Raw genomic sequence first — 57,671 nt, forward strand, 5'->3', positions numbered from 1 at the left:
ATTATTCAACCTAGCAGAGCAGTTGTCACAACTCGCAATGCTCGTGTTCAACTAGGTTAGAAAATAAAGGTACGCTTCGCTTTACTCCTTGATTTTCTCTCCTGCCCTGCTTCTGTTGAAAATGAACTCAAAATCCACACAATTAAGGACTGATTAAGTATCAGGCTAAAGCCTGATGGCAAGGCATTGACCAACTTCCTACGTCAGTTGTTCTGATTAGACCCTTTTCAACCACTCACGTGTTTGAAAGGATTTATATAATTTTTCACTACTTAGACTAGCATTGAAGTTTCACAACTCGCTACGCTACGTGTTCAACTAGAAAAAGTAACGCAAGGGATCACTACGTTCGACAAGTCGCCCTTGCATTATTTTTCGGTCAATGCTCTTTCTAATCCGTAAAAATTAAATACATAAATCCAACAAACACAAGTTCGTGTAGTTGAAAAAAGGAGAGATTTATATGAATAAAATTTCGGTATCGGATTTTATGATGTGGGTAGCAGTAGTTTTATTGATTATCTATGTTTTATACGTGAATTTAGACACTGATAGTAAAGCTGTAAACTTTGTAGATGAGTACCCTTTAATCTCGCAAAACTAATTAAATAAAGGAGAATTAATCATGAAAACGTATGAAATTATTTCTACTGATTTTAAAGGTAATGAAAGAATTATTTCTTCATCAGAATATCTTCATAGCTTATTAGAAACATACTTACTACAATACATTGATGAGGAATATACAAACACCCCAACTCTTGAATTATTAGAAGATGAATATTTTGAGAATGTAGTAGAATTCAAAAATCTTTTAAATGAAACACTAAATTCTTTACTGCATGATACATTTGATTTTGCTTTTATTAAGCAAAAATTTGCTGATTGTGGGATGAATAATAATCAATATAACAAAGTTGAAATTAGAGAAAATTTTATTAAAGGATGGGATGAATAATGGGATTAGATATGTATATTTTAGATGAATACAGAGATGGATTTGCCTACCTAAGAAAGTTCAATGCTTTACACGGTTATTTTGATAAAAAATATAAGTTGGGCAATCCTGGTCACGTACAATTAGATAATGAAACCGTTAATGATATTTATAATAGATTAGCAAGTATTATCGAAAACTTTGATAAGGCAGAAGAATTATTACCAGTATATTATGGTCCATATTTCGGGAGTTATGAATATGATGATATGTATTTATATAAAGCTAAAGAAGCATTGAAAGTATTTGAAAGATTAAAGGAAATGGATATGAATACAAACATTCACTACTATGCTTGTGATTATTAATAAGTATAGTGCATAGATTATATACTATGCACTATACTTTATAAATTATATAAGTGCATGAAGGAAAGTTTAATAACTAAACTATTAACTGCATTGAAACAATCTCACATAGATCGCGTTCGATTGTTTGATTGAACAATCCAAAGTGCATGGAACAAACACTCCGTGAACTTCGTGTTTGTAAATTGTGTGTCTTTATCATTATTCAACCTAGCAGAGCAGTTGTCACAACTCGCAATGCTTCGTGTTCAACTAGGCTAGAAAATAAAGGTACGCTTCGCTTTACTCCTTGATTTTCTCCCCTGCCCTGCTCCTGTTGAAAATGAACTCAAAATCCACACAATTATTCGTTTGAAAAACCGAATTTTGAAAAATTCGGTTATTTAAGGCATTGAAGCAATCTCGCATTATCCCACTCGATTGCTATTGATATTTCCAACACGTACGTGTTCATTAAATTCATATTATTTTTACTACTTAGATTAGCATTGAAGTTATCACAACTCGCTCTGCTTCGTGTTCAACTAGCAAAAAAATACAAGGCATCACTACGTTCGACAAGTCGTCCTTGTATTTTTTAGCCATTCAATGCAATTTCTAAGATGTAAAAATAAAATATATAAATTCAAAACACAAGTTCGTGTAGTTGAAAAAAGGTTTTAAACAACCTGATAAATTAGGAGGAACATAAAATGGCAAAAATAAGCATGAAGAATCTAAGAAAAGAAATTCCAATGAGTAGTATTCCAGGAAAAATAGTTCGAGCAAAAGAGATCGTTTTCTCATATTTGATGGTCGTCCTTGAAGGTGATGAATATATGGTTTGTACTTATGAAAAAGGCAACGGATATACACACGCTAGTCGATCAATACCTTATGCAACATTAAGTGAAGCTCTAATAGAATATCAAATGAAAGAATTAGAATTAAGGGGTTGGTAAAAATGAATCGTAATATCATATTAAAAGATAACTTAACAAAGTTATTAGCTAAATTTGAAATTAATCAGAAACAGTTAGCTCATGAAATTGGAATCAGTGAAATGAGTATATCGAATTGGTTGAATGGAAGATCATATCCAAATACCCCTTCTCTGATTAAGATAGCTGATTATTTTGGGGTAGCATTAGATAGTCTTACGCAACAGTCAGATACACCTGATTATGAGTTACAAAGCATACTCTCTGTCCTCTCCCCTACCGAAAAAAGAAAGGTAATAAATTTTGTAAAAAACTGCCTGTAATATAACTATTGTTATATTATTGTGGTTTAAATCGTAAGAAAAATATAATTCTAGTTATATTAAAGGGGGTTAACAAAATGAATAGATTTTTATTATTGATAGTTGTTGTACTCGGTACTTTAGCATTTGTATTTCAAGGACTTCCAGGATTAGGAACCATAATATTTTTTGCAGTCTGTCTAATGATTGCACCCGTAGTAATACAATTACTTGCTGGATTAATCATGTTCTTATTTCAAATATTCTTTGGTATCACATTGTTATTCTTAATACCAATTGTATTTGTAATATTAATCGTTAATATATTTTCATAATATTAAACTTTATCAGTATATATTGTATAGAATATACTTTATATTTTATATGCTATGCACTATGCATTATGCAATATACATGATATAATATAGAAAAGGAGTGATATGAATGGATGATAAAAACGGAAAGATTATTAGTATTAATAACTTTAAGGGTGGAGTAAGTAAAACATCTACAGCATGTCTAATGGCTTATGTCTTATCAGAAAAAAAGGAGAAGAAAGTGCTAGTAGTAGATTTAGATCCACAGGCTGATGCAACAGAGCTACTTGTAAGAACTTTCAAACCTGAATTACTGCAAGAAGATAATTATTTAGAGCAACGCTCTATTTATAAAGGAATCACCCAAACGAATAGAAAAGAATGTACAATAAATCTAAGTGATAATCTTGATATTATTCCATCTGATTTTAACCTGGTAGGATTACCTTTGGAATTAGTTCCATTAGATAGCTATAAAAAGGTTAAAGTCTTATCAATGTTTCTTGATGGTGTTAGAGATGAATATGATATTGTTATCATTGATACTCCACCTACAATTAGTGATTTTAGCAATAATGCAATATACGCTTGCGATTATTCATTAATTGTTATGCAGACACATAGAAGATCGTTTAGAGCTGTTGATAAATTCACAGAACACTTAGTACGCTTTAAAAAGACCTATAAAAATAATTTTGATATTCTTGGTATTATACCTGTTATGTTCAGTAAACAGACAAAAACAGATATGACAACATTAAAGGATGCAACTGATACTTATAATGAACATGTATTCAATCATATTGTTAAACAGATGGAACGTGTTAAGTATTGGGATGAATATGGTATTACAGAAGAAGATCATTGGGATAAGAAAACATTAAAAGAATATGAAGCACTGACAGACGAGTTTTTAGATCGTCTTGAAAAGATGGAGGGATAATATGGGATTATTAGATGATTTAGAAAAACGAAAAGACCTGAAAAGAGAAAATCCATTAGCAAACTTAAATATTGAGAAAGAAAAACTGGATTATACATCAATTCGTGTTACTGGTGATACACATGCTAAACTTATCGGATTATATAATGTCTATCTCAATCAGAAAAGTAAGACATTAATTGTTGATGAAGCTATTGATATGTTAATCAGTAAATTATCAGGAGAAGATAAAGAAGTATTCGAAAAGTCTTATGAGGCAACACTTCAACAGAAAATAGATATTGCTCGTAGAAAAGGTAAATATTAATATAGGATATAATGCATAGTGCATAACATATAGTTTATATACTATGTGTTATGCACTTTTAAATTTTGAATTTACTTTTAAATTCTATTGGTGTATGGTAAATATAAGTTAAAAATTGAATAGCTATACGACTAATGAAAAAACTTTCTATCTTCATTTGCATCTGTTTGAGCCTGGGAAACTCAAAGGGATTCAATTATTTATCTGGTAAATAAATAAGAGCAAATGAAAAAGCAGATGACGGGAATCATCTGCTTTAACGGTAAGTTTTGATCATGAGTTTTTTAAACACCCGAAACAAACAAGAGTGTTAAGTTTTTGATTTGTTACTACCATTATATATTCGGGTGCTTTAAAAAACAAGATGTAAGCACAAATTTATGCATATATTTTATGTATAACTATATACTTTTTTAAAGATACCGAACTGATAATGGTTTGAAAACGCTATCATTTTAATCTTTTTTGAAGATATATATTATATTTGAGCTACCATTCTTTCTGTTTACAGATATTGATCAATAGTTAGTCATTGAATCAATCATCTGACAGAAAGGATAGGTAGCTTTTTATGTACAAAAATATTGATATTGTTTCGTTATACGAAAGTATATTGAAGTCTGGATTACGTTTTGAACGATATAAAAACTCCAAATTTGTAAGTAAAAATAAAGTAAACAGTAAATATAAAACGGGTAAAATCGCAGGAACATTTTCTAAAGAAGCGTTAATTGATACGGATTATACGATCTTTGGTTCGGTTGAGGCGTTAGTGGATTCTCATAAAGAACTAACGCATTTTACGCCTAATGTCTATAAGACACTTGCAAGATCTAAAGAGGGTAAGGTTTTTGGTCATTCAGAAGATAACCTTAAACAGATAAATACGTTCGTTGTTGACTTTGATGGTTTAGATAAAAAGGCAATCACAATAACTGATATCGTATTATGTGGGAAGGATGCAGGAATTATTCCAACTACAATCCTAGACACGCCAAAGGGTTACCAGGCTTATTTTACATTGAAAACTCCTGTGTTTGTAAAAAAGGGACATAGCCATAAAGTGAGTGGATCTGTAACAATCGCAAAGAGAATCAGTCAGAACATCAGAGAGTTCTTTAATAAATCAATTCCAGGTGTGGATTTTAGTTGCAATCATTTCGGCTTCTTTAGATGTCCGACAGAAGCAAATATTTTATATCATAACGATAAATATATGTATGATTTTACTGATTTAATCACGTTTTCAAAAGATTTTGAAGGTGTAGATATCTTAAAGCAAGTAGAAAAAGATAAATCTGTAAAAGTAGTAAAACAGCTAAAGAATATTCATGAGCTATGGTTTCATAAGCTCTATGCAACTAGACATATTGAGGGTTCAGGAGGCAATATCGGGCGTGATAATGCTATTTTTACTATGGCTTTACATATGTATTCTTGTCATATGCCAATCTCTAAGACCATTGATATGATGAGAAAGTTTAATGAGAACCTGCACAACCCATTACAGGATAGCGTTGTGCTACAAAAAGTAAAAAGTGCTTATTCAGGCAATTACAAAGGTGCAACAAAGTTTTATATTACAGAGTTGGTTTATACATGGTGTGAACTGACAAGCGAAGAAAAGAATAAATTATTTTTCAGAAATCATGCTAAGAAACGTGAGGATCGTGTACGTAGTCATTACAGTGAACGTGTAACTGATTTAATCACTTATATTGGACAAAATGCTAAGAATGGCGTAGTTGAGATGTCAGGAACTGCATTTAGAGAAGCAATCAACATGCCTAAATCAACACTCTATGACGTATTGAACAATAACGATACGTTTATTTGGAGTGCCTCAAAAGGACGTTATGCAACTATAAAAGTAACAACAAAAAGCATATTTTTTGAATTTATCAGACAGCAGGTTAAACAAACTAAAGCATTACGAATTGCTTTCAGAATGTATTTAAAAGAAATAGTCGGTAGCATCAACGAAAGCTCAATAAATCAACTATACAGTGAATATTTAGAAGTCGGTGAGATACTTATAATCAAGGACAGAAGAACCGAAATAACACAAAATATAAGCTGATTTTTAATAGTCCGAACTCCCTAACATTTATTTATATATGATTATGGTTTACAGAATAATACTTGCTTAAAATATAATATCCATGTATACTTAAACACGAACATATGTTCTGTTTATTGCAATAGATTTATAGATTAAAATTAATTATTAAATCATAAACAAGAAATTGATCGGGTATAAAAAATATGAGATTTCTCATATTTTGTAATTTAACTTGTAATATTCTCTTTTTATGATAATAATTAATATACACCCATTGATAATTGAATTAATGGATGTGCAGAAATATTTTTTATCATGATAGATTTTAGATGTGTACATACATTGTAATAGGTGGTATAATATAATAAATAAGTGATATTTATATTATTCTTACTATATTTACTGGAGGTAGTTACATATGAAAAAAACAAATGGGTTAAGTAAAGTACTTGTAACACTTATTGCAGGTTCATTTATCTTAACTGGGTGTGGTAAGAGTGAAGGTGTAGATGTTCTGAAAGGTAAGACATTTGAGGCAACTCAGAATGGAGATAATGAGTATTTACTTACGTTCAGAGATGATGGAACATTACAAGTAAAGGAAAATGGTAATCTTGGTAGAACTGATGAAGGTGAATATAAGGTATCTGAAAAGAAAGATAAAAAAGGATATTATAAAGTGACCTTTGATAAGTTAGATCAAAATGCTGGATATGTTGATGAAACACCAGAAGCAGGATATTGGTATTTAGATAAAGACAAAGAGAATAATCCTATGCTAAGGAATGTTGAAATGGATTGTTCAGAGGTTAATTATTTCAAATCTGGTAAGGATAGAGGCAAATGTTATCCGTACGTACCTTCTAAAGAAAAAGAGAAGAAAAGAGATACTGAGATTGAGGATTCAGATGTAGTCTATCTAAAAGAAAAGTAATAATACGAAAAAAGTAACAATTGATTTATTAGGAAATATAATATATATTGGTAATCAAGAACAGTACGTTGAACTTTGACAATTAAAAAAGGGGACCAGATATAAAGTGTTGTAAGCACTTTATATCCTGATCACCAATAACTATTTGCGGTAGTCATTGGCTTATCCCCTCGTAAAACCTGTGCTATATAGGTATTAGATGCGAGCTAATACTATATATACACAGTATCTAAATCATAAACTATTTAGTAAGTTTATTCAATGTGTTTTGACATGTAAAGTATATATATTTAACGAAAATATGTACAACTGTCAAATTATTGAACTTTCTGTGTGTAGTTACCTTCTGTCTAAATAGTAGTTAGTGTATATAGATATTTTATGAGGACTGAGGATCTGTCGATGCTATTTTTAATAGTATTGGTGGGTCCTCTTTTTTAATTGTCAGAAGCAACGGGATTTCCCACTGTTTGATAATTATATTTCTACCCCATAAAATATTTAAGGATGTGGAAATGATGAAACTAGCAAGTTTTAATCCCAAAACACACATGCCAATTTATGATAAACATAGGATTGTAAGTGAAGGTGAAATATTACGTCATGGTTGGTATTTTAAAACATTTAATGATGAAGAGTATGTTTATATAGGCAATGATTTAGTATTAAAGATTTATAAATCACCTGCAAAGCAGATTAAAGAACATCCCGTTCCCAAACCACTTGCTGAAATCTTAAGTTATGTGAAACAAATTAGAAATCGTGATACTCAATTAATCTATGGTCGTAAATATCCTGGTCAGCAGTTACGTAAAATATCAATACAAAAAAAGAATCGTAAATCGTCATAATATCCAAAATCAATTCTAGTAGATTGATTTGTGAATACAATCAATTGTTTTCACAATACTGTACATTGACAACTGAATAACATGTACGTGTGTTTATCTCTTAACTCCTGGAGATAATGAACAGTGTTTTCTGTGACATAAGAGCTAAGGCTATGGTAGGAGAGGTCTCAAAACATATTGCTATTTATCAATAGCAGTTATCAGTTATCTATAAACTGTTTATTCAACTGTATAATTTGCCACGATCCTAAAATTAAAAATTTAGAATTCATTAATTTCATTCAAAAGGAGAGCAAATCTAGTATTGTGCAATGACAAAGAGTAATCTTTCGAGCATGATTTATATGGTTAAGGTTCAGGATTCAAAGCCAAAAATCCAGATCAGACCTAAATAAAAATAAAAACTTAAAAGAACATAAATATGTGTTTGCAAATCAATCTACTAGATACTTAAAACTTAATGAAATATACAATCTTTATTACTATCAAGAAAGGATTGAGGAATTTGAAAGGAAAAAATCATTATTATACTAATGAAATAGAAGAAGCTATCAAAATACTTATGAAAAGATTTGATAATTTATATCTACTTGAAGAACGTACAGGTATACCAATTGAAATACTTGTTGAATTGAAAGAGGAAAAAATGACCCTTGATGATATTTCGACTGAAGTAGCATTGGAACTTTACTATATAGCAGTAGAATGTGGTTGTAATGAATCACAAACAAAAAATCAATTTCTTAATAAAAAGAATTATGGTGCTTTACCAGCAACATTTATGATTACAAGTGATTATTTAATCATGTATAACAATCGTGAAGAATTAAAATTTACAATTGAAAATAATGACTTTAATGAAACATTTATAGACATAATCAATAAATATTTAGAGGAACCTGCTAACGATAGAGGTTCTATTTTAATACAAAAAGATGGACGAATACTAGATTTGACTGATTTTAATGTATTTATTGAGAGTGGGCGAAGTTCACCAGAAACAAATAAGGCATACCTATTTTTAAGAGGTTTATCTAAATTGTCTGATTTATCAATTCTTACAAAGTTGTTAATGTATAAGACACTAATATATGATTTTAGACTAGACAAATTAATGAATAAAGATAGTGAGAAGGTGGTTAAATTATGATTATCATTGTTGTTTTGTTGAGTTTAGCATGTCTTGTTCTTCTATATTATAATTATCATCTAATTAATGAAGTAGAAACGATGAAGTTTAATCTTATTAGAGCAAATAAAGCAGTTTCAAAAGCTATTAAACAAGGGTATAAAATATATTAAGTGAGGTGATTTCATGTCTAACAAGATAAAGCATTTGTTTAGATTTTCAGATATTAACAAATTATCTGAAAGAGATCGTAAACTATTATTAGTGATACACTTAAATAATGGCACATGTATTCACGAAGTTTTAAATGAAAATGATGCTGAAAAAGTACTAGATACAATCTTTTTAATGTCTGATAAAGCGTTAATAAGAATTCAAAAAAGTAATGGGAAAAATCATGTTGTTAAAGTCGGATGTATCGTTTCAGCGAAAACAATCCCAGTGAGAAACATATTAGATATCAATAAGTATCTAGAGTATGAAATGGATATGAGTAGTTAAAAAGAGCCCTTAGATTAAATACATTATCTAAGGGCTTTTAATATTGAATGGGGGTATAAAGTTTATGAATAAAGAAGTATATTATTATTTCTTGAAAAATGGTGAAGAATCAGTCATAGATTATATATATAATCAGAATATTATAGAATCAATTTCATATGATTTTTATCAAGGTAAAAAATCAGGTGCTATTATAAAAGAAGTTGATTATACTAATTCAAACATAACTTTGTGGGCTGATTCAGAAGGTGAACTGAGAAAACTTATTAAGAGAGAAAAAGATTATTGGAATGATTTTTCAAAACAAATAAAGAAAGATGACGATTTTCATTATATTCAGTTTGAAAAACTAAGCAATCAATTTAATATAAACGGTACTATATTTATTCTAAATCTTTTAGATCAAATCTCTTATCCGTAGGCACATGAGAATAGTTTATAGAAATATTTTTATCTTTTGTAGATTCATAGATATCTGGAAACAAAAGTTGTGTCTTTGCTAAATTTTTCGTTGTTCTTGACCCAACGGGTTTTGATTTTCCCTTATTCACTTTATCCCAATTCGTAAAGCTGAGATAATATATCTTTTCACTTTCCTCTATGTTAACAAAATTATAAACTTGTTTACGTTCGTTATCAGAAAGTATTTTTACTTCGTTAGGTAGTTTCTTAGATAAATGTTCTAATAAACTGATAAGACTAAAGTTTCCTTTTCCATATTTAATATTAAAAAATTTATATATCTCGCTAAATTTATTTTCGATATTTAATATAAACCCTTTTTTTACATCGATCTTTAAAACACATGCATCATATTTTCTAATAAAAATAATTTCAAATGGGTTATCTTGAATTGAGAAGATACAATCAGCTTCAATATTATTGAAGTTAATACTAAATGTTTGAAAATAGATTTTATTATTACGCATATCAATATAAAGGTTTTTAATTGAATTATAGAAGTTACTCACATTAACACCACCAATTAAATATTTTATTACATTATACCCCAATTACTAATTCAACTGTAATTGGGGTTTTTATTATGAAAGGAGTAATTGAATGGCATCAACGCAAATAGATAAAGAAGAGTTAGAAAAAAAGTTTGATGAAATTTGTTTAAAGAAAAGACTAGATCTTACGCAACCGTTGAAGTTAGCGATTTGGAATAGATTTCAGATTCTTCATGTAGGAACTAGAACCAGAAAGGACTTAGATATAGTCGTTTCTCAACTTAGTAATAAAAATAAGATTGTCAGAAGTAGTTATGCAAATCATTTGTGGGATAAATGTTCTTTTAAGTAATTAGAAATGAGATGAAAATTATTGAAAGGAGGAAATAATATGAATTCATTTCCGTTTTTTACAGAAAGCGATAGAGAGAATTTTTTAAAAGAACTGAAAGGAAAATTGTTAGACATAGAATATACATCACCTTTCACAGAATGTGGTGTTATATATGTCAAAGAAAATGATAGAAAGGAATGATTAAAATGAGAACTCCAAGATCACCTACAATAACAGATATTTTATATAAGACAAACATATAAGTAGGAGGGTTATATGAAAAACAGTATTAGAGTTAAAGTGACACTATCAATTGTATTATTGATGGTGTTTTTTAATGGTGTTGTAGAAGCATACACATATGGCAAATTTTATTACCATCCGGGTGTTCAAGAAAATCGATATGAGAAATTACCTTATGCACCAACCCTTCCAACCACATCTAAGGCATTCGATGATTCACCTCAAGGTTATAAAGATGGTTGTCATGCCAATAAGCATACTTCAAAAATTAAGGTTTGTACTTATGGCGTGAAAAAAGGTTACAAACACACAGTAGCTGTTATAGGGGACTCTCATTCAGGACATTGGTTAGGCGCTTTACAAAAGATAGCTAGTAAACAAAGTATAAGAATCATTTATGCAACTAAGAGTGGCTGTGCAATGAGTTCTAAAGTAAGAAAAGATTATCCAACATGTACAACATGGAATAAAAATCTCATACCAACAATCATGAAGTATAAACCTGATTTAGTACTGACAAAAGCAGATACAAATACAGTTGGTACTGGCGAAAAAAAATATGACTATGGAATGGTTGATAAATTTAAAGAATTAAATAGATATGGTGTAAAGGTATTTGCAATCAAAAATACAATGTATTTTCCTGAAGATTCTATTAAATGTATCAAAAAATATGGACGACATTCGGTAAAGTGCAAAGTATCACGAGCAAATATAGAAAAAAATCCTGAATGGTTAAAAACATTAAAAGCGCAACCGAACGTTAAATATGTTGATTATGCAGATTTAATTTGTGATAAGAAATATTGTAGTCCAACTCAAGGTAACGTAATTATTGTTAGAGATAGACACCATTTAACAAATACTTACTCAAAAACGTTTAGTTACTATTTAGCAAGAGATTTAATGCCATTTTTACGCAAGTAAGGTACGACAAAAAAATAATTGACTAGGAGAAATAACATGAAAAAAAATAAAACAAATAACAAGGTAAATACATCAAAAGTCACTAAACTTATCATCGCATCGGGCATTTTAGCAGTACCTTTAATGCCTAACACGGCTCATGGTGCAACACAGACCATCTTAGATGCTCCAAATGCATCACTTCCAACAGCAACAGATAAAGCAGGTGCTAAGTATGAGTTTATTGCGCAGTTTAATCCTGAATTAACTAAAGTTGAAGAATTTGGGGGTAAATGGGAAGCGTTTACCATCAACGGAAATGATTCAAAATATACTACAATCATCAATCCAACTGATACTCAAAAAGGAAATATAGGAGTTAAATATACAAACGTAGGTATCTTTAATGGTAAACAGATAGATTTGAAGATTACAATAACGGATTGGAAACATAGTTATGCTAACGATACAGGACGTATATCTTTTGGTAATAATGAAATTGCATTCTTACATCGTGGATATGAAAATGTAGATTACAAGTTACAATATTTAGACCATGAAACGCAACAACCGGTTAAAGTAGATGGATTTATGACGGTTAAAGATATTGATGAGAATCAAAAATTAACATTTGATAGTCAAACTATGCAAAGTATCGACCAGATATATGTTCCAACAAAGGATACAAAAGTTCTCTATAAAGCTAATTCAGACGGTAGTGCAGATTTTTATTCTGAATTATATGGTAATGACGGAGATACTTGGCATTTTGACCCAAAAGACCCAAACGAGTTAAGAGGAGATTTTACTTTTATGTATTCCGGCACTGATACGCTTAATATCTCGTGGGGATGGCAGTATACTGATGAAGAAAAGAAAGCTAATGCTGAAAAAACCCCTGATATAAAAGATTGGGCGGAGGACTCATATTTAGGTGCTTATCTAAATTACAGTGCGTTAAAGCCTGTAGCAACAGAAATTTTAAAACCTACGAAATTAGTAAGTGATGCAGATGAGAAACAAAAAAATAGCACTACATTAAACGCTATGAATGAATCATTAATCTATGAGGTAACGCATACAGTACCTTTAGAAACAGAAGAATTTTACTATGAGTCATACGAAATTAAAGATACATTAAATAATGTATTACAGTTAAACGGTGATGTAAAAGTAGTCAATGAATTAAACAAAGACGTAACATCACAATTTACGATTACAACGTCGGGTCAAAATATCAACGCTGAGGCGAAAGGTGATTTCGTATTAAGCGATGCATTCTATAATCACACATACAAATTGGTGATTCCGGCAAAAGTTAAAGCCGGTGCGGACTTATCTACAATTTTAAAAGATGGCGTATACACAGTACCGAATACTGCGAAAGTAACAGTTGATGGTAAAGATGTATCATCAAATGCTGTTGATTCTAAATTAACACCAACGAAAAACTTAATTGATAAAGGTATCGTTAGTGGCGACAAGTTAGTAGACAGTATGAACGTAAAACGTAATACTGAGTACAAATATAATGTTGATTTAACAGTAAGTAATGACCCGATGATTAAATCACTTGCATTAAAAGATGATTTAGTTGACGAATTAGATTACGTATCAGCAAAAGTTTTAGATTCAACAGGTAAAGACATTACGGCTGAGGGTACTTTAACAACTGACGCAACAACAGAACTTGTGACATGGACAGCAAAAGACCCGTCAAAATACATCGGTAAAAAATTAAAACTTGAGATTACATCAAAAGTAAAAGCCGGTGCAGATTTATCAAAATACAAACAGGCAGACGGCACATTTGTATTACCGAATACAGCAAGTGCAATCATCAATGGTGGCACACCTATTAACTCAGACACAGTAAAAGTAATCGTACCACAAGACCCAACGTTCAAAATTGGGGACACAGTATGGAATGATATTGATAAAGACAACGTTGTTGATGCGACAGAAAAAGGTATTCCGAATGCGAAAGTTGAAGTAAAAGATAGCACAGGTAAAGTGATTAAAACAACAACAACAAATGCAGATGGTAAATACTCAGTGGTTGATTTACCAAAAGGTGAATATACAGTCACATTCACACCACCAACAGGATATACGCCAGTTGATAAAGCAAAGTTAACACAGACGATTACCTTAGATAAAGATAATTTGGATGTAGATTTAGGTTTAATCGTGCCTGTAGTACCACCAGCACCAAAAGATCCGACTAAAACAGTAGTTGATAAATCAGTTTTAGATGCGAATGAAAAAGAAGTAGATGCAACAGAAGTTAAAAAAGCAACTGATTACAAGTATCGTGTTAATACAACAATTACTGATAAGAAAGACATCAAATCATTAGAGATTCAAGATGACTTGGAAGATGTATTAGAAGTAAAAACAGCGAAAGTGCTTGATATGGATGGCAAGGACATTACAGCTGAAGGAACACTAACAATCGATAAAGAAAAAGAAATCATTTCATGGAAAGCAAAAGAACCAGCAAAATATGCAGGTCAAAAGTTAGTACTTGAGGTAGTAGCACAAGTTAAGAAAGATGCTGATTTATCCAAATACACAGATAAAGACGGAAATATCGTGATTCCTAATACAGCGAATGTGATTGTTGATGGAACAACTACACCATCAGATAAAGTAGATGTTACTGTACCAAAAGATCCATCAAAGACAGTGATTAAAAAGACTGTAAGTGAAAGTACATTGGAATTAGGACAACCATATAATTACACAGTCGAAACAACAATTACTGATGATAAGAATGTTAAAGAAGTAACACTTATTGATGACCTGGAAGATGTATTAGAAGCAAAAACAGCAAAAGTCCTTGATAAGGATGGCAAGGACATTACAGCTGAAGGAATCTTAACGATTGACGAAGAGAAAGAAATCATCACATGGAAAGCAAAAGATGGCAGTAAGTATGTCGGTCAAAAATTAACATTAGCAATTGATACATTCATCAAGAAAGATGCAGATTTAAGTAAGTATACAAGTGAAGATGGAAAGGTTGTAATCCCGAATACTGCTAAAACAATCGTTGGAATTGATAAAGACGGTAAAATTGTAGAAGAAGAAATTGAATCAAATAAGGTAGACGTTACAACTACACCTAAAGTCGAAGAACCAACAACAGAAGAACCGACAACAGAAGAACCGACAACAGAGACACCTACAACAGAGACACCTACAACAGAGACACCTACAACAGAGACACCTACAACAGAGACACCTACAACAGAGACACCTACAACAGAGACACCTACAACAGAGAAATCTGAATCAAATAATACAGATATTGTAACTTCTGAAAGTCCAAAATCAGATGAAATAAAAAAACCTTCAAACAGCATATTACCTGACACAGGTAATGAATCATTAAACTATTTATTATATGCAGGTGTGCCGATATTATTGATTGGGGCAGTTGGTTATATGGTTTACAGAAGAAAATCAGAAGAACTGTAGTAGATTTTGAAAAGAGACATTCCCTATGAATGTCTCTTTTTTCATTAAAAGGGGTGATGCAATTAAAACAGATAATAATAAAAAAAAGGAGGGTTGCAAACATGAAATTAACATCAGCACAAGTTAAAGCACTTATTGAAAATGAACATGGTGACTTTAAAGCATTTAAAAAAGCATTACAAGAAGAAGTATTAATTGATGTCGTTAAAGAAAAAGGACGTTTTAATGAAATTATCAATTATCTTGTTGAAGAAGAAGCAAATTCAATTTTGCTAAAATCAGTCCCTAAGCCACAAAGAAAAGAAAAAGCATTAACAGAAGAACAAAAAAACTTATCTGAAACTAAAGGAGAATATAAATAATGAACGAATTAATCACAAGCATGGGAATCCAAAACTTTTTATCACTTTTTGACTTTTTAGGATATATTGACTTAGGTCATTTCTTACAATTAAATGATGCACAAACATCTATCGTAAATGGATTAAAGAAGATTTCAGGATTTTTAAGAGTAGTAGGTTTAGCAGTGGCCGCAGTTTATGTTGCGATTGCAGGTTATCAATTTATGTGGGGTGGTCCTAATGGATCACAAGCTGGTAAAACATATTTATTAAATGCCGTTATCGGATTAGTTTTAATTTATGGTGCTGGTGAAATTGCAAACTGGGTTGCAGATAACGTAGCAAACTTCTAATATCAGAATTATTTTAAGGAGAGAAACATACTGTTTTTCTCCTTCATTTTTTATAAAGGAGAACTAAAATGACAAAAATTTTAAAAGTAAAGGTAAACAATATTCCAAAAGACAAAGATTTTAAAGTAATTCAATTAAGTACTAAAAAACATACTATTTTAAAGAATTTGATGAAATTTTAACAATGATTAGAGAATTAGCAGAAGAAAAAGAAAAGTCTTATCCATTAGACATTTCGATTGTTGATTATGATGATACAACCATATCTTCATTTGAGATGCCTCAATATCTTATCAATAAAAATACAAAAACATCTATTTTTGAAATTATTAAAATGGAAATGATTAAAGATAAGGATATAGATGAAAAAAATGTATCACAGGAATACATTGATGCATACAAACAGACTTTAGAAGAATCAAATAATTATGATGTAGCGAAAAACAATGAAGTAAAGTCAGGTAGTCTTAAGAAAACTAGTATCTTTAGTAAGTTGAGAAGAAAAAAGAATAGTGAGGTTGAAGAAGAAACAACGCCTATTGATGATGAAGAACTAGATCAAGTTAAAGAGGACAGCTTAGATGAAGTTGCTGGTAATAGAGATGCTGAGAACATTATGAAAGCAACAGAAGTTGTCAGTATAAATGGAGAAAATGAGATCAATCCTGATGAAGAACCAGCAAATCATGATGAAGTTGTAGATTTAACTGATTCTCAGGATCGCATATTAGCCACAGAAGAAAAAGAACATAAAGAAGTAAGTGATAACAATGAAAATCAATTAGCTGATTCTGTAACAAATGCTGAGAATCAGTTAAGTGATAACAACAAAACGAATGAAGATACTGTAACATTTACAGTAAAAGAGCAGGAAACAGAAGAACCAAACATTAATAGTCATAACGCAGAACTTAAATTAAGAGACATTGAAAAAGAACATAATGAACAATTTGATAGTAATGAAATTCTTAAATTAAAAGAAGAACGTATTGAACCTCAAAAATTTACAGAAGATGTGAAAGAACCAGAAGAAAAGAACGAACAATACTACCTGAATACAAGAGAAAAACAAAAAGCAAATTTTCATAATGAAGAACTTAATATCATCGAAAATGAATTAATTGAGTTCATTATCAATGAAGAAACTAAGTTAAGTAAAGAATTAGAGACATTCTATAACGAAAACAAACCTAACTATCAAGATTATTTAGAACAACTTATTGAAATAGAACGTCCGGTCTTTGATGAAAAAATTAACTTAATTGATCAACAGTTGAGTGACGAAATTGAAATGATACTAAAATCAGATGACGAACAGTATAAATTAAACAGGGCAATTAAACAAAAACAACTAAATAATGATAAAGATACTCGTTTATTTGAAGAACGTTCTAAATTTAAAGAAACAGCAAATATTCTCGAAAGTAGAGCTAAGCAAAAAGCTGAGGATGAAATTAAATTATTAGTTGAAGAAAAGCGTGTACAAGGGATTAAGGATATTAAATCAAACGTGCTAAGAATGAAAGCAGAACGCCTTAAAGCATTATCATGGGCATTGTTTGATTACGATAAAGAAACATATAAAGCACTGCTAGAGATTCAGGATCAAATTGCACAGGATATTAAAGATAGAAAACGATTAGATAGTGAAATTGAAGCTAATAAAGTGCTACAACAAAAACTATCTTTAGAAGAAGAAAAAACGAAACTAGAGATTAAAAAATCAGAAGAAGCAATTCATTACTCAAAACAAGTTGAAAGTGAAAAGGCTATTTCTGATAACGAACTCAAAAAAGCACGTGCATTAGAAGAAAACAGTAAACATGAACTTGAAATCAAAGCAAAGGATATTGAACTACGTAAGATTCAAGCAAAAGAGGATGAAAATCGTCTAAAAGAAGAAGATATTCAATTACGACGTAAAGAATTAGAGAATAGAAATAAAGAGGATGAAAATATTGCTAAGTTAATTAAATACAATAATATCAATCATCTTTTCCCTCAAAATAATAACTTGCAGGAAGTTAAAGAAGAAACAAGAACAGAAGGAGTACCAGAATCAGAAGTAAAACCACAAGCAGTATACAAAAATAATGAAATTCCACAGCCCTCTAAATCATTAGGTAAAATCTTAACAGCGTTAGTTATAACAGGAGCAATTGCTATTCCAGGTTATTTTTATGCAGATTCACAAGGATTATTAGATGACAAACAAGAAGTGAATAAAGCTGAAACTAAAGATCAATATAAATCATATATTGAAAAAGAAGATTATGTAAATGCAATTAATGAAAAACCATCTAAAGCTAAAGAAATTAAAAAAAATGCTTTTAGATAATAAAGATTATTTAAATGCAGTAAAAGTAGGACAATCAACTAATGACAAGGAATATCTAATTACAACTTACTTATCAAATGGTAATCTGGATGATTTATTTAAAACTTATAAATCAATGACTTATGAATAAAAGATGGCATTACCTTTAGAAACAAAGAAAGCAATTGTAAATAAGTATATTGCTGATAAATCATACACAAAGGCATCTATTATTAATAAAGATGCTAAAATCAAGTCTTTACAGAAAAAGATTGATAAAGCTCTAAATCAAGAAAAAGATACAAAACAAACTACTCAGAAAGTTGAAGAAGTAAGCAAAGTAGTACAACAACCATTAATTACAACTACTGATAATTATAGTAATCAAGCAAGTACACAATTTAATCAGGGGGATGATAGACAATGATAGAACTTAAAATAAATGTCGTTATCAAAAGTATGCAGGAAATTATAGATATTAGTATGAAGGAAAGAAAATTCGTTTTAACAGGTAATATTGTTAATAGTGACATGGAATTAAAGTTTGATTGGCAAGTACCTGGTGAAACATTAGGTGAAAAAAGACAGATTTTTAATGCATTAATAGACTATTCAACCACTAGAAATGGTCATGATATTAATGAAGTAATAATGAGTATTGAAATTAAAGAGATTAAGAAATATGGCGAAAACAAATACTCTATCAGATTAATAAATGATTTCAATCATCTTTTAAAAGTTAAGGAATTATATACACTAGAAGGAAAAAATATAAATGAATTATTAGAAAACACAGTAATCACCGAAGATGATATAAAAACAGAAAAAGATATTATAGATAACACTAATATTAAAGAGAAAGAGAATGAATATTATCAAGAATATTACGGTATTGGATCTGAAATTGATGGTGATGATTATACAATAGACGTTACAGAACAAATTGAAGAAACAAGAGAAGAACATATTACTCAGGATAACAGCAATATTGTTGAAGAAACAGAACAGATAAACAATACAAATATAAGTGAAAAAGAGAATGATACTTCTGAAAATAATTTGGATAATAAAGAAACTGTAGAAGAAACAGAACAAGTTAGTACAGTAAAAACAGACGTGATTGCTGATGAAACTGAACATACAGAAGAAAACATTATTACAGAAGATAGTAAACCAGAAAAAACATTAAACCAACTTTATGAAGATATACAACATAGAGATGATTTTAATTCAACAGCACTTAATAACTTTATAGACAAAGCTGTACCAGTGGATTCTGAAATTAAGAATCTTTTAAAAGTTATTGTTCTCAACTCAACAATGATTAAAGATTCATATAAGACGTTCCTAAATAAATTTAATAAACTACAATCAATGGGGACGAGAAATGAAATAATTCTTTTTACGCAATTTAATGGATATGGTATTTCAAATAGTTATGTGAAGATGAAATATATTGATGTTATGAATAATCTCAAAGAAAAGTATGAAATAGGAGCAATTGAACAAGGTATACAACAAGTTTATTCAAAGTTAGTTGAGATGGAATCGGAGGAAAATAAAAATGATTAATATGTTATCAGGATTATATGTAGAAGGTTTTGTAAATAATGAACCCCAGATCAGCAAGACAGAAAACAATGTGCCTAAAACAATTATCTATTTGACTTGTAGAATTGATGTAAAACAAAAAGAATCAGATGATAATTATTCAGTTTCAAAAAAATATGTTACTTTGCCATTTAGAGTGTTTGGATCAACTGCTTCATTCTTCTTTGAGAATATTGTTAAGGGGCAAAGAATACTCGTCGAGTATAAGATAGAAAGTTATCGTGAAGAAAATAAAGGATTTCCAATACCATCCCTTGTATGTACTTCAATTAGAACGTTAGAAACAACAGAAGTAGCAAAAGACAGACTATTGAAACAACGTTTAGAACGAGAAGAAAGACAAAAAGAAGAAAATGAATCAGTAGTTGAAAATGAAGAAAAAGAGGGCAAAAAACAAAGCTACGACATTTCTGATGAGGAATTGCCGTTCGATTAGAAGGTGAGGAAATACTTTGAGTAAGCAACTAATGAAATATGGTTTAGATGATATTTTAGTATATAAAAACAAACAAAAACCAATCATTAAACAAATTATTAAAAGTGAAAGAAAGCCAATTAGAATAAAGGAAACACTTGCAACTAGAAAAAATATGTATATACTGTCAGTGCTTACTATTATTTTTAATATATTTTTAGCAAATATAGTCACTAATTTTATATTCAATATTATTAATAACTTTAAATATATAACGAAAGTAAATCAGTTTGACAAGGCTAATATACTAGATAAAACTGAAATTATATCTAATAGAATGAGTTATATATTTTTAAATAATCAAAAATTAATCGATTTAACAATAAAACCAAATCAACATCTGTTGATTTGGTTAATTTTATTTTCAGCTATGACACTGATTATACTACGTTTTCTGTATAAATTCTATGTAGCACATAGAAAAATGCATTACGGACAAAAAGGGGATGCAAAGTTTGCAGAAATAAAAGAATTAAAAAAGCAATATGTCAGCGTTCCACAGCAATGCACAGAATATAAAGGACAGCCAGGTGTTCCTATAACGCACTATAATGATTTACCAAAAATATTTAGAGCTGTGCCTTTAATAAAGTTAGGCGAAAAACAGCTTATTAATCCTTTATCGAAGCTTTTTTATAACGGTAGATACTTAATTGATCAGGACACAATCAATGTAATGGTTATCGGTACTTCACGTTCAGGTAAAGGTGAATCGATGGTTTTTCCAGCAACAGATATAGATACAAGAGCTAGTGAAAAACCATCTTTAGTATTCAACGATCCAAAAGGTGAATTGTATGCTGGATCATACGAAACACTCAGAAAAAGAGGTTATGACGTTGAAGTTTTAAACCTTTTAAATCCTGATGATGGCATGAGTTATAATATGCTACAAATCATTAAAGATGAATATATTAAGGGTGACTTTGCACAAGCAGAGGCTTATGCAGTTACTTTAACAAGTACTTTGTTTCCATCTCCAGAAAGTGGAGATAGCTTCTGGCAGGATTCGGCCGCAGGTCTTGTTAATGCTTTAATATTTACTGTTATTCAAAGAGCCTTAGATGAAAATAGACCTGACAAAATAACAATGAGAAATGTATATGATCTACTAAATATACTAGGTACGGATAACTATACAGATGATGACGGAGTTGAACATAACGCATTAGATGAGTACATCATGGATATGCCACCTGAAAGTATTGCAAGGAAACAATACGCAACTACACAATTTGCTAGTGGTAATACACGTTCAGGTATCTTAGCAACTGCTTCAACAACCTTGCAAATATTCGTATCAGAAAAGATTTCAAAAATGGGTTCTGCTAATTCTTTAGACTTTACGCGTGTTGGCTTTAATAAAAGAATACGTGTTCGTTTTGATATGAGATATATATTTAAACGTGGCGTTATCCATTATGGATATGGAGAAGAAAATTGTCTATCATCAAACTTTAAAATTGATTCACTAGGATTCATGGAAAATTACTTTAAACGTAAGATGAAAGACGGAGAAATTATTCGTATAGAACTAGATAAAGCAGTTTTTGAGTACAAATTCTATAGAGAAAAGCCGAAAAGAGGTTTTGTAGTCGTTGAGAAAGATCCTTATACAGGAGATCGTATCTATCCAGAAGAAGCTTTCCTAAAAAATATAGAAAAGAATAGTGATATTTTAAAAATCAACTGTTTCTACAGTGAAAAACCAGTAGCAGTGTTTATGGTAATTCCCGATTACGATACTTCAACGCACGTTGTAGCATCTATATTTATATCTCAGCTTTATACAATGTTAGCGAGGAGAGCATCAGAATCAGGAGGTAAATGTCATCAACGTGTTAAATTCAGACTTGATGAATTTGGTAATATGCCAGCAATTCATGACATGGCAAATATTTTGACTGTCTGTTTAGGACGTAATATTCTTTTTGAATTATATGTACAAGGTTACTCACAGGTTACATCAAAGTATGGTAAAGAAAACGGTGAGACAATTAAAGACAACTGTCAGACACATATCTATATAAAGTCAACAAGTAAAGAAACAAACGATGAGATTTCTGCGAAATGTGGTAATACCACTGTTACAACATCATCAAGAACTTCAAATGGTGGCAGTGATTTTTCACAAAACTTTACAGCAGAGCAACAACCTTTAATACATCCTGAATTACTACCAAAGTTCGTAAGAGGAGAAACAATCGTATTACGATTTTTAAAAACGAGTGATAACAACCGAAATAGTATCAGACCTGAGCCGATCTATAATGTGAATGAAACTAAACTACCATTTAGATTTGAGTTTTTAGGTGATGACTTTGAACCAGCAAATCAATTTGCTGATTTTGATATACCTTCTAAACACAGACATCTTAACTTACGTGACTTCATGATTGATTGGAAACATAAACCGACCCAGCTAGATTTAACTGCTAATGGATATATAGCAAGTCTTGAAATGCCTCATAAAGATAAAGAAAAACTTAAAGAAGCATGTATGCAGTTTACAGGTAGTGAAGATTTCTACAAATCAATAATTCAAGCACAAACAAAAGAAAGTGTAATGACTAATATGCAGTCACAATTACAACACTTGAATATTGCTGGTAATCAGTCAGCTGAGATACAACGTCAGATTATGATATTCCTAGAACAACATGATAAAAGCAAAGATGTGTTTGAAAGTGAGACAATTAAAGAACCTAACGAACAACCTATTTATTTATCTGAATACTATTTCGGTGAAAAACTGGAACTAAGATTAATGTGGATAAAAGATAACCTTGAAGATAAATCTCTATATGAAGTATTACTTCAACTCAATGAAGAAGATTTCAATAGAGTGTTAGATGAACACAGTGAAACAAAAGTTAAAAATGGTATTAAACATTTAAAAATAACGTAACGCATAACCTATATGTTATGCGTTATATTTTATGCACTATATTATAATTAAAGCAGGTGAATTTTTAGTGGCAGAACAAATATTAGATCAATTCGATTATCTGTTTACACAACAGAATTTTTTATGGATGGTATTAATGCCTCTATTATGGGGAATCGTTAAAGTTTTTCATACAACGGTATCAGCATTAGAAGGTGGATTAGATACCATCCTTACATTCAATGGATTTTTTGAAAATGAAGGACTTAATAATATAATGAATACGGTCAATCCAATCGCAATGGCACTTTTTGCGATATCTATAGCCTATATTGGTTATATGATAATGACGGGTAAAAATCTCAATAGACAAGGCGTATTTACAAATGTACTTCTCGCAATCGGATTTATTCTTGGATTTTCATATTTAACATCCACCCTTAATGATTTATCGACAGATTTAGTCAATGCTGGTAAGCAGGCAGGTGTTAAAGGTGAGAATCAAAAGCTTGCAACACAAATTGTTGCGACAAATACAACAGATTTACTATATATGGAAAGAAAAGCGAAATGGCAAGAAAACAAAGATACTTTTATTAATAATGATATCACGGAAAAAACCTTTCCTTATAAAGATTTTACAGGAGTAATTAATGCATCTAAAGAAAAAGAAGGTGTAGAGGAAGCTGGTGATTATGATTACAAGTTAAGTTCCGAAGAAAAGAAGATTTTTGCAAATAAATTAGTAGATAAAGAAGATGGTTCGAGAGAACTACAAGAAATTAAACCTGCTGATTTTCCTTTTATCGGACAGGTATCATTTTTAAATCAATGGTATTACAGATATCATGCGAATTTTCTACCTATGTTTATACAATTTGGGGTAGTTGCATTTGTACTGATTTTCTCAATGTTTAAAACAATGTTATTAATGTTAGAGATTGCGTTCCAAAAAATAATTGCACCGTGGGTAGTAGCAACAGACTTAACAACAGGGCAAAAGATGAAACAACTATTTAATAATCTGGTTTTAAACTATGCGAGTATAGGGATTTTAATGTTCGTAATTAAAATCTATATGTTAGCAATGACTTATATTTCAACGTTAGGCTGGAATCCGTGGATTGTATCAATTGCTATGATCGCTTTAGGTAAATTCGTAATAGATGGTCCAGAAGAAGCTAAACGTCTACTTGGAATTGATGTAGGTGTTAAAGATGGATATCAAGCTCTGATGGGTTCTCTTGCAGTAGCAGGGGCAGGATTAGGTCTTGCAAAGGGTACTGCTGGTTTAGCTAAAGGTGGAGCAGGCAAACTGGCAGAATGGCGTGAAAAACGTGATCAAGTTGATGATAAAGGAAATAAAATCAGAAAACCTGGAATGGCTGAACGAATCGGTAAAGCAGGATCAGAAGGTATCTATTCAATGGCTGGAATAGCTGGTGAAATGTCTGAGGTCGGTACTAAAGGTTATGCTGTAAATGCTACAAAAGAAGGTATTCAAAAATCTAAGGAAGCATTATCTTCTAAAATTGAGAGTGCGATGGAGGCTGTCAAGACACCAGGTTCTAACGTAAGTGAAGCATTTGAGGAAGGAAAAGCAAAAGCAACTTCATATGCAGTAGCAAGTGCAGAGGCAATGACAGGAACTACTCCTGAAAGTAGAAACGCAATCAATAAAGTGCTTAATGACAACGAAGGTGCTTTAACACCATCTGAAAGAACAGTACTTGAAAAGGTTGTTAGAGGTGGCGAAGATCTTACGCCATCAGAGAGAACAATACTTGAAAGATTATCAGGAACAAGTGTATTAAGTGATGCAGATAGAGATGCAGTAAGGACTGTTACTGAACAATTAAATACTACAGGCACTGCATCGACAGAAGATAAAATGGCAGTTCATAGAATACTTGAAGAAAAATCAGGGGATTTAGCCCCACAAGATAGAACAGCAATTGAACGTCTAATGCAGGAACCTGGAAATCTTACAACTGAGGATAGAACAGCAATTGAAAGAGTAATTGAAGATAAGAGTAATTCATTATCAGCAGAGGACAGAACAGCACTTGAACGTGTGTTAAGACAAGATTTAGGTAGTCAACCAGTTTCACAAGATCGTACAGCTATGGAAAGAATTATTCATCAAGATTCAGGTAATACAATGACACCACAGGACAGAACAGCAATAGAGAGAGTATTACATCAAGATTCAAACAATTTAGGTGATAAAGATAGACAAGTATTAGAAAGAGTAATGCAACAAAATGGGGTCGCTACACCACAAGACAGAACAGCAATTGAAAGAATTATTCAAGACAAGGGTAATAATCTATCATCACAAGATCGTACTGCAATGGAACGTTTAATAACACAACCTTCAACTAATATTGGAAATGAAGATAAAACAGCAATTCAAAGATTAATATCACAACCAGATTCAAATGTATCTTCACAAGACAGAACAGCTATAGAAAGAGTAATATCAAATCCTACAAGTGCTACAGCTCAAGATAAAGTAGCATTTGAACGAGTAATGCAACAACAATCAGGTAATATGAATAATTCACAAAAAGTAGCATTTGAACGTGTGAATCAAACTTTAGGCAATCAAATACATTCAACAGGCAATAATATTAATCAGTCTGTAAATCAAACGCAAGGCACAACAATCGGTGGGAATAATAGTCCACTGAACAGGGCAGTAAATGAAACACAAGGCACATCAGTTGGTGGCAACAACAGTCCACTGACAAGAGCAGTAAATGAAACACAAGGCACATCAGTTGGTGGCAACAATAGTCCCCTGACAAGAGCAGTAAATGAAACACAAGGCACATCAGTTGGTGGCAACAATAGTCCACTGAACAGGGCAGTAAATGAAACACAAGGCACATCAGTTGGTGGCAACAATAGTCCACTGAACAGGGCAGTAAATGAAACACAAGGCACATCAGTTGGTGGCAACAACAGTCCACTGACAAGAGCAGTAAATGAAACACAGGGAACATCAGTTGGTGGCAACAACAGTCCACTGAACAGGGCAGTAAATGAAACACAAGGCACATCAGTTGGTGGCAACAACAGTCCACTGACAAGAGCAGTAAATGAAACACAAGGCACAAAAGTTAATTCAGATACAAATGGGTTGAAAAGAGTGGATGAAGTATTTGGAAATAAACTTAATAGTACATCAGAAAATGTTACGCTTCGACCTACTACCTCTCAACAATCTAAAAGTATTGAGTTTCCTGAAATCAATTTAAACAAATCAAAAGACTAGAGAATAATCTCTAGTCTTTTCTTTAAAGTAAAGGATGATAATATGGCGAATAATGGTTATGTAATACCAAAGGATATGAAAGCTGACATTTTAATCAAGGGAAGATTATCTATTAAAGATATTGGAATAATTGTAGTGTTTCTTGTATTAGGATTTGTAGTAAGCAATTTTGTACATGCGACTGGATTACTAAAAGCGATAATAGTAATTGTACATTTATTGATAGGTTTTATTGCAACAGCAAAACCTAAAGGAAATCCTGATAAATCAATGTATTTGGTCGTTTTGTCAATGTTCAAGATGGATAGACAGGGCTATAGAAGCCTAGACCATTCAAGATATAATCAAAAGGAGATGAAATAATATAATGGCTGGTTTTGTAGAACCTAAGAAAATAGCAATAAAGCGAGATAGACAAGAACGAAAAAAAAGTAAAGACAAATCAATAGATTTAACAGTATTATCTGTAATGCCTTACAAACAAATAACACAAGAGGGTTATTTAATGTTAGATGATAACACTTACTTAGAAATGTACCAATTTGAAACACACGCTTTAAGTACAATAAACGAAGATGAAAATAGTGGTTTAATGATTAAACTTGCAAATTTTTATCGTATAAATATAGAAGATCTAAAAATAATTTCTTTCAAATATCCTTCAGATACAGAAGAACAACAAAATTACTGGTTACACAAATATGAAACTACTTCTAATCCATTACAAAAACAATATTGTCATGAACAAATCAGAAGATTACAGCTATCAGCAAAATCACATAAAGAAATGGATCATTATTGTTTTGTATATGCTGAAACTAAAAGAAGTATGGATGTCATGAAAGAAAACATTAGACAGACAAATAATGGATTATTAAAAAGAAAATCATTAAGTGCTAAAAAGAAAGAAAATGTACTGTTCCAGTTGAACAATATGAATACGCAATATTTATAATATTTAACTATTGAATGAATAATGAACGAATTATAAATACAAAGAAAAGTACTTTATCATTAGGATAGAGTGCTTTTTTAATTAAAGGAGAATATAAATGTTTGGACTAAAGAAAAAAGAACAGGCGTTAGTTAAAACTAAAGTAGAAGATTATATAGAAGATAACTATGATTTAGAATTAATTTCTCGTGTACAACCACAAGGTGGTATTTCATTTAAAGATAATTATGTACAAAAAGGTGATGGATATGAGGCATGTCTTACAGTATATGCTTATCCTTCTTCTGTATACGATAACTGGCTAAGAACAATTGTAAATCGTGATGGAGTGATTGTAGTACAAGATATTTCAACAGCAGATAAAGAACAAGTACGTTTAAATTTGAAACGTTCGTTATCAGAACAGGCCGCACGTATTCAAGATCAAAAGGCAGATGCAATGACTAAAAGTGCAGCCACTGATGTATATCAAACATTATTAGGTGTTTCTCATATGATGAATGATCAAGGTGAACAAATTAAACACCTTGTTATTAGATTATTTGTATCTCAACCAACTTTAGAGAAATTAGACAATTTATTAGCACAAATTCGTGTAGATTTGGAAGCAAGAGGATTTAAATCTCAGGTGATGAACTTTGAATCGAAAGAAGCATGGCAATCTTTAATTTATAATCATAGTCAGCAAAAAAAGAAACATGGTATCAATTTTAAAGTAGGACAACAACTTCCTACAGTAACTTTAGGTGCTGGATATCCATTCGATCATACTTCAATTAATGATGAGTACGGTGCGTTTATTGGTACTACAGAGACTGGTGGTCCAGTGTACCTTGATATGTTTAAGGTTGATAATATCAGAAAATCATTCAACTCAATTGTATTTGGGATGATGGGTTCTGGTAAATCGACTTTCTTAAAGGTAATTGAAGAAGAACAATTTGCAAGAAATCATTTTATCAGAGGATTTGATAAAGCAGGCGATTTTAGACAAGTAGTAAAAGAACAAGGTGGTAAAACAGTTTCACTTGATGGTTCTAACGGAATGATTAATATGCTTGAAATTATGGCTACAGCTACAAGTGATAAAATTGACGATCCAAACTCAGACAGCTATGATTTAACAATTGATGAAGGTGCATGTTTTACACAACATCTATCAAAACTAGAAATGCAATTTGGATTAATGAACCCTGATCTTACGAAAACAGAAATTATGATTTTATCTGGCTATTTCAACGATTTTTATTGTTCTATCGGATTATGGTCAAAAGATCCAGAAGAAAAGAACACGAAGGTAGTTACAGGATTAAGACCAGAAGAATATCCGACTTTATCACAGTTTAGAGCCTATGTTGAAAGTATTCCAGAAGATATAAATACAGCAGAAGCAAAATCTAAAATTATGACTACATTAAATAATATGATTAATGTATATGGAAATGTTTTTGATGGTCATACTTCAATCCCTAACATGGACGAAGAACAAATTGTATTTTATAACATTGAACAACTTGAAAAACTATCTGATAACGTATTTAGATGTCAATTATACGTAGCATTATCGTTAATTTGGTCACAGGCTTTAAAGAACGGTAAAAAATATAAAAAGATGATTGAAGATGGCGTAATAGACAGTAAGGATGCACGACGTTTTATGGTGTTTATTGATGAGTGTCAAAATATCGTTAATGTAAATAACTTAGATACAGTAGAATTTATCGTAAACTTTATGAAAGAGATGCGTAAATACCTTGCTGGTGTTATCTTTGCGACACAATCACCAAAACAATTACTTCCTGAGAATAGTAATAATGATGCAACTACACAGCTAAAACAAATCTTCTCATTAACACAGTATAAATTCTTTTTCCAAATTGACAGAGCTGATATTGATTCTGTAAAAGATGTGTTAGGAGAAACGATTAAGGCTTCTGAATATGCAATTATTCCTCAACTTGGAAAAGGGGAAGCTATTCTGAGTATTCAAGGTTCAAATAATACATTATTCCATAATGATGTTGACAAAAAACAATTAGATCGTTTCAGTGGTGGACAATAAGAAAGGATGCTTAGATTATGAATAAAAACAAAGGATTCCTCATTTCAGTAGTAGCAGTTATATTATTAACTGCTATTTTATTTTTTTTCTTAACACAAAATAACGAAAGTAAAACAGATACTGTTAATTTTAAAGACGAAGTGGCAATAAAAGAGATTGCAGAAAAGTTTACAAAAGTAATGTATACAATGAAACAAAATGAATCGTACAATTCAAAAAAAGATAGAGTTGATTCTTTAATTACTAAAGAATTATCTAAAAAGTTATTTGAAAGAAAAGATATTTTTAATATCTATGGTGATATTAAGGTAACAGAGATAAAAGTAAATATTGACGGTACTAAGGCATATATAGATTTAAAACAAGAACTTCCGAAGGAGTTAGTAACAGATTCTAATAAATCAAAATCACAAAAAGCAGAACTAGATTTCATTAAAGATAGTAATGATAAATGGAAAATAAAAAGTTTTAAATCAATAAAATAAATACATTGACGCTATTAAATAATTTTTAATAGCGTTTTTTTATGGAGGAAAACTGATGAAAGAATTCGCTAAGGACAAGGTGAAACAATTTGTAAAGAAAAAAATATGGATGTGGATTGTAGGACTATTAACTGCTTCAACTACTTTAACAGTTATACTTACAGGAGCATTAGCAATCATATTAATCACTTCTTTAATTATGCTTGGTGGAGAAGAAAAGGGATTTAATGAAAATCAAAATATTGATCCTTGCGTTTCTGGTGGTGGAACATATAGTGGAGGACAAATTGATCCAAATAAAATAAAAACGATTTTTGAGGCTAATGCAAAAGGTGGAGCGTTAGAAGGAAAAGGGATGTATATTGTTAAGTCAGCAGAAAAACATAAAGTGCCACCCAAAATTGCAATTGCCATAATTGCTATGGAAAGTGGTTGGGGTAAAGGTGCAAATGCAACAATTCAACGCAATCCTTATTCAGTAATGGGGAGTGGACCTCTTAGAGTATTTCCTAAAATTGAAGATGGAATTGATGCTGGTTTACAAAATTTATATGACTTATATATTTCACAAGGCTTAGATACACCGGAAAAAATTGGACCTAAGTATGCACCAGTAGGAGCAAGTAATGATCCAACAAATTTAAATAGTAACTGGATTCCATTAGTTAAAAAGACTGTAGAACAGTTTAGTTCTCCAACTGATAAAGAAGGAGCAACAGAAGAAAACGTAAAAGATAAAGCAACAACAGAAGAAAAAACAACAGAAACAGATAAAAAAGATGACAAGAAAAATGAAGATGATGATCCATGTGGTGGATTAGAGATGAGTGGAGATGCAGCCAAACTTGCAGTATCAATTGCATATCCACTAGATAGCAATGCAGACGATGTGCCAGCAGGTGATTCATATGGACGTACAAATGCACCAGCAAAATATAAACAAGCAAAAGCAAAAGCAGAACAAATCGGTGGTAAAGATTATCTTTCTGGATTATACGCTTCATGTGATAGATTTGTAGCTACAGTTATTAAAAATACAACAGATAAAAATCTACCGTGGGGTGCAACAGACAGTCAAGAAAGATATTTATCTAGCAGTCCTAACTGGAAACGTTACAGTAAGAAAAGCGAAGCAAAACCAGGCGATATATGGGTAACAAAATCAAATGGTCATGTAATTTTATATGTAGGTAAATATAAAGGGATTGACACAATTGCACATGCATCATATTTAGATCGTGTTGGTGGGTTAGATAGATCCTCATATTTAAATGAAAACATGATTGACTTAGGTGGAAGATCTTATTGGGGTTATCATTATGTAGGAAAAAAATCTAAATAAAGGTGTGAGAAAAAATGAAAAAAGGAAATATATTTTTTGCTGTAATTATTGTATTAATAATTGCAGTTGTAATCACTAATTGTACAAATAAGAAAAAGGATAATACAAATGATATTAAAAATACAGAAGTACAAGAGGCTAATACAGAAGAAATGATTAAAACAAATGAATCAGAAGCAATTACAGACAGTAGTACGGAAGAACCGAAATTAAATACTAAAAAAGAAGAAATTAAAGATGTCCCAGTAAATAATATGGATGAAAAAGAAATATCCGAAAGATTTATTGAGGCTATGTTAGTATTACGATCAGGAAAGAGTAATGAAGTAGCGATGAATAGATTAAAAAATATAACGACCCCTCAATATTTTGAAAAGATGAAGATAATATTTGAAGGTAGAGATGATATAGAATTATTAAATATTAAAGAGATAAATGCCGAAGAACATTTAGAAAAAACTAAAAGTATGCCAAAAGGTTATAAAGCAATGAGAGTTAATTATGTAGGAACAATTAAATATCCTGATGGTAGCATTGAAGAAGAAGTAATGACATATGTTGTTTATTTAAAACAAATTAATAACAAATATTTAGTATCATCTATGGCAGTTTAAAATAGGAGGACTATATGACAAATCAAAAAATATCAGGTTTAGTAATTATTCTTTTAACATTATTACTTTTTGGGGGCTATTTAATCACAAACAAAAAAGTAAGTTTAATTGAAAAAGAAAATACTGAATTAAAAAATGAAATAAAAAATAACTATGTATCAAAAGATAGTATTCCAAAAAATAATACAGAGACATTTAATAGTAATAAGCTAAACGAATTTAATAAGTCATTTGTTTCAAATCTGTACAGTAATAAAAATTTAAAAGAGAAAAATATTTTTCTAAATAATAATAGTAATAACAGTGCAAAAGATTATCTAATAAAATTTCAGTTTATTGCAGACAATGACAAAGAAATAAATGAAGAAAAAGAAATAAAAGAAGAATATGTATTAGATATGAGTGGATTGTCATCAGAAGAAAAATCAAACTATGAAATTAAAACAAATGGTGATATTAAGTCAGATGCTAGTATTAAAACTGATAATATTAATTTATATATTCAGAATGAGAACAATGATTTATTAGAAGGAATAACTACTTTCCAGGTCACGACAACAATAGATAATAAAGGAACAACAACAAATTATATTATGAAAGCAGATTATATAAAATATAAAGACACTTATAAGGTAGACAATATATATTCTATAAGTCCTTTAACAGAAGAAAAAACAAATGAAATATTCAAATAGGAGATAGAGTGATGATAAAAACAAGAGAAAGTAAATTTAATGCTAGATTTTTTTACTCAATTTCAATTGCATTATTAGTAGGAGCATACATTTTATTGTATGCTCTTAGTTTTTTTAAAAGTGATCCTCAAAATAATATGCTAATGAAAGAAAATGAAACTTATACAATAGGAGATTATAAAGTATATTTGATGGATCAAAAATATAATCCAGAAACAGAAACATTTATTGCAAAGTTTTTTATAAAGGAGAAAGAATCTTCATTATTTTTCCTACCACTTACAGAAAAAAATTTTTCAACTACAGTTCACTTAAAAGATGATTTAAATAAAAAGTATAATTCTAAACTATTAATGCCTAATAAAAACTTTTTAGTAATGGCGATTAATAACTATAAAAAGGATGATGGTATTTTAAAAACTGATTTAGAATTGAAAACAGATGTAGTAACAATAGATAAAGATAAATCTAATAGTTTAAGCACATCATTTTATTTTAGTAATAATGAAGCAGATCAAGACAATAATATAAAGTTTTACGATAAAGAGATTTATTATGAGGAAGGTGCAAAATATCAAAGAACGTTTATTGATAAAGATATTAAATCTGTAAATAAAACTATAGAAAAATACCAAGCTGAAATTGAAAATGCAAAATCACAGATTAAATTGATTGATACTAAAATGAGTGAATTTAATGAAGATGAACGTAATGAAGCTAATATGAAGCAGGAAGAATTTAAAAAGTTTATTAGTGAAAATAACAAAAAGATTGAAGAACAAAACAAAAAAAATAATAGAGCTTGAAGCAGAGAAGAAGAAAACTTTCTCTCAGTCTTAAATATAGCTCTTTTGTATTAATTTTAAAACATGAGCATAAGGGAAAGTGATATCACATTGCCCTGACGGGCAAACTTCGGCAGAGCCGAAGTGTGATTAAATCGGCAGTGCCGATTACTTTCTATGTATGGTATATGTACGTATGCTGTGATATCACATTTTTGTTTTATTACGTACATATTATGTACAAAATATTAGGCTATATGCACATATACCATACACTGTACATACATATGATGCACACTGTATATGTATGTATATCAAAAATCTAAATAATTGTTTATGTATGGTATTTGTATGCATATTAAAGTTTTTTTATTTTTATATGTATGTAATATATACGTACATAATAAAAGGAGAACTAATTTTGAATTTCTTAATAAGAAATATTGATGAGGGAACTTATAACAAATTAAAGAGCTATTCAGAGGATAATGAAGTTTCAATGAATGAATTAGTAAATATAATTTTAGATAGAGCAATAGCTACAAATGAATTAAAGTCATTTACCCAACAGTTAGATGATGATATAAAACAGTTGATTAATGTAAATAATAATATGATAAGCGTTTTAAATAAACAATCTAAAACAATTGAATTGATGACTAATGTTATAAAAAACTTAATTGATTAAAGGAGAATATTTTATGAATAACAACGGAAAAAGAAAAACATATTATTTGTCTGAGGCGAATATATTAAAGTTAGATGAATTAAAAACAGAAAAAGGATTAACAAACATGAATCAAGTATTAACTTATTTATTTGAAAAAGAAGAAGAATGTTTAAGAAATAATTATCAATCATTCAATGATAAATTAATAGCAATTGATAAAACTTCTGAAATGATATTAGAAATTGTTTCTTGGAGTGCAGATAGAAATGATCATATTCCAGTAATGTCTTTTAAAGAAGGTCAAAATATTAGTTACAACAAAGCAAAAGAATTTGTAGAAGAAAATAAACAACAAACAATAAAGAAAAAGAAAGATTCATTTTTTCTGTAATAAATTAGAGGTGATTTAAATTGAGACCAGGGATAGTAATGGTATCAAATTATGTAGTTGGTAGCAAAAAATCATTCAGTGGGATTATTGATTACTATGAAAGATACGAAAAAAAGAAAGGAAATAATGTCATTAACTTTGATGATATTGAAAGAATGAATTCTTCTTTTTATGACAATGATATTTTATTATCGAGATCTGAAAAGAAATTACTAAAAGAGTATAGTCAATATAAAAACGCAGGAGGTGAAAATGATTTATTAGATTATATAAAAGAAACAAATAATGAAAAAGAAATTAATTACGGTAATTACATCAATTATATGAATAAAAATGTAAAAGCATCTGGATTATTTGGTGATACATCAAATCACTTTTCATATGAAGAAAAAATAAATATGAAAGATTTATTTAATAATGGGCAGGAAAATGGATCTGTTTTATGGGGAAATGTATATTCTTTTGATAATGAGTTTTTAGAAAAACATAATTTATTAGATAAAGAAACAGGTTATCTTAATGAGATTAGAATCAAACAAGCTGTAAGAGAATCAGTTAGAGTAATGCTTAAAGAAGAAAATTTAGATGCTTCTGCAGTATGGTGTGGAGAAATACATTACGACACCGATAATATTCATGTTCATACTTCAATAGTTGAAATGAAAAATACAAGACCTATGGTCGAAATTGAGAAGAAGAAAAGAATTGATAGCAAAACTTATGAGAAAACAGGTGAGTTTGAATTACAGCCTAAAGCAAAATTAAAACAAAAAACATTAGATAAAATGAAAAGTACTTTTGCTAATAAACTTATAGATCGTTCTAAAGATTTAGAACAAATCTCTGACCTACGTTTTGAACTGCACCATTCTATTAAAATAGATGAACAAAGTTTAGAACAAAAGAAGTTGTTAAAAAATATTCGTGATTCATTACCTCAAAATAAAAAAGATTGGCAATACAATAATACAAAATTAGATAATCATAGACATCTTATTGATAGGTATAATGAGAATTATATTAATAAGTATCATAAAGATTCATATAATGAGTTTGTAGGATTGTTGGATAAAGAAGAAGAATTTTATAAAGAGATCTATGGTGAAGGAAAAGAAAATAGATATAAGAATTATAAAGAAAATAAGATTTCTGAATTAAAATCAAAAATGGGTAATGAACTGTTAAAAGAAATGAAGAAAGAAACACAAAGTATTGAGTATAAAAAAGGGAATAAACCTCAACAATCTTTAAATAACAATAAATTTAAAATGATTAGCAGAGAAAATTATAATAACAATTACAATAATTCATACGGGAATAATAAACTAAATTTTACTTCTCCTAAAGTTAATTTGTTCAAAATGAATAATGCAATAAAGAAAACATTTAGATCAGAAAAGCATAACAGAGAATTAGAATATCAGCATAACCAATTACAACAAAATATAGAGAGAGATTTACAGAGACAAGCATACGAGCAAGAAAGATAACAATATAAAATTATTAAAAGGAGGTGATAATAATGAATACAGATTTATGTCCTGTTATTGATACTGATAATATCTTAAACAAAGTAGTAGTTTATAGTCCATTATTAAAAGAAAACTTGGAAGTTAAAGTTGAAAAAGATTTTATTGATTCAATTAATCAAGAAGATGAACAAGTTTATTTAAATATTGATATTGAAAAAAAAGAAGTAGTGGAGGAATAGATGTTGAAAAGGAACTACACCATATACACTAATTATGAAGATAATCCAGAAGAAAAAATTAATATATCATTTGATGGAGAGTATGAAAAAGATAGATTCATACTCTTCATTTCTATTTTACAAAACATTACACACAGCAACTGTATTGATATTGTAAAAGGAGATAAAGCATTAGCAATTCATTATAAAATGACAAAAGAATTTGAAATAATTGAATACTATATAGAATACTGTGCAAGTAATATTGATGATTGGGATTTCACTATTGAAGATCTCAATCATTTTTATTTATCAGAAATTTAATAAAAGGAGTGATTTATTATGGCTTACAACAAAAAGAATTGGATGAAAGCTAAAGAGGAAGAAAAAAAACAATGGGCTGATGATGCAATTGAAAAAATTTCATTTCACCAGAAAAGCCCAGATGAAGCATTAGAGTTTTTTAAATTTATGGCAAAGATGTATGACTATTCACCAAGAAATATAGCGATGATGCAAGACCAATATCCTGGTGCTTTGTTCGTAGGTTCTAAAGATAAATTTAAAGAATTAGGATTTAATGTGTTAGATGATCAGAAGCCCATTAATATACTTGCACCAAATCCAGTGACATATATTAAATTACCTGATAATAAAATGAAGCAATATAAATATGCCACAAAAGAAGAAAAACAAAAGGTTAAAGATAATGAATTAGATACTGTAAAGAAAATGTACTATAAATTATCACCTGTATATGACGTAACACAAACAGATGCTAAACCAAAAGACTATCCAAGCATCTATCCAAATGCAAGGATGGAATTGGAAATGAATGATCCTAAATTTGCTGAAAAACTAAAAAACGCTAATATAAAATATCTTGATTCTTTAGGAATAACAGTTAAAGAGGAGAATTTTAGCAAAAATGGTATGGGGGTGGCGAAGGGTTATTATGCACCTGGTGAAAATGTAATTGGTTTAAATAAATTGAACACATCTAGCGAAAATGTAAAAACATTGATGCATGAAACAGCACATGCTGTCATGCACAAGCATGATCGAGAAACTCCTACTAATATAAAAGAATTAGAAGCTGAACTTACATCTTTTGTTGTAAATAAACATTATGGAATCGACACTTCTGATTTCACGATTCCTTATATCGCAAATTGGACTGATAATATGAATAATGTTAAAGATGTTGAAAAGTCATTAAAAAATATTTCACAAGCATCTGAAAAAATTATTAAAGGTATTGATAATGAGTTATACAAATCAATGGAACTAGAGAATAAAAAAGATTTAGTATTTGAAAATACAGATGAAATAATTATTGGTATAAAAGGTGTCAAAGAGATGGATATTCGTAATTTCGTTGAAAATGAAAAAACAGACTTATCAAATTTATTTGGTAATGATACACAAGTCCAAGTAAAAGCTTTTGATGGAAAATTAGTAGATTCCCTAGATAGTGAACATGATATGCAGACACATATATCAATAAAACCTAATACGAAAGAAATCATTAATGACGAGTACTTAAATAATGTTATGCAGGATTTAAACCATGATTATGGTGAAAAATTAGAGGCTGTGAGTGGAAGATATCCTCATTTTACTACTTATCATATAGAAATAGATAATGATGAGATACTTATTCATGATGCTTATGGAAAAATTACAGAAATGGACTTAAAAAAAGCATCACCAATTGAAAAGGACTTTGTAAAAGAAAAAATGAATGTATTTCAGGCAACTAAAGAACCTCATCATCTACATAATGTTTATGCAGATGATAGACAACCAACACCTATAAAAGAAATGCTAGAATTTAAAGACTTTGAAGAAGTTTATAATTCAAGAATAGAATCTGATATGAGTAAAGAATTTATAGTGACACAATTACATGAACAAGACCAATTAGGAGATATCCATAGAGAAGGCGTAGTTAATGAGAAAACTAGAGAGAGACTAGATTCACTATCCAAAAAATTAGGTATAGACAAAGATAATCATTTTAAAGATGTTGTAGTAAGATTAATTGATGAAGAAAGAGTTATGCCATTAAAGGTTTTAGCTGAAAATATAATCAAAGGGAAAATATCAGATACTTTTGATTACGAAGTATTTATTAAACCTGATGAACCATTATTTAAAGGTAAATACGAAAAAGCCATTGATTCATCAATTACAAAAACAATAACTAAAGAATCGGATAAAAAAGGATTATCAGATGACCTTAATTGTGTTCTGAATAAAGCTAAAGAAAATAGTAAAGAAAAAACAAAAGAAGCTGGTATGGAAAGAAGTTTAGCAGATTAAAATATCATAGTGAGCTACTATCTTTAAAGATAGTAGCTTCATTTTTAAGGAGAGTATATATAGTGAAAACAGTAATTATAGCTGAAAAACCTGATCAGGCAAAAAAGTATGGTGTTGCATTAGGAAATTTCAATCGTAAATCTGGGTACTTAGAAGGAAAATCGGATATTTTTCCAGGTGAAGTATTTATTACATGGTGTGTGGGACATTTAGTTGAATTAGCACCTATGAATAAATACGATGAAAAGTATTCTAAGTGGAAACTAGAAGATTTACCGTTTTTACCGAAACAGTTTAAATATCAATCAAAATATTCTGTGAAAGATCAGTTTAATGCCATGAAAAATCTATTAAAATCTCTATCAGTAAATGATCAAATAATTATTGCAACAGACCCAGACAGAGAAGGAGAAGCAATTGCATATTATGTATTAAATTTATTAGGTATTAAAAACGTACCAATAAAGCGTTTATGGGCGAATACACAAGAACCTAATGAATTAAAAAACTTTTTCCGAAAATTAAAAGATGGAATAGAAACATATAAATATTATGTAGAAGCTGAAACAAGAGGAAAAAGTGATTATTTAGTTGGGATGAATTTTACTAGAATGGCAACTATATTGATACAAAATAAAGGTATTAGAACGGATGGTGCATTTTCAGTTGGTAGAGTACAAACGCCGACATTATTTATGGTATATAACCGTGAAAAAGAAATAGAGAATTTTAAAGAAAAAATATATTTTGATTTAATTGCTGAGGGTGAAAAGGATAATATCAAATATACTTTGAAAAGTGATATAAGATTAGATACTGATTCAGAATTACAAAAATATATTAATGATAATGGACTAAATAGTGCGAATGGATCTGTTGAAAATGTAACTGTTACAGCCAAATCTACTAAAGCACCTAAGCTATTTAAACTAGGTGGTATTCAGAAGGTAGGAAATAACAGGTGGGGATATAGCTTAGATCAGACGTTAAGTTATGTTCAATCATTATATGATAAAGGATATTTATCATATCCACGAACAGATAGTAGCCTGATAACTACTGCTGAATTTGAATACCTGAAAAATAATATAGATAACTATAAATCATTACTAAATATGGATTTTGAAGTTAAGTATACGGAACCAAGAAAGACGTATGTAGACAATGATAAAGTACTAGAACATTATGCGATAATTCCAACTAAAACAATTCCTACAGCTGAACAATATAATAGTTTTACAAAAGATGAAAAGAATATCTATGATGCAGTAGTTAAACAAACAATGGCAATTTTTGCTGATGATTATCATTATGAACAGACTAAAGTAGAAGTATTAGTTAATAATACGAAATTCAAAGTGTCTGGTAATACACCAAAAGTATTGGGGTGGAAAAATTTAAGTAATGAAGAAGATAAGGAAGTACAGCAAACACTACCTATTTTTACTAAAGGTGAATCTTTAGTATTAAAAATTACTGGCAAAGAAGGTAAAACAAAACCACCTACATATCTCACAGAAGCATCATTAGGTGGTGAAGGTGGACTAATGGAGACATGTGGAAAGACATTAGAAAACGAAGAAATGAAAGAATATTTATCATCAGGCATTGGTACACCAGCAACACGAGGTGCTATTGTAAAAAATATTATCGATAAAGGATATATTAAAGTTGAGAATAAAAAATTAAAAGTCACAGACAAAGGGAAAATATTATGTGAAGCATTAGAGGGATCATTAATCTCAAGTGCAGAAATGACAGGAGAATGGGAAGAACGTTTGACCATGATTTCAAAGGGACAGGAAACTCAGAATAATTTTATCTCAGGTATAGAAGAATTTATAACATTATTTTATAAAGAATTACCAGGTTTAATCAGTAACAATGTTAAAGGTGAATCTATTACCAACATAAATAAAACTGAATACATTGGAAAATGTCCTAAGTGTAAATCAAATCATGTAAAACATATTAAAACACCTAAGTATGACTTTTATGCATGTGAGGATCGTAGCTGTGGTTTTACGTTGAATAGTGTAGTGTTTGGTAAGAAACTTACTGAGAAGCAAGTTGAAAAACTTTTGAGTAATGGAACAACTGGCAATATAAAAGGATTAAAAGGGTCAAAAAAATCTTTTGATGCTGAAATAATAATAAACGATGAATATAAACTTGTACCAAAATTCAAGTGATAAAAATACATTTAGCTATGTAATACATAGCTAAATGTATTTTTTTAATATATAATAGTAATAAATTAGAAGTTAAAAGGAGTAAAGAGAATGAAAAAGAAAATAACTTATTATATCGGAGGTGTACTTGGTTTACTTTTAATACAAGTAGTATTTGCGATGATTTGTAATTCATTAGGTATTCAAGGTACTAGCAGTAGCAAAAATAGGTTAGAAGAAATGATCTCTAATCCATTCATACTGATTATCACACTTGTGATATCACCTATAATTGAAGAATTAATTTTCCGATTCTTATTATTTAAAAAAATATGGATTAAACCTTTTAGCATTTATAGTGCTTTATTCAGTTCTATATTATTTGGTTTAATACATGGTCAAAGTAATATAATGACTATTCCTTTAATACTTAATGGATTATTATATTGCTTTCTTTATAAACGTACAAATACACTCTGGTTAGTGGTGCTTACACATTCTAGTTTTAATGCATGTGTGTTACTAATCTTATTTTTAAATAGATAGGAGAATTAATAATGACAATTTTAGAAAAACAAAGAGAAATGTATAGTTACAAAAAAGCAAAACAAAGATTAGTGAAAATAATGTTTATTTGCATTATGTTATTAGGATTAACAATCTGTTTAGCACCTTATACGATAGAACATTATATTATGCCACATGCAATCGACAAAGCTAATGCAAGCGTAAATCAACTTGATGCAAATAAAATAGAAGAAAATCAAAAACGTATACAAGAAACTTTAAAAAATTTAGGTGATGCTAATTATGGAGAAGCCACATCTTATGATAAAAATCTATCTTATGATGCAGATACGATAAGAAGTGTAGATAGAGTACCTATTGACGTAAAAATAAATCAGGATTATGTCATAGGAAAGCTATATGTTCCTAATGTTGAATTAAATATAGCAGTATTAGAAGGACTGACTAATCAAAATCTTGATGTAGCATCTGGTACTATGAAACCTAATCAAAAAATGGGTGAAGGAAACTTTGCGATAGCTGGACATCATATGATTGATTACAATTCACTGTTTACACCAGTATCACGTATGAAAGAATATGATGAAATTTATCTTTCAGATAAACGATATGTATATGAATATGTTACTACTAAAGTATCAGTAGTATCAGAAAATAATGGCAATGTTGTAGATGATGTACCAGGCGAAAATCTTATAACATTAGTAACTTGTTCTAATCCCAAAGGTACAGAGAGGGTAGTAGTACGAGGAAAGTTGTTGAAAAAATATAAAGTTACAGATGCCTCAGAAGATGTAAAAAATGCAATATTAAATTAAATATAAATAATTTTAAGGTGCTTAGTTGACTAACTAAGCATCTTTTTTTGAGGAGAGATTAAATTATGGAAAAGTCAACAGATAAAAAGAATTATTCAGTTAAAAATAGAGCATTGCCCCCAGAACTTATAAAAAAAGCAAATGAGATGAATATACTAGATTATTTAGATAAAAAAGGTATATTAGTGCAAAGTATAGGAAAAGGACAGTATCAGCTTGTAGATCATGATTCATTTAAGATAAACGCTGATCCGACAAGTGAGGACTACAATAAAATGAATTGGTATAGTCGTGGTGAAGGTGCATACGGTCCTATAGGTTTTGCGAAACTATATTATGGTATGAATTTCAGAGAAGCAGTGAAAGATGTTACTGAAACAATAGATGAAATGATTGAATCTGTCAAACCGATAGAAAAAATCGTTCGTAATGAAAAACCTTATGAATATGATCCTACATATATCACGAAAGACACCAGTAAAATTGAGGATTATTTAGTCAACGAAAGAAAAATAAATCCAGATTTAGTAGAAGCTCTAATAGATAAAGGTATGATTAGACAAACGTCTAAAAAGATAAGTAATGATAATGGTAAGGAAATTGAAGTAAATAATTTAGCGTTTATGTGGAATAGACACGGTAAAATTATAGGACATGATGAAAGAGGTATTGTTGAAGGTTCACATTTCAAAAAAATAGCATCAGGAGTTCCTGAAAACAGGGGCTTTTCAGTTACTTTTGGTAAACCAGAAAGTATTTTTGTTTTTGAATCAAATATTGATGCATTATCATATGCTTCAATGTATAAACCTAAAAACAGTAGATTTATATCTTTAAATGGTGCAGATAAACCAAAAACGATGTATCAAGCTATTAAAGATATAGTAGATGATACAAAAGAGCCACCTAAAAATATTGTTTTATGCTTGGATAATGACAGAACAGGCAGAGAAGCAACAAATAAACTGTGTGTACCACTACAATTAGGAGAAAAAGAGATTGATTTTTATATTTCTCAACCACCACGATTTGAAAAAGAAAAAGTATATGAGAAAAATAGTATTAATGAATTATTCAAAACTATTGATAACAATGATACAAAGGAAAATAATTTAAAGATCAAAAATGATAGACTTGAAATTCAAGAAGAAGTAACAGGATGGCATATATATGATAAAAACCTTGATAAGAGCTATAAAATAGATGATGACAAAGGTAATAGAAATCGTTTAAGAAAGCTTTTTGAAAATGAAACTTTTGAGGTTGATTATATCAGCACTACTAAAGACTGGAATGAAGTTTTGAAATATGTAAAGGAAAACAACATATCTTTAGAAAGACCACTTATAAAACCTAGATTTGTAGAAAGAGATACAGAAAAAAACACAGAAAAAATTCAGCAAAAAAATAATGAAATGGAGCGATAGAATGAGTGTGTATAAAGAAATGATAATATTCATATGCTTTGCTGTATTCGTTCTATATTTAATCATTTCAAAAATAAGACTTGAAATACGAAGAAGAAATAAAAGGATACTTGCAGATGCTAAAATGTATGAAGTAGATCGAATGAGTGGACAAGAATTTGAAAATTATTTAGAAGCATTGTTTTATTCAAAAGGTTATCGTTCTATTGTTACACAATCTTCTTATGACTATGGTGCAGACTTAATAATGCAGAATGGTAACAAAAATATTGTTATACAAGCAAAAAGATATAAGGGAAAAGTTGGTGTTAAATCTGTGATGGAGATATATTCAGCACAAGCATTTTACAAAGCAGATGAAGCCTATGTATTTACAAACTCATACTTTACTAAACAAGCTAAGGAACTAGCTATCGCTACAAATGTAATATTATGTGATCGTGATGCGATCATAAATCTAAGAAATAAATAGTCGTTCCTTCTATTATAATATAGTATGATAATAGTAATGATTATAGAATAGAGGAATGACAATGAAGTATGCTTATCTAAATGCTTTCAACATAGAAACACAATATTATAAGCAGTTAGAGTTATTAAAAACTTATAATCCAGATAAAATAATAGTTGAAAGTTCAGACAGTAATTCAGGTAGTACATCTTTTGATAATTTATTACATCTATTAGAGCCTGGGGACACAGTTATTTTTTACAAACTATCAATATTAAATCTATCTATAACTAAATTAATCAATCTGCTAATGACATTTAATAAGGAGAATATCAGGTTAATTGTAATAGATATACAACTTGATACAGCTAATAACAAGAATTTTTTTAATGTCATTGAAATGTTAAAGGATGCAGAAAGAGAAGTAATAGTAAGAAGAAATAAGTTGACGAAAAACACTCGTAAAAAGAAACAAGGACGACCAAAAGTATCAAATGATGTTAAAGAAAGACTGGTAGAAATGTATCATAACAATGCAACTTATAGTGAAATGCAAGAAGAATTAGGTATATCAAGAGTTTCTATATCAAAGTATTTAAAAGAATACAAAAAAAATGATTGAATGATGCAATATAGTCTATATATTTAAGTAATAATTTCTATGTTATTTTATGGTATTATTTCAACAATCAGAAATTTCTTTAAAATCTAAATATATAGACGAGGTAATTTGTTATGGAAGTACTGGGAGAAAGATTAAAGGCCTTGCGTAAAAGTAAGGGTTTATCGCAAGCTGACCTTGCAAGAGATATATGCACTCAGAGTAATATAAGTAGAATTGAAAAAGGACTACATACACCTACCTCTCATATGCTAGATCTTTTTGCTAAAAGATTAGATATCGATTTAAATTATTTATATTCTGGTATAGCAGATTATAATCTAGAAGAATTTAAAAAGAAGGTGTATGACTGTATTGAATATGCTGATTATACAACATTAAAAAATTTTGTTGATGATATGACTTCAGAATTTAAGATAGAGTATGAGAAGAAAATAAAGTTCTGGGTTAATAAGAATACAAATAAATTAAGGAGATGTTCATATGACGTATAGAATAGTAGCTATTATTCTATTTATAATTTTTGTTGCTGTAATGGCTTTTAAGGTGTTACCAGGAGATTTTGGCAATACTGCGGTAAACATAGGCGTCGACATAGCTTTTATCGCTGCTGGAATGATAGTATATAAAATCGCAGAATTGTTAGATATTAAAAACAATAGAAAAAAGAATATATAAATTTGGTACCACTTGAATTGATACATAATTTTCAATTCAAGTGTTTTTTTGTGCTTATGCTTATTAATATCCTTAAGTGGAAAACAAAATATAGTTATTGACAATAAAAGTATTTAAAAGATTATTAAAAGATTATAAAAGAATACTCTTATTACATTTCATTAAAAAATTTATTTTAAAGAAAAAATTAAACCTTTCCCAAAATGACTCCTTTACTTACTACAAAAGATCCTCAAAATCCCCTTAAAAACATATTTATTTAAAAATAAAGCTTATTAATTCAATGTTTACTAAGTAATATATTTATATCTCCCTTTTTGTCTGAAACACTTAAAACAGTGGAATTATAAGAATTCATTAAGAATTAAATTGTAAAATATTTTGTAAGAGGAGGTGAGATACATGGAAGTTATATTAATAGCAATTGCTATCATTAGTTTCATACTTAGTTTATCTTTGTTTACTGTAGAAATTTTTAAAGGAGGAATAACAAAAGGAAATTTCAAATCTACTTATATTTTCTTATTTATTTTTGTAATAACTATAGCTGGCTATCTATTTTTAATAAATGGAGGTAAATAATGATCTTATTAAATAACTTGACGGTTAATAGAAATAATAAAGATATTTTAAAAAATATAAATTATAGTTTTGAGAAAGGCAAAATTTATGGATTACTAGGTCCAAATGGATCTGGTAAATCCACTCTTTTTAAAACAATGATTAATGTCATTGATTATAAAGGAGAAATAAAGACATCTAATATCAAGAATATTGGACATTTGATAGAATATCCTGCATTTTATAGTAATTTAAGTTGCTATAAAAATCTTGAACTACACGCCAATTATCAAATGATTGAAGGTGAAGATATCTCTTCATACTTAAAGTTAGTTAATTTAGAAGATGCTAAAAACAAAAAATTTAAAAATTTATCACTAGGAATGAAACAACGTCTCGGTATTGCTAGATCTCTAATGGGTAACTCAGAACTCATTTTACTTGATGAACCTTCAAATGGATTGGACCCCTCAGGTATTATTGATATTCGAAATATCATAAATAATATAAAATTATCTACTCGCACTATAATTGTTTCCAGTCACATATTAAATGAGATAAATCATTATGTCGATACAATACTATTTATCCATGATGGACAATTGATTGCACATGTGAAAAATAATCATGATAAGTATGGAATAATTAACTATACAAAAGAAATTGAAGAGCAGATGGATATGATTCAAAACAATATTTACACACTAATTAAATGCAAGGATAATACTCAGTATATAGTAGGTGACTATATTAATTTAGTGAAATTTGTGAATAATAATAATATTATTGATTTTGATTTAGAGGCCTTGTATCTTAAGCTGATGTCAATGAATATTGTAGAGGTGATTTTTAAATGATTAGATATATTAAAGGAGAAATTGCAAAAGTTCGCAGTGAGAACTTTATTTTTGTAGTTCTTTCACTTAGCTTAATACCCTTAATAATGAATCTAATAAACTTTTTTGTTAATGATTCAAACCTATCTATAGAAGATGGTTTATACTTTAGGTTTTATAATCAATTTTCAATGTTACTACCTATCATTTCATGTATCATTCCTTCTTCTATTTTCTATTTAGAAGATAAGAATAATACATATTTAAATTGGCTCTCTTATACCAATAAGAAAAATTCCTTATTCTTTTCAAAATATCTGCTCTCTTTTTTTATAGCTTTCTTAATTTATTTAATAAATTTTTTAATCATTGTTGTTCTTTACATCGTTAATGGTGAGTATGATAGTCTAATATATATAACTATTTCTTTTCTAATATTAAATCTATTTGGATGGCTAATGGTTATTCCATTAACTACCTATGTAATAATTAAAACTCATAATATTGTAATATCTATATCGTTTGGAATCGCCATCTCATTATTGTCTATGATATTTATAGCTGCTCCTTTTTCATATATAATACCATCAGCATTTGGATATAGAGTAGGTTTAAAGTTCATTGACAATGACTTTTATTACCATAATGTTATAAGTAGTACGGTTATCGGTATAGTTATAACATTAGCATTATTAGTTATTATGAGTATATTATCTTTAAAAGCACTAAAGAAAGCTATATAATATACTCAAAATTTAGGAATAAAAGAAAAAACATGAAGAATGATTTCATCCTCTTCATGTTTTTCTTTTATTTCGTGGATTGTAAAATTAAGCTACATTCTTTCTAGCTTTTCCTTGTTTTTTAATATAACTGCTTTTTTTATCCGTTAAGACAGTTAATAATACTGAACCACTCTAATAAATATTCTTTTTCTTTATTAGATCTTTTAACAAAAAAGATCAATCCTTTTGTTTATTTGTTCGTTTCGTTTCAAGCTGTTCCCCATATTTAATTAAATCTTCTTTTAAATATAAAGTAGTCTTAGATTTACTTATGTTTTTGTCATACAGAGTAATAAAAGGTTCCACATACTTTCTTGAAGCTGTTGTGACAAACTGATTTTTAGTTTGTTTTGTATAATAATGTGCATCACTATAACGTATGCAATTTTCTTCAACCCATTTTTTAATTTCATTTTTATTCATTTCTATTCCTCGCTAAACTAATTATTATTGTTTTAACATTATCATAATTTTTAAAATGGGTATCTACTTTTTAATGTATCTATATGTCTGTGATATGTTTTTAGCTTTTTCATACAATTTTTGGTGTTATCAACTTCAATTTTATACAACGTATCAACATGTAATGCTAATTTTTCAATATCTAAAGTAAATATCACTTGGCCTCTCTCATTTTTCAAAGTGTATAATCCTAAAAACTCCGATTATAATCATAAAGATATTTTAACATTAGGGTTTGCTCATGGTATTTCCGGTATGCTTTTATCACTATCTAAGGCTTTTAAAATACTAGGTGACATTAACCTCAACAATATAACATTATCAGAGTATCTTATAGCGCTACTACATAAAGAAAACAAACTTCTTGATAAAAAAGAAGATATAAATAATATATGGTGCAATGGATTAGGAGGGATATTCTTAGTAAGAAAAATACTATTGGATTCATATAGTGATATATATATAAATGAAAATCTATATGTATACCAAATACAGAGTGAAATAGATAAGCATAAAAATGAACAAACCCTAAGTTCATTATCTGTCTGCCATGGAGAGCATGGTAACCAACTAATTAAAAAAATATGGCATAGAGATTTTAATGAAGAAAATCGATTGATAAATTACAAACTATCACATGAATGGTCCTCTGGTTATAGATACCCTAACAAAAACTTTAGTTTTTTCCTTGGTATTACGGGACAGTTATTTAACATAATTTACATAGATACTGATGATAAAGATTTAATTAAAAGTATAATGTGTTAGAACAATTTTTGTTCCTTTATTTGGAGAAGTAATATATTCTAGCTCTAAGTTTAATATATGAGAGATATCATTAATTATATTTAAACCTTTTCCTTTTGTATTCACTTGAGATTCTATTACTTGATTATAATCAAAACCTTTACCATCATCAGTTATAACTATTTTTGTTGCATCATTAACTATAAATACCTGGATATTTACGTTTTTAGCTTTTGAGTGAAATACAATATTTTGTATTATATTATCAATTAACCTTTCAAACCATATAGTATTTAAAGGAAGAATAATAGTTTTATCTATATCTAAATATATTTTAAACTGTTTTTTCAATACACTGTTCCATTTTAATAATGCTGTTTCAAAAAAATCTTTCAAATAAATTTCATTAATTATCAAATCTAAGTTTGAATCTTTACCAAAGTCATTCTCCACCTTTATTTGATCACTCAGTTTTTCTATGACTTTAATATTATGTTTAATATCGCTGATTGATTCTTCATAATTCATATTATTTTCTAAATAATATAGTGATATTCTGATTAATGAAAGGGGAGTTTTTATATCGTGAGAGATTTGTGCTAAATATTTAGAATGTATTTCTTCTAAATTCATACGCTCAATTTGATTTTTTTTAAGTCTTATAATTAAATGATTTACAGAATTATAAAGAACATTTATTTCTGATTTCTTAGTAGAACTATTAAGTATATGAGGTAATGTATTTTGTGAATTTATTTGTTGTATTTCATCAGCAATAACTAATATATCATTAGAAATATTAATTATTATTTTTGAAATCCAATTGATAAAGATTAATATTAAAACACAAAATATAAATAGGATATGAAAACTGTAATTTGTTGAAATGAATCGAAAATTTGTGCCATTTAACTGATTTAATATAGTAACTGAAAAGAATACAGAATAATTTGCTACAACAAAAGCGATTGGAACATATAGTAATGAAATCAAAATATATAGATAGTATTTTGCATTTAAATTCATATATTATCTCCTAATGATATAACCATATCCATAGATTGTTTCAATTGGACAAGATTCTTTTCCTAATTTTTTTCGTAAAGAATTTATATATACATTTAATTTGTTTTCAGAAGAATCACCATATTCATTAGATATGAGAAACATTAAATTTTCTTTCGATACCTTTATATTTAAATTATTTACTAAATGAAAGAAAACTTTATGTTCATTGTCTGTAAGATGAATGTATTCTCGATTTTTTGTAATTACCTCTTTTTCAAGATTAATGATTAAATCATTTATTCTTATACTACTTGGATAAAATATTGATAACATGTTTTCTACACGAGCCAGTAATTCGAGTGGTTCAAAAGGTTTAGTAATATAATCCTCAGATATTGTTAATCCTTTGATTTTATCAGAAACTTGATTCAATGCAGTCAAAAAAATAATGGGCTTTTCAGGAGCTATAGTTTTTATCCTTTTAGCTATTTCAAATCCATTAACGAATGGTAAATTGATATCTATTATAAATAAGTTATAAAATTTAATTTTTTCATAATCAAAACGATAATCAAAAGCTAAATCTACTTCATATCCTTCTTTCTCTAAAATAAATTTAACAAACTTAGATATTTTTACTTCATCTTCTATTACAAAAATTGAATATTTATTCTTCATATATTTACCTCGGAGGTGTTTTTTTGATAATAAGGATTAATAGATTTTGTATTTGTATATCCCTTATTCTATATTTTAACATATTTGTTCCTTTTGATTCTCAGGCAGAAAGTCTTAAAGAAGAGAAATATTATACTATTATGGTAGATAATAACAAAGAATTTAGTAAAATTAAGAAGATTATTAGTAAATATAACAGTAAAGTAGTATATGAAGTTCAGGAATTGTATATTTTACAAATTAAGGGCTCTGAAAGCGATGTACAAAAAATTAAAAAAAATTTAAAATATTTATAAACAAATCAACAAGCTCTTCAAAACGAACTAACCCCAATTCTAAAATTACAAAACTTGAATCCATTTTAATATTGATTAATCTTATTAGAATCAATCTTCCTAATCATATTCTATTTATCTTTTGACTGACTCTCAATTTTTTCTAAGTATCGATAAACCGTTGTTCTAGAAACATTCCATTTTTCAGCAATTGTTTTGATAGGGGTACCATTATCAACTAATGTTTTCAGCAACTGTAAGTCACTATCATTCAATTTTTCGGGACGACCTCCCAATCTTCCTCTTGCTCTTGCCGCCACTCTGCCTGCAGTAGATCGTTCCAAGATTAAATTACGTTCGAATTCAGCAAATGCTGCGAAAAGATGAAATAAAAGCTGTCCCGTGGAGCTCGACTTATCCATCGTAATATTTTCTTGAATACTATGGAAGCTGATTCCTCTATTGTTTAAGGAATTCACAATTGAAATTAAATCTTCCATATTCCTTCCCAAGCGATCTAATCTCCAAACAACGACAACATCTCCTGATCGAGCAAATTCCATAGCGCTTTCTAAACCAGGACGATTACTTTTTGTACCACTTACTTTATCTGTAAAAATTTTTTCACATCCATAATTCTGTAGACTATCTTGTTGCAAATCCAGATTTTGTAAACCGGTTGAAACTCTTGCATATCCAATTTTCATTTTTTTATTCCTCCATATAAATATCATTGTATCATATCTTAAAATTGGTATGGTTAATGAACGTTGATTTTGTTATGAGTTTATGAACATTCGATACATAAAATTATATGAAAAATAGGACTAATTTAGGAGTGTTCAGAAATAGAGGAGTTTGTGGACACTTTCATAATAGAAATAATTCTAGAATTGCATTATACTTTTTATTAATAAGAATTTTACCTTTTGAAATCGTTGACATTTTTATCGTATAACCATCTTTAATAGGTATATTGTTAAATTATGTGCAAAGAATTCAAAATAAAATGGAGGTTATAAATGAATATATATATATTTAGACTAGATAACTTAAAATTATTAAACAATTCTCCAATTTCTATAATCCCTAGAGAAGTTGAACATGCGGAAGGATTTGTAGGAAGTATTAATAAATTAGAAGAAAAATATAAAAAGCTTATAAAAACTTGTTTAAATAAAAGTCAACAATTAAGTGTTAATCAAAAAGAATTAATCTTAAAGAAACCATCATTTATTTTTTTATACTCATCAAATGATACAAATATTCAAAGTAATAATAAAAGACAATTAGATATATTTTACGCAAATAAACATAGAATTTTACAGGAATTAATAGCAGCATTTTCAATAGCACTATGGATTATTAAAGATAATGCTTTGAATTTTAATCAAAGTTATCATTGCGATCTAAGGAATGGTTACGAAGCAACTATCGGATATGATCTAAAAAATGTTTGTTCTAATGGTCTTATATCATCAGCGAGTTTTAATAATGAAGAAATTCACTATGCTTTAGATTTAATGTATACAATACATGAATTTATGAAAAAATCAGTAGATTCTATAGATATATATAACTACGACAATAATGGAACTACATTTTATAGCAACGAAGAGTTTATTAGCCAAGAATTTACAAAGGATAATACATATAGTTTTTCAAGAGCTTTAATATATTTACAATCAGCTCGTTCTACAGGTTTTTTAACTAAAAAAATATCTCAGTATAGTGCCTGCTTAGAGTGTATATTTGCAATAAAAGAAAATCATTCTAAAAATTTATCAGAAATTACGTCAAATTTACTTTCAAGCAATACATCTGAAAAAGATAAAATTTCTATGGATATGAAAGATGTTTACAGCGTACGCTCTGATCAAGAGCATGGTGGGCAAATAAAATATTTAAAAAATCACAGTCAAAGAAATCTGATTGAATTATCACAACGTTTGGATGACTATGTTAGAAAAGTTATCAAATATATTATAAGAAATCCAGAATTAAACTATCAAATGGGAGATGTTGAAAAAAAATCTGCAACAAGATTACATTTTAAAGCAATGATAAAATAGGAAAAGATAGAAAATACGTAAGTCTCTATTTATAGAAGTATATGGTTATAATACTTACTCAAGGACTATTCCTATAATATTTACTTTAATAAATAGTAAATTAAGAAACGTCTTAGTATTAATATGTATAACTTAAACCATAAACAGCTTGCGCTGATTGTAGAAAATTAAGCTAGACAATTAAATACCTATAAAAGATAAGGTGATTCTTATTTCTATCATTATCTAGAAAAAGAACGAGCCAAGAATAAAAAATAAATTAGATTGAGACTCTTCTATTTATATATAGTTATTTTGATTGAGAGTAAATATAAAAACACAGGAGTAAAGATGTGGAAATTTCAAAAATTTTAATTAAAGGATTTAAAAAATTTAAGGAATTGAATATAGAATTTAATGAACATCTATCGGTACTAGTTGGCGAAAATGAAGTAGGCAAATCTACTGTTCTTACTGCTATAGATATTGTATTAAACCAATCTATATTTCTTTATAATGATAATTCTCTGCAGAGATATATTAATTTAGAATTGGTAGATACATTTTTTAACAGTAAAACAATAGAGAGTTTACCTAAAATAGAAATTGAATTGTTTCTTAATTTATCAGATGATATTAAATATGCAGATTTCGCTGGCCTTCATTATAGTAATAGTACTGATACAATAGAGACGGGCATTAAATTTATCTACGAATTTGATTCAGATTTTATCTCAGATGTAAACTTACAGGAGTTTGCAGACAATAGAATTATTCCTACTGATTATTACAAAGCCACTTGGAATACTTTTCAAGGAAAAAGTTATAGAAGAAGAATGTCTCCTATCAAAATGATTTACTTAGATAATTCTTCTATAAGACATGATATATTTGGTAATTATGCTAGACAAATCTACAATGCTAGTATTGAACAGAAAAATCAGAGAAGTATCTCTTCCAATTTTAAACAAAGATTATCAGCTTTTCGAAAAGATTTTGAAGATGTATTAACTATTCGAAATGGTCAAAAGTTTGGCTTAGATGCAACTAAGACAGATATTTTGAAATTGTTAGATATATATGAATCTGATATTTCCATACAAGATATGGGGAAAGGAAAGGAAAATTTAGTAAGAACAGAGATGGCTCTTAATAATGATGTATTCGATCTAGTATTAATAGATGAACCTGAGAGTCATCTTAGTCATACGCGAACAAGACAATTAATTGAATCAATTAAGAGTATTAGTCAGGGACAAATCGTCATAGCGTCTCATAGCTCACTAATTGTAAACAGATTGAACTTAACTAATACTATTATTATATCCGAGTATCAAACTAAATCCTTAGGAAAATTAGATAGTGATACGGCAAAATATTTTGAAAAGATTGATAATCTTGATGTATTAAGGTTTATTTTAGCTAAAAAAGTAATTTTAGTTGAAGGAGCAGCTGAATATATCATTTTACCAAAACTCTTCAAAATAGTTGAGAAATGTAATATAGATCAATGTGAAATAGATATAATTTCAATGGGGAGCATTTCTCATGAAAGATATAGAGAATTATCTAAAATATTAAATAAAAAGATTGCTGTAATAACAGATAACGATAAAAAAGAATTTATATTTGAAGATGACGGAACGTTCAATATATATGCTGATTCATCAATTTCAAATTGGACATTAGAAGTTGCTTTTTATAATGAAAATATAGAATTTTTTGATAAGTACTATAGTAGTAAGAAAACAAAACCATTATATAATGGAGAACCCGTTCCTAAAGCACAAGCATATATGTTAAAGAATAAAACTAAAAATGCATTATTAATAGAAGAAAATTTAGAACAACTAAATATACCTGTATATTTAAAAGAGGCTATGTCATGGATAAAAAAATAATACTAGCTACAGCAGGTTCAGGAAAGACTTATTATATAGCTAATGATTTTAAGATTGATGAAAAAGTTATATTAATTTCATTTACCAATTCAAACGTTAATAATATTCGTTTAGAAGTTATGAGTAGATTTAATGGAGTTTTACCACATAATGTTCAAGTAATGACTTTTGATAGTTTTGTTTATAATCATTTAATAAAGCCATTTGAACCTTTATTTCTTCAAGAAAAAAGTCGAGGGATAGATATAAAAACGGTACCAATTGAAGATTCTAGAGATTACCGATATATTAAAGATAAGTATTACGCACATTATATAAATAAATATAATGAGTTTTACGTAAGTAGACTAGGTAAATTGTTTTTGAAATTTAATAAAGATAGACAGAAGCTAATTATAAAGAGGTTAGAGAGGTATTGTGATGCCATGTATATTGATGAATTTCAAGATTATAATGGTTATGATTTCAAAGTAATTAAATTTCTGTTAGAAAAAACAAGTTTAAAGGTCACGGCAGTAGGGGATATCAACCAGAGTTGTTTAGTTCCATTAAGATGTAAGGGTAACTCCATATCTAAGCAACCTTTTTACAAGATAAATAATATCGATGAATTTAAAAGTAAATTATCATGTAAAATTATCTATGATGAATCATCTCTTATAAGTAGCAGACGTGTTCCAAAAATTACATGTGAATTTATCTCAAATAACTTAGGTATCAATATACAATCCTCTTCTTCCGAGAGGAACTCAATTATTTTTCTTGAAAATATAGCAGAGATAACTGATGTAATAAAAAATGATAACATTCCCAAACTTGTATGGAACAAAGGAGTGAATAATCCTTTTGGGAGCAAATATATTAATTGGTCGTACTCAAAAGGTGATACTTATCCTAAAGCCTGTGTAATATTAACTTCAACCACTAACAATATAGATGATTGGAGAAATATTACTTCTACTAAAACGAAAAATGCTTTATATGTTGCCTTAACGCGTTCAAAAGGTGATATTTATATAATTAAAAGTACCGACTACAAAAAATGGTGTGAATCTATTAAAAATTCTGTATAGTTAATATATCAATTTTAACTGAGAGCATGAAATATAGATACACAAAAATCCTTTTCTAGTAAGTGTCGGGGTTTTCATGCAACATAATTGCCGTTATATTCGATAATTAACTATTTTCGACTTTAATTATTTAACAACTGGCTAAATAATTATAAAAATATAGTATAAGTGCCACTCTTGATTCTTCAGTAAGCATGATTCGTCGTCGAATGATTACAATAATCATAAGTTATGTCTCATCGTAGTAGTCCTATCATTGAGTATGTTTCAAATTTATATTAATAACTTCTTGTATAGGCACTCTTCGATAATGAAGGGTGTTTTTGTACGAAATTGTATAAAAGTGAGTCGTGTTAAAATGATAATTATGATTTGCAAAGATTTAGAAAAGAAACACAAATATTTCGACATGCTTTAAAATTAGATATAAATTTTAAGAAAACATTTTACATTAGATTAGGAGTTAACATGATCAAGGTGATACATAAATTAGATTAGAATATAAAATAAACTTCAATCATCAAAACTTCTCTTTTATCCTTAATACTTAATACTTAATGTAGCCAAACAATACAGCCGAAGAAATCTCTAAAGTAACTGGAGTAAGCAGAGGAAGTATTTATAATGTAATCAAAGAACATAATAATTATGAACTTTATATATTATAAGAAATTGCTGATATATTAGATTTATGTTATTATATGTCTAACGAGGATTTCTAACATAGATTCACCAAAACCCTTTTCTGTCCTACCAGAAAAGGGTTTTTTAGTGGGCTTAGTCACCTACTTTTTTTGCTTATCCTTACTATTTAGCCAATAAGTAAAGTAAGCAACTGTGCAACTACTAATAATTGTACAGATTGTTCCAACGAAGATTTCCAACATAAGATTCACCTCCTTCCGTTAAATTATTCATCTAACGGAAAGTAGATGACTTAATGATTATAGCATAAAATAAATTTCCATATTTTAGTTTACATAAAATATATTATCGGAAGTTGTATATACATGTTATAACTCGAATTAAAGAGAGTATACAATTTGTATACTCTCAGACTGAAGACAAACTCACAATTCTAAAAGTGAGTTTGTCTTTTTTCTTCGAAAAATATTGTTATTTTAAAGAAATTGGCAAAATATCCAGCTTAACCTGCTAGATAATTTGCTAATTTCTTTAAATTCATGCATGCGAAAATAAGCGTGGTCTCCATGGTGACTTTTTGAATTCCTTTGTACTTAGTCCATCGCAAACCATGCTGTTCTTTAGCATCAGCAAAACGTCTTTCTATTGTTTGACTACGCAATTTATATATAGCTTTTATAGTATCTATGAATCTCAAGTCATCAACAATATCAAGATATTGTTGCCATATATGTCTTGTAACGATTTTTTTCTGTTCTTTACTCTTAGTACATTTATTAAGTAAAGGACAATCCTTACATTTATTTGGATTAGAAATATACAAACGATAACCATCGCTGTCTGTTCTTTGATATTTCAACATTTGATTATTAGGGCAAATATAACAATCATAGTATTCGTCATATATAAATTCATTTTTATTCATTAAGTCCTTCGGACCCATGGGACGTTTATATGGCATAGCTGGTAGAATTTCTTTATCTAATAAATACTTAGCATTATGAGGTGTTTTATATCCAGAATCCACAGCAACATATCTCGGTAGTAGTTTTTTACTTTCAAGCCTGTCAATCATAGGTACTAACTGTGTACTATCATGAACATTACCAGGAGTTAAATGAAAATCAACGATATAACCATACTTATCGCAGCATGTATGCGCACTATAGGCAAATTGTTTTTCTCT

At 29.0% G+C, this 57,671-nt stretch carries 64 protein-coding genes (1 of these 64 running past the window's edge); 57 read left to right on the forward strand and 7 right to left on the reverse strand.

The annotated features are described in order from the left end of the window. Positions 1 to 463 precede the first annotated feature (463 nt). From BHX94_RS12725 to BHX94_RS00285, 14 genes are all read left to right on the forward strand, one after another. Positions 464 to 604, forward strand: coding sequence for a hypothetical protein (locus BHX94_RS12725; protein ID WP_170120707.1), 141 nt, complete (start codon positions 464 to 466; stop codon positions 602 to 604). 21 nt (positions 605 to 625) lie between these two features. Continuing rightward, positions 626 to 958 (forward strand): hypothetical protein, encoded by a 333-nt coding sequence (locus BHX94_RS00225; protein WP_111744435.1) that lies wholly within the window; start codon positions 626 to 628, stop codon positions 956 to 958. After that, entirely contained in the window at positions 958 to 1,305 is a 348-nt protein-coding gene (locus BHX94_RS00230; protein WP_111744436.1) for a hypothetical protein, read from the forward strand. Before BHX94_RS00225 ends, BHX94_RS00230 begins: the two co-directional genes overlap by 1 nt. A 692-nt stretch (positions 1,306 to 1,997) precedes the next feature. Next, complete coding sequence (locus tag BHX94_RS00235) at positions 1,998 to 2,246, forward strand: hypothetical protein (RefSeq protein ID WP_111744437.1); 249 nt, start codon at positions 1,998 to 2,000, stop codon at positions 2,244 to 2,246. A gap of 2 nt (positions 2,247 to 2,248) precedes the next feature. Continuing rightward, complete coding sequence (locus tag BHX94_RS00240) at positions 2,249 to 2,548, forward strand: helix-turn-helix transcriptional regulator (RefSeq protein WP_111744438.1); 300 nt, start codon at positions 2,249 to 2,251, stop codon at positions 2,546 to 2,548. Between the two features lie 77 nt (positions 2,549 to 2,625). Further along, positions 2,626 to 2,862 (forward strand): hypothetical protein, encoded by a 237-nt coding sequence (locus BHX94_RS00245; RefSeq protein WP_111744439.1) that lies wholly within the window; start codon positions 2,626 to 2,628, stop codon positions 2,860 to 2,862. Positions 2,863 to 2,971: 109 nt separating this feature from the next. Next, complete coding sequence (locus BHX94_RS00250; protein ID WP_111744440.1) at positions 2,972 to 3,787, forward strand: ParA family protein; 816 nt, start codon at positions 2,972 to 2,974, stop codon at positions 3,785 to 3,787. Between the two features lies 1 nt (position 3,788). Continuing rightward, positions 3,789 to 4,094 (forward strand): hypothetical protein, encoded by a 306-nt coding sequence (locus BHX94_RS00255; RefSeq protein ID WP_111744441.1) that lies wholly within the window; start codon positions 3,789 to 3,791, stop codon positions 4,092 to 4,094. 571 nt (positions 4,095 to 4,665) lie between these two features. Continuing rightward, entirely contained in the window at positions 4,666 to 6,174 is a 1,509-nt protein-coding gene (locus BHX94_RS00260) for a primase C-terminal domain-containing protein (protein ID WP_111744442.1), read from the forward strand. Between the two features lie 400 nt (positions 6,175 to 6,574). After that, positions 6,575 to 7,090: a hypothetical protein gene (locus BHX94_RS00265; protein WP_111744443.1), complete on the forward strand. Its 516-nt coding sequence runs from the start codon at positions 6,575 to 6,577 to the stop codon at positions 7,088 to 7,090. 515 nt (positions 7,091 to 7,605) lie between these two features. Then, positions 7,606 to 7,941, forward strand: a complete 336-nt coding sequence (locus BHX94_RS00270; RefSeq protein ID WP_146606882.1) for a hypothetical protein — start codon at positions 7,606 to 7,608, stop codon at positions 7,939 to 7,941. Between the two features lie 562 nt (positions 7,942 to 8,503). Continuing rightward, entirely contained in the window at positions 8,504 to 9,091 is a 588-nt protein-coding gene (locus BHX94_RS00275; RefSeq protein ID WP_146606883.1) for a hypothetical protein, read from the forward strand. 165 nt (positions 9,092 to 9,256) lie between these two features. Next, complete coding sequence (locus BHX94_RS00280; RefSeq protein WP_111744446.1) at positions 9,257 to 9,571, forward strand: hypothetical protein; 315 nt, start codon at positions 9,257 to 9,259, stop codon at positions 9,569 to 9,571. A 64-nt stretch (positions 9,572 to 9,635) separates the two neighbouring features. Next, the gene (locus BHX94_RS00285) at positions 9,636 to 9,992 is read left to right on the forward strand and encodes a hypothetical protein (protein ID WP_111744447.1); all 357 of its coding nucleotides are present in this window, start codon (positions 9,636 to 9,638) and stop codon (positions 9,990 to 9,992) included. On the opposite strand, the gene BHX94_RS00290 is transcribed toward BHX94_RS00285, so the two are convergent. Continuing rightward, on the reverse strand, positions 9,955 to 10,542 hold the full coding sequence (locus BHX94_RS00290; protein WP_111744448.1) for a DUF6037 family protein: 588 nt from the start codon (positions 10,540 to 10,542) through the stop codon (positions 9,955 to 9,957). The two genes, BHX94_RS00285 and BHX94_RS00290, sit on opposite strands and share 38 nt — an antisense overlap. 91 nt (positions 10,543 to 10,633) lie before the next feature. Here BHX94_RS00290 and BHX94_RS00295 point away from each other — a divergent pair, with 91 nt between their 5' ends. The 38 genes from BHX94_RS00295 (at position 10,634) to BHX94_RS00475 (ending at position 47,603) form a co-directional block, all read left to right on the forward strand. Then, on the forward strand, positions 10,634 to 10,876 hold the full coding sequence (locus tag BHX94_RS00295; RefSeq protein WP_111744449.1) for a hypothetical protein: 243 nt from the start codon (positions 10,634 to 10,636) through the stop codon (positions 10,874 to 10,876). 39 nt (positions 10,877 to 10,915) lie between these two features. After that, a complete protein-coding gene (locus tag BHX94_RS12730) occupies positions 10,916 to 11,059 on the forward strand; it encodes a hypothetical protein (RefSeq protein ID WP_170120708.1) in 144 nt (47 codons plus the stop codon). A gap of 75 nt (positions 11,060 to 11,134) precedes the next feature. Continuing rightward, positions 11,135 to 12,028 carry an SGNH hydrolase domain-containing protein gene (locus BHX94_RS00300; protein ID WP_111744450.1) on the forward strand — a complete coding sequence of 298 codons (894 nt, stop codon included), beginning with the start codon at positions 11,135 to 11,137 and terminating at the stop codon, positions 12,026 to 12,028. A gap of 36 nt (positions 12,029 to 12,064) precedes the next feature. Beyond that, a complete protein-coding gene (locus tag BHX94_RS00305; RefSeq protein ID WP_111744451.1) occupies positions 12,065 to 15,490 on the forward strand; it encodes an isopeptide-forming domain-containing fimbrial protein in 3,426 nt (1,141 codons plus the stop codon). A 101-nt stretch (positions 15,491 to 15,591) separates the two neighbouring features. Continuing rightward, positions 15,592 to 15,852 carry a hypothetical protein gene (locus BHX94_RS00310; protein WP_111744452.1) on the forward strand — a complete coding sequence of 87 codons (261 nt, stop codon included), beginning with the start codon at positions 15,592 to 15,594 and terminating at the stop codon, positions 15,850 to 15,852. Next, entirely contained in the window at positions 15,852 to 16,184 is a 333-nt protein-coding gene (locus BHX94_RS00315; RefSeq protein WP_111744453.1) for a TrbC/VirB2 family protein, read from the forward strand. The genes BHX94_RS00310 and BHX94_RS00315 overlap by 1 nt, the downstream gene beginning before the upstream one ends. 184 nt (positions 16,185 to 16,368) lie before the next feature. After that, complete coding sequence (locus BHX94_RS00320; protein WP_111744454.1) at positions 16,369 to 18,522, forward strand: hypothetical protein; 2,154 nt, start codon at positions 16,369 to 16,371, stop codon at positions 18,520 to 18,522. Beyond that, positions 18,509 to 18,652, forward strand: a complete 144-nt coding sequence (locus BHX94_RS12735; protein ID WP_170120709.1) for a hypothetical protein — start codon at positions 18,509 to 18,511, stop codon at positions 18,650 to 18,652. Before BHX94_RS00320 ends, BHX94_RS12735 begins: the two co-directional genes overlap by 14 nt. A 3-nt stretch (positions 18,653 to 18,655) precedes the next feature. Further along, the gene (locus BHX94_RS00330) at positions 18,656 to 18,928 is read left to right on the forward strand and encodes a hypothetical protein (RefSeq protein ID WP_111744456.1); all 273 of its coding nucleotides are present in this window, start codon (positions 18,656 to 18,658) and stop codon (positions 18,926 to 18,928) included. Next, positions 18,925 to 20,073 carry a hypothetical protein gene (locus BHX94_RS00335; RefSeq protein ID WP_111744457.1) on the forward strand — a complete coding sequence of 383 codons (1,149 nt, stop codon included), beginning with the start codon at positions 18,925 to 18,927 and terminating at the stop codon, positions 20,071 to 20,073. The genes BHX94_RS00330 and BHX94_RS00335 overlap by 4 nt, the downstream gene beginning before the upstream one ends. Beyond that, entirely contained in the window at positions 20,066 to 20,548 is a 483-nt protein-coding gene (locus tag BHX94_RS00340) for a single stranded DNA-binding domain-containing protein (protein WP_111744458.1), read from the forward strand. Before BHX94_RS00335 ends, BHX94_RS00340 begins: the two co-directional genes overlap by 8 nt. 16 nt (positions 20,549 to 20,564) lie before the next feature. Next, positions 20,565 to 23,495 (forward strand): VirD4-like conjugal transfer protein, CD1115 family, encoded by a 2,931-nt coding sequence (locus BHX94_RS00345; RefSeq protein WP_111744459.1) that lies wholly within the window; start codon positions 20,565 to 20,567, stop codon positions 23,493 to 23,495. A 31-nt stretch (positions 23,496 to 23,526) separates the two neighbouring features. Beyond that, complete coding sequence (locus BHX94_RS00350; RefSeq protein WP_146606885.1) at positions 23,527 to 26,754, forward strand: pLS20_p028 family conjugation system transmembrane protein; 3,228 nt, start codon at positions 23,527 to 23,529, stop codon at positions 26,752 to 26,754. A 42-nt stretch (positions 26,755 to 26,796) separates the two neighbouring features. Beyond that, a complete protein-coding gene (locus BHX94_RS00355) occupies positions 26,797 to 27,117 on the forward strand; it encodes a DUF5592 family protein (RefSeq protein WP_111744461.1) in 321 nt (106 codons plus the stop codon). A 4-nt stretch (positions 27,118 to 27,121) separates the two neighbouring features. Further along, complete coding sequence (locus BHX94_RS00360) at positions 27,122 to 27,709, forward strand: hypothetical protein (protein WP_111744462.1); 588 nt, start codon at positions 27,122 to 27,124, stop codon at positions 27,707 to 27,709. Between the two features lie 97 nt (positions 27,710 to 27,806). Further along, positions 27,807 to 29,771 (forward strand): VirB4 family type IV secretion system protein, encoded by a 1,965-nt coding sequence (locus BHX94_RS00365; protein ID WP_111744463.1) that lies wholly within the window; start codon positions 27,807 to 27,809, stop codon positions 29,769 to 29,771. A 17-nt stretch (positions 29,772 to 29,788) separates the two neighbouring features. After that, complete coding sequence (locus tag BHX94_RS00370) at positions 29,789 to 30,256, forward strand: hypothetical protein (RefSeq protein WP_111744464.1); 468 nt, start codon at positions 29,789 to 29,791, stop codon at positions 30,254 to 30,256. A gap of 55 nt (positions 30,257 to 30,311) precedes the next feature. Then, a complete protein-coding gene (locus BHX94_RS00375; RefSeq protein WP_242446631.1) occupies positions 30,312 to 31,598 on the forward strand; it encodes a glucosaminidase domain-containing protein in 1,287 nt (428 codons plus the stop codon). 14 nt (positions 31,599 to 31,612) lie between these two features. After that, a complete protein-coding gene (locus BHX94_RS00380; protein WP_111744465.1) occupies positions 31,613 to 32,212 on the forward strand; it encodes a hypothetical protein in 600 nt (199 codons plus the stop codon). 14 nt (positions 32,213 to 32,226) lie between these two features. Further along, entirely contained in the window at positions 32,227 to 32,907 is a 681-nt protein-coding gene (locus BHX94_RS00385; RefSeq protein ID WP_111744466.1) for a hypothetical protein, read from the forward strand. 11 nt (positions 32,908 to 32,918) lie between these two features. Continuing rightward, positions 32,919 to 33,713, forward strand: coding sequence for a coiled-coil domain-containing protein (locus BHX94_RS00390; RefSeq protein WP_111744467.1), 795 nt, complete (start codon positions 32,919 to 32,921; stop codon positions 33,711 to 33,713). A 400-nt stretch (positions 33,714 to 34,113) separates the two neighbouring features. Then, complete coding sequence (locus BHX94_RS00395) at positions 34,114 to 34,380, forward strand: leucine-rich repeat domain-containing protein (RefSeq protein WP_111744468.1); 267 nt, start codon at positions 34,114 to 34,116, stop codon at positions 34,378 to 34,380. Between the two features lie 13 nt (positions 34,381 to 34,393). Beyond that, the gene (locus tag BHX94_RS00400) at positions 34,394 to 34,753 is read left to right on the forward strand and encodes a hypothetical protein (protein ID WP_111744469.1); all 360 of its coding nucleotides are present in this window, start codon (positions 34,394 to 34,396) and stop codon (positions 34,751 to 34,753) included. Positions 34,754 to 34,773: 20 nt separating this feature from the next. After that, positions 34,774 to 36,243, forward strand: a complete 1,470-nt coding sequence (gene mobP2 / locus BHX94_RS00405) for a MobP2 family relaxase (RefSeq protein ID WP_242446630.1) — start codon at positions 34,774 to 34,776, stop codon at positions 36,241 to 36,243. 32 nt (positions 36,244 to 36,275) lie between these two features. Continuing rightward, positions 36,276 to 36,464 carry a hypothetical protein gene (locus BHX94_RS00410; protein WP_111744470.1) on the forward strand — a complete coding sequence of 63 codons (189 nt, stop codon included), beginning with the start codon at positions 36,276 to 36,278 and terminating at the stop codon, positions 36,462 to 36,464. Next, positions 36,465 to 36,767, forward strand: coding sequence for a hypothetical protein (locus BHX94_RS00415; protein WP_188018752.1), 303 nt, complete (start codon positions 36,465 to 36,467; stop codon positions 36,765 to 36,767). Positions 36,768 to 36,785: 18 nt separating this feature from the next. Continuing rightward, positions 36,786 to 38,768 carry an ImmA/IrrE family metallo-endopeptidase gene (locus BHX94_RS00420; protein ID WP_111744471.1) on the forward strand — a complete coding sequence of 661 codons (1,983 nt, stop codon included), beginning with the start codon at positions 36,786 to 36,788 and terminating at the stop codon, positions 38,766 to 38,768. Between the two features lie 62 nt (positions 38,769 to 38,830). Next, positions 38,831 to 40,960, forward strand: a complete 2,130-nt coding sequence (locus BHX94_RS00425) for a type IA DNA topoisomerase (RefSeq protein ID WP_111744472.1) — start codon at positions 38,831 to 38,833, stop codon at positions 40,958 to 40,960. 90 nt (positions 40,961 to 41,050) lie between these two features. Then, positions 41,051 to 41,485, forward strand: a complete 435-nt coding sequence (locus tag BHX94_RS00430) for a CPBP family intramembrane glutamic endopeptidase (RefSeq protein ID WP_111744473.1) — start codon at positions 41,051 to 41,053, stop codon at positions 41,483 to 41,485. 11 nt (positions 41,486 to 41,496) lie between these two features. Next, complete coding sequence (locus BHX94_RS00435) at positions 41,497 to 42,285, forward strand: class A sortase (protein ID WP_111744474.1); 789 nt, start codon at positions 41,497 to 41,499, stop codon at positions 42,283 to 42,285. Between the two features lie 65 nt (positions 42,286 to 42,350). Next, a complete protein-coding gene (locus tag BHX94_RS00440; RefSeq protein WP_111744475.1) occupies positions 42,351 to 43,712 on the forward strand; it encodes a DUF3991 and TOPRIM domain-containing protein in 1,362 nt (453 codons plus the stop codon). A 1-nt stretch (position 43,713) separates the two neighbouring features. Next, positions 43,714 to 44,184 (forward strand): restriction endonuclease, encoded by a 471-nt coding sequence (locus tag BHX94_RS00445; protein WP_111744476.1) that lies wholly within the window; start codon positions 43,714 to 43,716, stop codon positions 44,182 to 44,184. 61 nt (positions 44,185 to 44,245) lie between these two features. Further along, the gene (locus BHX94_RS00450) at positions 44,246 to 44,785 is read left to right on the forward strand and encodes a recombinase family protein (RefSeq protein WP_170120710.1); all 540 of its coding nucleotides are present in this window, start codon (positions 44,246 to 44,248) and stop codon (positions 44,783 to 44,785) included. Positions 44,786 to 44,898: 113 nt separating this feature from the next. Next, positions 44,899 to 45,279, forward strand: a complete 381-nt coding sequence (locus BHX94_RS00455; protein ID WP_111744478.1) for a helix-turn-helix domain-containing protein — start codon at positions 44,899 to 44,901, stop codon at positions 45,277 to 45,279. Then, positions 45,269 to 45,463 (forward strand): hypothetical protein, encoded by a 195-nt coding sequence (locus tag BHX94_RS00460; protein WP_111744479.1) that lies wholly within the window; start codon positions 45,269 to 45,271, stop codon positions 45,461 to 45,463. The genes BHX94_RS00455 and BHX94_RS00460 overlap by 11 nt, the downstream gene beginning before the upstream one ends. A gap of 402 nt (positions 45,464 to 45,865) precedes the next feature. Next, positions 45,866 to 46,045: a hypothetical protein gene (locus BHX94_RS00465; protein ID WP_111744480.1), complete on the forward strand. Its 180-nt coding sequence runs from the start codon at positions 45,866 to 45,868 to the stop codon at positions 46,043 to 46,045. Continuing rightward, positions 46,045 to 46,881, forward strand: a complete 837-nt coding sequence (locus tag BHX94_RS00470) for an ABC transporter ATP-binding protein (protein ID WP_111744481.1) — start codon at positions 46,045 to 46,047, stop codon at positions 46,879 to 46,881. Before BHX94_RS00465 ends, BHX94_RS00470 begins: the two co-directional genes overlap by 1 nt. After that, complete coding sequence (locus tag BHX94_RS00475) at positions 46,878 to 47,603, forward strand: ABC transporter permease (RefSeq protein WP_111744482.1); 726 nt, start codon at positions 46,878 to 46,880, stop codon at positions 47,601 to 47,603. Before BHX94_RS00470 ends, BHX94_RS00475 begins: the two co-directional genes overlap by 4 nt. 219 nt (positions 47,604 to 47,822) lie before the next feature. On the opposite strand, the gene BHX94_RS00480 is transcribed toward BHX94_RS00475, so the two are convergent. Beyond that, positions 47,823 to 48,068 carry a hypothetical protein gene (locus tag BHX94_RS00480; protein ID WP_111744483.1) on the reverse strand — a complete coding sequence of 82 codons (246 nt, stop codon included), beginning with the start codon at positions 48,066 to 48,068 and terminating at the stop codon, positions 47,823 to 47,825. A 219-nt stretch (positions 48,069 to 48,287) separates the two neighbouring features. Between BHX94_RS00480 and BHX94_RS00485 the strand changes: the two genes are divergently transcribed. After that, entirely contained in the window at positions 48,288 to 48,875 is a 588-nt protein-coding gene (locus BHX94_RS00485; protein WP_170120711.1) for a lanthionine synthetase LanC family protein, read from the forward strand. On the opposite strand, the gene BHX94_RS00490 is transcribed toward BHX94_RS00485, so the two are convergent. After that, a complete protein-coding gene (locus BHX94_RS00490; RefSeq protein ID WP_111744485.1) occupies positions 48,852 to 49,880 on the reverse strand; it encodes a sensor histidine kinase in 1,029 nt (342 codons plus the stop codon). The two genes, BHX94_RS00485 and BHX94_RS00490, sit on opposite strands and share 24 nt — an antisense overlap. Before the next feature lie 3 nt (positions 49,881 to 49,883). Continuing rightward, positions 49,884 to 50,540 carry a response regulator transcription factor gene (locus BHX94_RS00495; RefSeq protein WP_111744486.1) on the reverse strand — a complete coding sequence of 219 codons (657 nt, stop codon included), beginning with the start codon at positions 50,538 to 50,540 and terminating at the stop codon, positions 49,884 to 49,886. A 23-nt stretch (positions 50,541 to 50,563) separates the two neighbouring features. Between BHX94_RS00495 and BHX94_RS00500 the strand changes: the two genes are divergently transcribed. After that, positions 50,564 to 50,836 carry a hypothetical protein gene (locus tag BHX94_RS00500; RefSeq protein WP_111744487.1) on the forward strand — a complete coding sequence of 91 codons (273 nt, stop codon included), beginning with the start codon at positions 50,564 to 50,566 and terminating at the stop codon, positions 50,834 to 50,836. A 110-nt stretch (positions 50,837 to 50,946) separates the two neighbouring features. Here the strand turns inward: BHX94_RS00500 and BHX94_RS00505 are convergent, their stop codons facing one another. Continuing rightward, complete coding sequence (locus BHX94_RS00505) at positions 50,947 to 51,522, reverse strand: recombinase family protein (RefSeq protein ID WP_111744488.1); 576 nt, start codon at positions 51,520 to 51,522, stop codon at positions 50,947 to 50,949. A gap of 315 nt (positions 51,523 to 51,837) precedes the next feature. Here BHX94_RS00505 and BHX94_RS00510 point away from each other — a divergent pair, with 315 nt between their 5' ends. From BHX94_RS00510 to BHX94_RS00520, 3 genes are all read left to right on the forward strand, one after another. Then, positions 51,838 to 52,887, forward strand: coding sequence for a HEPN domain-containing protein (locus BHX94_RS00510; RefSeq protein WP_111744489.1), 1,050 nt, complete (start codon positions 51,838 to 51,840; stop codon positions 52,885 to 52,887). A gap of 332 nt (positions 52,888 to 53,219) precedes the next feature. Next, entirely contained in the window at positions 53,220 to 54,767 is a 1,548-nt protein-coding gene (locus BHX94_RS00515) for an ATP-dependent nuclease (RefSeq protein WP_111744490.1), read from the forward strand. Further along, positions 54,752 to 55,840, forward strand: coding sequence for a UvrD-helicase domain-containing protein (locus BHX94_RS00520; RefSeq protein ID WP_111744491.1), 1,089 nt, complete (start codon positions 54,752 to 54,754; stop codon positions 55,838 to 55,840). Before BHX94_RS00515 ends, BHX94_RS00520 begins: the two co-directional genes overlap by 16 nt. 785 nt (positions 55,841 to 56,625) lie before the next feature. On the opposite strand, the gene BHX94_RS00525 is transcribed toward BHX94_RS00520, so the two are convergent. Both BHX94_RS00525 and BHX94_RS00530 read right to left on the reverse strand, forming a co-directional pair. Next, on the reverse strand, positions 56,626 to 56,727 hold the full coding sequence (locus BHX94_RS00525; protein ID WP_111744492.1) for a type I toxin-antitoxin system Fst family toxin: 102 nt from the start codon (positions 56,725 to 56,727) through the stop codon (positions 56,626 to 56,628). A 260-nt stretch (positions 56,728 to 56,987) separates the two neighbouring features. After that, positions 56,988 to 57,671, reverse strand: partial view of an IS1182 family transposase gene (locus BHX94_RS00530; RefSeq protein ID WP_111744502.1) — the 3' portion only. The gene runs 615 nt beyond the window's last position; only the last 684 of its 1,299 coding nucleotides appear in the window; the start codon falls outside the window, past its right edge — the gene reads right to left on this strand; it ends in the stop codon at positions 56,988 to 56,990.

Source organism: Macrococcoides bohemicum, assembly GCF_003259675.1.
GTDB lineage: Bacteria > Bacillota > Bacilli > Staphylococcales > Staphylococcaceae > Macrococcoides > Macrococcoides bohemicum.

What these genes read in the sequence shown, in the direction of transcription:
- BHX94_RS12725 (WP_170120707.1), top strand. Translation starts at nt 464, where the DNA reads ATGAATAAAATTTCGGTATCGGATTTTATGATGTGGGTAGCAGTAGTT.
- BHX94_RS00225 (WP_111744435.1), top strand. Translation starts at nt 626, where the DNA reads ATGAAAACGTATGAAATTATTTCTACTGATTTTAAAGGTAATGAAAGA.
- BHX94_RS00230 (WP_111744436.1), top strand. Translation starts at nt 958, where the DNA reads ATGGGATTAGATATGTATATTTTAGATGAATACAGAGATGGATTTGCC.
- BHX94_RS00235 (WP_111744437.1), top strand. Translation starts at nt 1,998, where the DNA reads ATGGCAAAAATAAGCATGAAGAATCTAAGAAAAGAAATTCCAATGAGT.
- BHX94_RS00240 (WP_111744438.1), top strand. Translation starts at nt 2,249, where the DNA reads ATGAATCGTAATATCATATTAAAAGATAACTTAACAAAGTTATTAGCT.
- BHX94_RS00245 (WP_111744439.1), top strand. Translation starts at nt 2,626, where the DNA reads ATGAATAGATTTTTATTATTGATAGTTGTTGTACTCGGTACTTTAGCA.
- BHX94_RS00250 (WP_111744440.1), top strand. Translation starts at nt 2,972, where the DNA reads ATGGATGATAAAAACGGAAAGATTATTAGTATTAATAACTTTAAGGGT.
- BHX94_RS00255 (WP_111744441.1), top strand. Translation starts at nt 3,789, where the DNA reads ATGGGATTATTAGATGATTTAGAAAAACGAAAAGACCTGAAAAGAGAA.
- BHX94_RS00260 (WP_111744442.1), top strand. Translation starts at nt 4,666, where the DNA reads ATGTACAAAAATATTGATATTGTTTCGTTATACGAAAGTATATTGAAG.
- BHX94_RS00265 (WP_111744443.1), top strand. Translation starts at nt 6,575, where the DNA reads ATGAAAAAAACAAATGGGTTAAGTAAAGTACTTGTAACACTTATTGCA.
- BHX94_RS00270 (WP_146606882.1), top strand. Translation starts at nt 7,606, where the DNA reads ATGATGAAACTAGCAAGTTTTAATCCCAAAACACACATGCCAATTTAT.
- BHX94_RS00275 (WP_146606883.1), top strand. Translation starts at nt 8,504, where the DNA reads ATGAAAAGATTTGATAATTTATATCTACTTGAAGAACGTACAGGTATA.
- BHX94_RS00280 (WP_111744446.1), top strand. Translation starts at nt 9,257, where the DNA reads ATGTCTAACAAGATAAAGCATTTGTTTAGATTTTCAGATATTAACAAA.
- BHX94_RS00285 (WP_111744447.1), top strand. Translation starts at nt 9,636, where the DNA reads ATGAATAAAGAAGTATATTATTATTTCTTGAAAAATGGTGAAGAATCA.
- BHX94_RS00295 (WP_111744449.1), top strand. Translation starts at nt 10,634, where the DNA reads ATGGCATCAACGCAAATAGATAAAGAAGAGTTAGAAAAAAAGTTTGAT.
- BHX94_RS12730 (WP_170120708.1), top strand. Translation starts at nt 10,916, where the DNA reads ATGAATTCATTTCCGTTTTTTACAGAAAGCGATAGAGAGAATTTTTTA.
- BHX94_RS00300 (WP_111744450.1), top strand. Translation starts at nt 11,135, where the DNA reads ATGAAAAACAGTATTAGAGTTAAAGTGACACTATCAATTGTATTATTG.
- BHX94_RS00305 (WP_111744451.1), top strand. Translation starts at nt 12,065, where the DNA reads ATGAAAAAAAATAAAACAAATAACAAGGTAAATACATCAAAAGTCACT.
- BHX94_RS00310 (WP_111744452.1), top strand. Translation starts at nt 15,592, where the DNA reads ATGAAATTAACATCAGCACAAGTTAAAGCACTTATTGAAAATGAACAT.
- BHX94_RS00315 (WP_111744453.1), top strand. Translation starts at nt 15,852, where the DNA reads ATGAACGAATTAATCACAAGCATGGGAATCCAAAACTTTTTATCACTT.
- BHX94_RS00320 (WP_111744454.1), top strand. Translation starts at nt 16,369, where the DNA reads ATGATTAGAGAATTAGCAGAAGAAAAAGAAAAGTCTTATCCATTAGAC.
- BHX94_RS12735 (WP_170120709.1), top strand. Translation starts at nt 18,509, where the DNA reads ATGCTTTTAGATAATAAAGATTATTTAAATGCAGTAAAAGTAGGACAA.
- BHX94_RS00330 (WP_111744456.1), top strand. Translation starts at nt 18,656, where the DNA reads ATGGCATTACCTTTAGAAACAAAGAAAGCAATTGTAAATAAGTATATT.
- BHX94_RS00335 (WP_111744457.1), top strand. Translation starts at nt 18,925, where the DNA reads ATGATAGAACTTAAAATAAATGTCGTTATCAAAAGTATGCAGGAAATT.
- BHX94_RS00340 (WP_111744458.1), top strand. Translation starts at nt 20,066, where the DNA reads ATGATTAATATGTTATCAGGATTATATGTAGAAGGTTTTGTAAATAAT.
- BHX94_RS00350 (WP_146606885.1), top strand. Translation starts at nt 23,527, where the DNA reads ATGCACTATATTATAATTAAAGCAGGTGAATTTTTAGTGGCAGAACAA.
- BHX94_RS00355 (WP_111744461.1), top strand. Translation starts at nt 26,797, where the DNA reads ATGGCGAATAATGGTTATGTAATACCAAAGGATATGAAAGCTGACATT.
- BHX94_RS00360 (WP_111744462.1), top strand. Translation starts at nt 27,122, where the DNA reads ATGGCTGGTTTTGTAGAACCTAAGAAAATAGCAATAAAGCGAGATAGA.
- BHX94_RS00365 (WP_111744463.1), top strand. Translation starts at nt 27,807, where the DNA reads ATGTTTGGACTAAAGAAAAAAGAACAGGCGTTAGTTAAAACTAAAGTA.
- BHX94_RS00370 (WP_111744464.1), top strand. Translation starts at nt 29,789, where the DNA reads ATGAATAAAAACAAAGGATTCCTCATTTCAGTAGTAGCAGTTATATTA.
- BHX94_RS00375 (WP_242446631.1), top strand. Translation starts at nt 30,312, where the DNA reads ATGAAAGAATTCGCTAAGGACAAGGTGAAACAATTTGTAAAGAAAAAA.
- BHX94_RS00380 (WP_111744465.1), top strand. Translation starts at nt 31,613, where the DNA reads ATGAAAAAAGGAAATATATTTTTTGCTGTAATTATTGTATTAATAATT.
- BHX94_RS00385 (WP_111744466.1), top strand. Translation starts at nt 32,227, where the DNA reads ATGACAAATCAAAAAATATCAGGTTTAGTAATTATTCTTTTAACATTA.
- BHX94_RS00390 (WP_111744467.1), top strand. Translation starts at nt 32,919, where the DNA reads ATGATAAAAACAAGAGAAAGTAAATTTAATGCTAGATTTTTTTACTCA.
- BHX94_RS00400 (WP_111744469.1), top strand. Translation starts at nt 34,394, where the DNA reads ATGAATAACAACGGAAAAAGAAAAACATATTATTTGTCTGAGGCGAAT.
- BHX94_RS00410 (WP_111744470.1), top strand. Translation starts at nt 36,276, where the DNA reads ATGAATACAGATTTATGTCCTGTTATTGATACTGATAATATCTTAAAC.
- BHX94_RS00415 (WP_188018752.1), top strand. Translation starts at nt 36,465, where the DNA reads ATGTTGAAAAGGAACTACACCATATACACTAATTATGAAGATAATCCA.
- BHX94_RS00420 (WP_111744471.1), top strand. Translation starts at nt 36,786, where the DNA reads ATGGCTTACAACAAAAAGAATTGGATGAAAGCTAAAGAGGAAGAAAAA.
- BHX94_RS00430 (WP_111744473.1), top strand. Translation starts at nt 41,051, where the DNA reads ATGAAAAAGAAAATAACTTATTATATCGGAGGTGTACTTGGTTTACTT.
- BHX94_RS00435 (WP_111744474.1), top strand. Translation starts at nt 41,497, where the DNA reads ATGACAATTTTAGAAAAACAAAGAGAAATGTATAGTTACAAAAAAGCA.
- BHX94_RS00440 (WP_111744475.1), top strand. Translation starts at nt 42,351, where the DNA reads ATGGAAAAGTCAACAGATAAAAAGAATTATTCAGTTAAAAATAGAGCA.
- BHX94_RS00445 (WP_111744476.1), top strand. Translation starts at nt 43,714, where the DNA reads ATGAGTGTGTATAAAGAAATGATAATATTCATATGCTTTGCTGTATTC.
- BHX94_RS00450 (WP_170120710.1), top strand. Translation starts at nt 44,246, where the DNA reads ATGAAGTATGCTTATCTAAATGCTTTCAACATAGAAACACAATATTAT.
- BHX94_RS00455 (WP_111744478.1), top strand. Translation starts at nt 44,899, where the DNA reads ATGGAAGTACTGGGAGAAAGATTAAAGGCCTTGCGTAAAAGTAAGGGT.
- BHX94_RS00460 (WP_111744479.1), top strand. Translation starts at nt 45,269, where the DNA reads ATGACGTATAGAATAGTAGCTATTATTCTATTTATAATTTTTGTTGCT.
- BHX94_RS00465 (WP_111744480.1), top strand. Translation starts at nt 45,866, where the DNA reads ATGGAAGTTATATTAATAGCAATTGCTATCATTAGTTTCATACTTAGT.
- BHX94_RS00470 (WP_111744481.1), top strand. Translation starts at nt 46,045, where the DNA reads ATGATCTTATTAAATAACTTGACGGTTAATAGAAATAATAAAGATATT.
- BHX94_RS00475 (WP_111744482.1), top strand. Translation starts at nt 46,878, where the DNA reads ATGATTAGATATATTAAAGGAGAAATTGCAAAAGTTCGCAGTGAGAAC.
- BHX94_RS00480 (WP_111744483.1), bottom strand. Translation starts at nt 48,068, where the DNA reads ATGAATAAAAATGAAATTAAAAAATGGGTTGAAGAAAATTGCATACGT.
- BHX94_RS00490 (WP_111744485.1), bottom strand. Translation starts at nt 49,880, where the DNA reads ATGAATTTAAATGCAAAATACTATCTATATATTTTGATTTCATTACTA.
- BHX94_RS00495 (WP_111744486.1), bottom strand. Translation starts at nt 50,540, where the DNA reads ATGAAGAATAAATATTCAATTTTTGTAATAGAAGATGAAGTAAAAATA.
- BHX94_RS00505 (WP_111744488.1), bottom strand. Translation starts at nt 51,522, where the DNA reads ATGAAAATTGGATATGCAAGAGTTTCAACCGGTTTACAAAATCTGGAT.
- BHX94_RS00510 (WP_111744489.1), top strand. Translation starts at nt 51,838, where the DNA reads ATGAATATATATATATTTAGACTAGATAACTTAAAATTATTAAACAAT.
- BHX94_RS00520 (WP_111744491.1), top strand. Translation starts at nt 54,752, where the DNA reads ATGGATAAAAAAATAATACTAGCTACAGCAGGTTCAGGAAAGACTTAT.
- BHX94_RS00525 (WP_111744492.1), bottom strand. Translation starts at nt 56,727, where the DNA reads ATGTTGGAAATCTTCGTTGGAACAATCTGTACAATTATTAGTAGTTGC.